The organism is Haloarcula sebkhae (assembly GCF_014647415.1).
GTDB classification, from domain to species: Archaea; Halobacteriota; Halobacteria; order Halobacteriales; family Haloarculaceae; genus Haloarcula; species Haloarcula sebkhae.
In genome coordinates this window covers 22183-79853 of sequence record NZ_BMPD01000007.1, presented here as the reverse complement: position 1 = coordinate 79853, position 57671 = coordinate 22183, and the positions used below count along the sequence as shown (strand labels likewise).

39 protein-coding genes and 15 pseudogenes (1 of these 54 running past the window's edge) are annotated in these 57671 nt (G+C 51.9%); 26 read left to right on the top strand and 28 right to left on the bottom strand.

The features are described 5' to 3' along the window. The 3 genes and pseudogenes from IEY38_RS17520 to IEY38_RS17510 form a co-directional block, all read left to right on the top strand. Positions 1 to 629, top strand: the 3' portion of a protein-coding gene (locus IEY38_RS17520) for an ArdC-like ssDNA-binding domain-containing protein (protein WP_188979838.1). 304 nt of this gene lie to the left of the window's left edge; 629 of the gene's 933 nt are visible here — the last part of the coding sequence; its start codon lies off the left edge, out of view; the stop codon is at positions 627 to 629. A gap of 1664 nt (positions 630 to 2293) precedes the next feature. Further along, positions 2294 to 3284, top strand: a pseudogene (locus tag IEY38_RS17515) (transposase). A 61-nt stretch (positions 3285 to 3345) separates the two neighbouring features. Next, positions 3346 to 4113, top strand: a complete 768-nt coding sequence (locus tag IEY38_RS17510) for a DUF7093 family protein (RefSeq protein WP_004592232.1) — start codon at positions 3346 to 3348, stop codon at positions 4111 to 4113. 68 nt (positions 4114 to 4181) lie between these two features. Here the strand turns inward: IEY38_RS17510 and IEY38_RS17505 are convergent, their stop codons facing one another. Continuing rightward, complete coding sequence (locus IEY38_RS17505; RefSeq protein WP_004592231.1) at positions 4182 to 4871, bottom strand: hypothetical protein; 690 nt, start codon at positions 4869 to 4871, stop codon at positions 4182 to 4184. 126 nt (positions 4872 to 4997) lie between these two features. On the opposite strand from IEY38_RS17505, the gene IEY38_RS17500 reads away from it, so the two are divergent. Beyond that, complete coding sequence (locus IEY38_RS17500) at positions 4998 to 5441, top strand: hypothetical protein (protein WP_229775370.1); 444 nt, start codon at positions 4998 to 5000, stop codon at positions 5439 to 5441. Positions 5442 to 5444: 3 nt separating this feature from the next. On the opposite strand, the gene IEY38_RS17495 is transcribed toward IEY38_RS17500, so the two are convergent. Together IEY38_RS17495 and IEY38_RS17490 are read right to left on the bottom strand one after the other, a co-directional pair. After that, positions 5445 to 6473 carry a disk-shape morphogenesis protein volactin gene (locus IEY38_RS17495; protein WP_188979836.1) on the bottom strand — a complete coding sequence of 343 codons (1029 nt, stop codon included), beginning with the start codon at positions 6471 to 6473 and terminating at the stop codon, positions 5445 to 5447. Positions 6474 to 6639: 166 nt separating this feature from the next. Then, positions 6640 to 7527, bottom strand: a complete 888-nt coding sequence (locus IEY38_RS17490; RefSeq protein ID WP_229775369.1) for a DUF7139 domain-containing protein — start codon at positions 7525 to 7527, stop codon at positions 6640 to 6642. Between the two features lie 344 nt (positions 7528 to 7871). On the opposite strand from IEY38_RS17490, the pseudogene IEY38_RS21860 reads away from it, so the two are divergent. The 4 genes and pseudogenes from IEY38_RS21860 (at position 7872) to IEY38_RS17465 (ending at position 12641) form a co-directional block, all read left to right on the top strand. Next, positions 7872 to 9030, top strand: a pseudogene (locus tag IEY38_RS21860) (transposase). 376 nt (positions 9031 to 9406) lie between these two features. Next, on the top strand, positions 9407 to 10837 hold the full coding sequence (locus tag IEY38_RS17475; RefSeq protein ID WP_188979835.1) for a CARDB domain-containing protein: 1431 nt from the start codon (positions 9407 to 9409) through the stop codon (positions 10835 to 10837). Further along, positions 10834 to 11499 carry an ABC transporter ATP-binding protein gene (locus IEY38_RS17470; RefSeq protein ID WP_004592226.1) on the top strand — a complete coding sequence of 222 codons (666 nt, stop codon included), beginning with the start codon at positions 10834 to 10836 and terminating at the stop codon, positions 11497 to 11499. Before IEY38_RS17475 ends, IEY38_RS17470 begins: the two co-directional genes overlap by 4 nt. Before the next feature lie 29 nt (positions 11500 to 11528). Continuing rightward, the gene (locus IEY38_RS17465) at positions 11529 to 12641 is read left to right on the top strand and encodes an ABC transporter permease (RefSeq protein ID WP_049909327.1); all 1113 of its coding nucleotides are present in this window, start codon (positions 11529 to 11531) and stop codon (positions 12639 to 12641) included. An 88-nt stretch (positions 12642 to 12729) separates the two neighbouring features. On the opposite strand, the pseudogene IEY38_RS17460 reads toward IEY38_RS17465, so the two are convergent. Together IEY38_RS17460 and tnpA are read right to left on the bottom strand one after the other, a co-directional pair. After that, positions 12730 to 13984 (bottom strand): annotated as a pseudogene (locus IEY38_RS17460) (IS200/IS605 family accessory protein TnpB-related protein). After that, positions 13981 to 14421: pseudogene (gene tnpA, locus IEY38_RS17455) on the bottom strand (IS200/IS605 family transposase). The pseudogenes IEY38_RS17460 and tnpA overlap by 4 nt, the downstream one beginning before the upstream one ends. A 572-nt stretch (positions 14422 to 14993) precedes the next feature. Here tnpA and IEY38_RS17450 point away from each other — a divergent pair. Continuing rightward, complete coding sequence (locus IEY38_RS17450; RefSeq protein WP_188979834.1) at positions 14994 to 15734, top strand: homing endonuclease associated repeat-containing protein; 741 nt, start codon at positions 14994 to 14996, stop codon at positions 15732 to 15734. Positions 15735 to 16188: 454 nt separating this feature from the next. On the opposite strand, the gene csg is transcribed toward IEY38_RS17450, so the two are convergent. From csg to IEY38_RS17435, 3 genes and pseudogenes are all read right to left on the bottom strand, one after another. Next, on the bottom strand, positions 16189 to 18774 hold the full coding sequence (gene csg / locus IEY38_RS17445) for an HVO_2072 family ArtA-dependent S-layer glycoprotein (RefSeq protein ID WP_188979833.1): 2586 nt from the start codon (positions 18772 to 18774) through the stop codon (positions 16189 to 16191). A 787-nt stretch (positions 18775 to 19561) separates the two neighbouring features. Further along, a pseudogene (locus tag IEY38_RS17440) lies at positions 19562 to 20101 on the bottom strand (IS4 family transposase); the annotation flags it as partial. A 376-nt stretch (positions 20102 to 20477) separates the two neighbouring features. Beyond that, a complete protein-coding gene (locus IEY38_RS17435; protein WP_188979830.1) occupies positions 20478 to 21749 on the bottom strand; it encodes a hypothetical protein in 1272 nt (423 codons plus the stop codon). A gap of 482 nt (positions 21750 to 22231) precedes the next feature. Between IEY38_RS17435 and IEY38_RS17430 the strand changes: the two genes are divergently transcribed. From IEY38_RS17430 to IEY38_RS17405, 6 genes are all read left to right on the top strand, one after another. Then, the gene (locus IEY38_RS17430; RefSeq protein WP_004592219.1) at positions 22232 to 22471 is read left to right on the top strand and encodes a hypothetical protein; all 240 of its coding nucleotides are present in this window, start codon (positions 22232 to 22234) and stop codon (positions 22469 to 22471) included. Continuing rightward, complete coding sequence (locus IEY38_RS17425) at positions 22468 to 22872, top strand: hypothetical protein (protein WP_188979828.1); 405 nt, start codon at positions 22468 to 22470, stop codon at positions 22870 to 22872. Before IEY38_RS17430 ends, IEY38_RS17425 begins: the two co-directional genes overlap by 4 nt. Before the next feature lie 131 nt (positions 22873 to 23003). Next, complete coding sequence (locus tag IEY38_RS17420) at positions 23004 to 23867, top strand: hypothetical protein (RefSeq protein ID WP_004592217.1); 864 nt, start codon at positions 23004 to 23006, stop codon at positions 23865 to 23867. Further along, positions 23864 to 24604, top strand: a complete 741-nt coding sequence (locus IEY38_RS17415) for a hypothetical protein (protein ID WP_188979826.1) — start codon at positions 23864 to 23866, stop codon at positions 24602 to 24604. Before IEY38_RS17420 ends, IEY38_RS17415 begins: the two co-directional genes overlap by 4 nt. Continuing rightward, positions 24601 to 25533: a hypothetical protein gene (locus IEY38_RS17410; protein WP_004592214.1), complete on the top strand. Its 933-nt coding sequence runs from the start codon at positions 24601 to 24603 to the stop codon at positions 25531 to 25533. The genes IEY38_RS17415 and IEY38_RS17410 overlap by 4 nt, the downstream gene beginning before the upstream one ends. A gap of 50 nt (positions 25534 to 25583) precedes the next feature. Then, entirely contained in the window at positions 25584 to 25799 is a 216-nt protein-coding gene (locus IEY38_RS17405; protein WP_188979939.1) for a hypothetical protein, read from the top strand. Here IEY38_RS17405 and IEY38_RS17400 read toward each other — a convergent pair. Genes IEY38_RS17400 through IEY38_RS17390 form a run of 3 tightly spaced genes read right to left on the bottom strand, consistent with a single transcriptional unit; the run spans position 25789 to position 30014 of the window. Beyond that, positions 25789 to 26205 (bottom strand): universal stress protein, encoded by a 417-nt coding sequence (locus tag IEY38_RS17400; protein ID WP_004592213.1) that lies wholly within the window; start codon positions 26203 to 26205, stop codon positions 25789 to 25791. The genes IEY38_RS17405 and IEY38_RS17400 overlap by 11 nt on opposite strands. Beyond that, complete coding sequence (locus tag IEY38_RS17395) at positions 26198 to 28474, bottom strand: efflux RND transporter permease subunit (protein ID WP_188979927.1); 2277 nt, start codon at positions 28472 to 28474, stop codon at positions 26198 to 26200. Before IEY38_RS17395 ends, IEY38_RS17400 begins: the two co-directional genes overlap by 8 nt. Before the next feature lie 13 nt (positions 28475 to 28487). Continuing rightward, the gene (locus tag IEY38_RS17390) at positions 28488 to 30014 is read right to left on the bottom strand and encodes a COG1361 S-layer family protein (RefSeq protein WP_229775366.1); all 1527 of its coding nucleotides are present in this window, start codon (positions 30012 to 30014) and stop codon (positions 28488 to 28490) included. A 340-nt stretch (positions 30015 to 30354) separates the two neighbouring features. Between IEY38_RS17390 and IEY38_RS17385 the strand changes: the two genes are divergently transcribed. Beyond that, positions 30355 to 31923: a DUF7827 domain-containing protein gene (locus IEY38_RS17385; protein WP_188979823.1), complete on the top strand. Its 1569-nt coding sequence runs from the start codon at positions 30355 to 30357 to the stop codon at positions 31921 to 31923. Between the two features lie 734 nt (positions 31924 to 32657). On the opposite strand, the pseudogene IEY38_RS17380 reads toward IEY38_RS17385, so the two are convergent. Then, positions 32658 to 33424 (bottom strand): annotated as a pseudogene (locus IEY38_RS17380) (hypothetical protein). A 561-nt stretch (positions 33425 to 33985) separates the two neighbouring features. Between IEY38_RS17380 and IEY38_RS17375 the strand changes: the two are divergent. Both IEY38_RS17375 and IEY38_RS21855 read left to right on the top strand, forming a co-directional pair. Next, the gene (locus tag IEY38_RS17375; protein ID WP_049909321.1) at positions 33986 to 34603 is read left to right on the top strand and encodes a TetR/AcrR family transcriptional regulator; all 618 of its coding nucleotides are present in this window, start codon (positions 33986 to 33988) and stop codon (positions 34601 to 34603) included. A 14-nt stretch (positions 34604 to 34617) separates the two neighbouring features. Further along, a pseudogene (locus IEY38_RS21855) lies at positions 34618 to 35955 on the top strand (hypothetical protein); the annotation flags it as partial. Positions 35956 to 36193: 238 nt separating this feature from the next. On the opposite strand, the pseudogene IEY38_RS17365 reads toward IEY38_RS21855, so the two are convergent. The 6 genes and pseudogenes from IEY38_RS17365 to IEY38_RS17340 form a co-directional block, all read right to left on the bottom strand. Continuing rightward, positions 36194 to 36886 (bottom strand): annotated as a pseudogene (locus IEY38_RS17365) (IS6 family transposase). Between the two features lie 761 nt (positions 36887 to 37647). Next, entirely contained in the window at positions 37648 to 38088 is a 441-nt protein-coding gene (locus tag IEY38_RS17360) for a hypothetical protein (protein ID WP_004592207.1), read from the bottom strand. A gap of 14 nt (positions 38089 to 38102) precedes the next feature. Beyond that, the gene (locus IEY38_RS17355) at positions 38103 to 39014 is read right to left on the bottom strand and encodes a ParA family protein (protein WP_049909313.1); all 912 of its coding nucleotides are present in this window, start codon (positions 39012 to 39014) and stop codon (positions 38103 to 38105) included. Between the two features lie 563 nt (positions 39015 to 39577). Further along, positions 39578 to 39781, bottom strand: a complete 204-nt coding sequence (locus tag IEY38_RS17350) for a hypothetical protein (protein ID WP_152420790.1) — start codon at positions 39779 to 39781, stop codon at positions 39578 to 39580. Positions 39782 to 39871: 90 nt separating this feature from the next. Further along, a pseudogene (locus IEY38_RS17345) lies at positions 39872 to 40414 on the bottom strand (IS6 family transposase); the annotation flags it as partial. A 337-nt stretch (positions 40415 to 40751) separates the two neighbouring features. Then, complete coding sequence (locus IEY38_RS17340; RefSeq protein ID WP_049909311.1) at positions 40752 to 41981, bottom strand: Cdc6/Cdc18 family protein; 1230 nt, start codon at positions 41979 to 41981, stop codon at positions 40752 to 40754. Between the two features lie 647 nt (positions 41982 to 42628). On the opposite strand from IEY38_RS17340, the gene IEY38_RS21780 reads away from it, so the two are divergent. Further along, entirely contained in the window at positions 42629 to 42793 is a 165-nt protein-coding gene (locus IEY38_RS21780) for a hypothetical protein (RefSeq protein ID WP_161607600.1), read from the top strand. Between the two features lie 698 nt (positions 42794 to 43491). Further along, positions 43492 to 44124, top strand: a pseudogene (locus tag IEY38_RS21365) (transposase); the annotation flags it as partial. A gap of 94 nt (positions 44125 to 44218) precedes the next feature. Here the strand turns inward: IEY38_RS21365 and IEY38_RS17335 are convergent. The 3 genes and pseudogenes from IEY38_RS17335 to IEY38_RS17330 all read right to left on the bottom strand — a co-directional run bounded on the left by IEY38_RS17335 (position 44219) and on the right by IEY38_RS17330 (position 46567). Next, positions 44219 to 45100: pseudogene (locus IEY38_RS17335) on the bottom strand (IS1595 family transposase). Positions 45101 to 45703: 603 nt separating this feature from the next. Next, positions 45704 to 45942, bottom strand: a pseudogene (locus IEY38_RS21360) (IS4 family transposase); the annotation flags it as partial. A gap of 61 nt (positions 45943 to 46003) precedes the next feature. Next, the gene (locus tag IEY38_RS17330; protein ID WP_004592201.1) at positions 46004 to 46567 is read right to left on the bottom strand and encodes a hypothetical protein; all 564 of its coding nucleotides are present in this window, start codon (positions 46565 to 46567) and stop codon (positions 46004 to 46006) included. A gap of 878 nt (positions 46568 to 47445) precedes the next feature. On the opposite strand from IEY38_RS17330, the gene IEY38_RS21950 reads away from it, so the two are divergent. Continuing rightward, positions 47446 to 47616 (top strand): DUF7837 family putative zinc-binding protein, encoded by a 171-nt coding sequence (locus IEY38_RS21950; protein ID WP_446685134.1) that lies wholly within the window; start codon positions 47446 to 47448, stop codon positions 47614 to 47616. 404 nt (positions 47617 to 48020) lie between these two features. Here the strand turns inward: IEY38_RS21950 and IEY38_RS17325 are convergent, their stop codons facing one another. After that, the gene (locus tag IEY38_RS17325) at positions 48021 to 48275 is read right to left on the bottom strand and encodes a PRC-barrel domain-containing protein (protein ID WP_004592200.1); all 255 of its coding nucleotides are present in this window, start codon (positions 48273 to 48275) and stop codon (positions 48021 to 48023) included. 237 nt (positions 48276 to 48512) lie between these two features. Here IEY38_RS17325 and IEY38_RS17320 point away from each other — a divergent pair, with 237 nt between their 5' ends. The 3 genes and pseudogenes from IEY38_RS17320 (at position 48513) to IEY38_RS17310 (ending at position 49690) form a co-directional block, all read left to right on the top strand. Continuing rightward, the gene (locus IEY38_RS17320) at positions 48513 to 48785 is read left to right on the top strand and encodes a PadR family transcriptional regulator (RefSeq protein WP_004592199.1); all 273 of its coding nucleotides are present in this window, start codon (positions 48513 to 48515) and stop codon (positions 48783 to 48785) included. Positions 48786 to 49045: 260 nt separating this feature from the next. After that, positions 49046 to 49269: pseudogene (locus tag IEY38_RS17315) on the top strand (IS6 family transposase); the annotation flags it as partial. A gap of 97 nt (positions 49270 to 49366) precedes the next feature. Continuing rightward, positions 49367 to 49690 carry a hypothetical protein gene (locus IEY38_RS17310; RefSeq protein ID WP_188979937.1) on the top strand — a complete coding sequence of 108 codons (324 nt, stop codon included), beginning with the start codon at positions 49367 to 49369 and terminating at the stop codon, positions 49688 to 49690. 1062 nt (positions 49691 to 50752) lie between these two features. On the opposite strand, the gene IEY38_RS21355 is transcribed toward IEY38_RS17310, so the two are convergent. From IEY38_RS21355 to IEY38_RS21350, 5 genes and pseudogenes are all read right to left on the bottom strand, one after another. Then, positions 50753 to 50848 (bottom strand): DUF2080 family transposase-associated protein, encoded by a 96-nt coding sequence (locus IEY38_RS21355; protein WP_229775365.1) that lies wholly within the window; start codon positions 50846 to 50848, stop codon positions 50753 to 50755. A gap of 510 nt (positions 50849 to 51358) precedes the next feature. Beyond that, positions 51359 to 52060 (bottom strand): collagenase, encoded by a 702-nt coding sequence (locus IEY38_RS17300; protein WP_229775364.1) that lies wholly within the window; start codon positions 52058 to 52060, stop codon positions 51359 to 51361. An 809-nt stretch (positions 52061 to 52869) separates the two neighbouring features. Further along, positions 52870 to 53550, bottom strand: coding sequence for an IS6 family transposase (locus IEY38_RS17295; RefSeq protein WP_004592196.1), 681 nt, complete (start codon positions 53548 to 53550; stop codon positions 52870 to 52872). Positions 53551 to 53606: 56 nt separating this feature from the next. After that, positions 53607 to 53875 (bottom strand): annotated as a pseudogene (locus IEY38_RS17290) (IS6 family transposase); the annotation flags it as partial. 435 nt (positions 53876 to 54310) lie between these two features. After that, positions 54311 to 54709, bottom strand: a pseudogene (locus tag IEY38_RS21350) (ISH3 family transposase); the annotation flags it as partial. Between the two features lie 583 nt (positions 54710 to 55292). On the opposite strand from IEY38_RS21350, the gene IEY38_RS17285 reads away from it, so the two are divergent. Next, positions 55293 to 55889, top strand: a complete 597-nt coding sequence (locus IEY38_RS17285; protein WP_004592195.1) for a TetR/AcrR family transcriptional regulator — start codon at positions 55293 to 55295, stop codon at positions 55887 to 55889. Between the two features lie 469 nt (positions 55890 to 56358). On the opposite strand, the gene IEY38_RS17280 is transcribed toward IEY38_RS17285, so the two are convergent. Then, on the bottom strand, positions 56359 to 56517 hold the full coding sequence (locus tag IEY38_RS17280; RefSeq protein ID WP_161607599.1) for a hypothetical protein: 159 nt from the start codon (positions 56515 to 56517) through the stop codon (positions 56359 to 56361). Positions 56518 to 56591: 74 nt separating this feature from the next. On the opposite strand from IEY38_RS17280, the gene IEY38_RS17275 reads away from it, so the two are divergent. Next, positions 56592 to 56891, top strand: coding sequence for a hypothetical protein (locus tag IEY38_RS17275; RefSeq protein ID WP_004592194.1), 300 nt, complete (start codon positions 56592 to 56594; stop codon positions 56889 to 56891). Positions 56892 to 57671 lie beyond the last annotated feature (780 nt).

Below are 57671 nucleotides of genomic sequence, written 5' to 3'. Positions count from 1 at the left end.
CGATTATCACCAAGCAGTGCCCGGAATGCGAGAATTCGCCGAGCTACCACGAGGACAGTGACTGTGAGTACGACGAGACGCCGCCCGAGGAGTGGTCCGAGGGGCTGGTCGGGTTCAAGCCCGCGCCGGTGTTCGATATCTCCCAGACCGAGGACGAGCCGCTTCCCGACCTGAACACGGAAGCGACCGGGGACACCGGGGACCTCGTCGACCAGTTGACTGCCGCCGCGGATGAACTCGGCGTGACGGTGCGAATCGTCCCAGCCGAAGAGTGGACCCACAGTAAGGCGAAGGGTATCTGCGAGCGACTGAGTCTCGTCGACGCCCAGCCGCTCGTCGAGGTGCGTGATCGGGAGAACGAGGCCGACCTTGCGCGGACGCTGATCCACGAGTACGCACACGCCCTGCTCCACTTCGACGTCGACGACGACACCGAGCGGACGAAACGCGAAGTCGAGGCCGAAGCCGTCGCGTACGTCGTCGGGCGCTACTGTGGGTTGGACACCAGCGGCTCGGCGTTCTACCTCGCTGCGTGGGAGTCGGACGATCACGGGGTCGTTCGCGAGCGCCTCGGCCGGATTAGTCGAACAGCAAAAGAACTCATCGATGTACTCGAAGACGGCGCCTGAATCCTCATAAGTTGGAAAGCCAACTGAGATCTTGACGGAGGTTATCCAAGAGAGCAGTTTCAAGAGCTATCTCAGTGACAGCAATACACATTAATCCTTTATTGATCACACTATACTAGCGGTTAACTTACCATTCTATTGCGTGGCTTTCATTATATACTCACGATTGAATTATTCATAGGGTGATCGTTCAGCGTGACCAATACGAAAGTTCCGGGACAATGTCCACAGTGTGGCTCGATCGATATCCTAGTAGTCAGAATAGCACCGATTGATCATGAGCACGGGGACGAGTGGCGTACCCATGCCGAGTGTATCTGTTGTGACGAGTATACGGAATGGTTCTAAAACCGTAGCAGTGAGCATAACTCCTCGATACCATGCCGGCCCCTGAGTGCGCAACCATGACTGGTCCTGTTATAGCCAGACAACCGCTAGTATGGACGCTGCTGTGCCGCTATCACCTGCTATTGGTTGTGGGTTCACGTTCAGATCTATCTTTTCGACATCAGCTGCTACGGAGCTAGATAGCAGAGACACAGACTGTTTTGAATGTTGGTTCGGTATGGGGGACCAAGACGTTTGGAGAACGAGCGCACCTCCGACAACCATCCGGCGGTTTGGAGTGTGTCTCAATACGGCGAGGGTATCGATCAGAGAGACAGTCGCTATCTCAGATTTTCGGATGTTACTTTTCACATAGTCCGGTCCAGAACTGAGATTATACGCGTCTGAAGCACAGAACGATCCACCGACGTACGGGCCAATATCCCGGCCACGCTCCAAACACGTGTATGCGAACCATTCAGCAAGCGTCTCAAAGGATGGGTGTATCGGCTAACAAAACCATCTCAGAATCGACATCAGCTGCCACAACAGCTACGGTGGATTCATAGTTGTCTCAGTAGCGGGCCGTACCCTCGCTGTCGAGACCTGGGAAGAGCAGTTGGCTTGGATGAACAACTTACATCTTATATCGTCATCACCGTTGAGGAGTCACCGATGAACCCGTAATGCCCGGAAGAGAAATGCCCCGACCGGAGGCCAATCACTGAGATCATACAAAGAAGGCAACTCGAAGCTCGCTGGCAGAGGTGAGACGACGTGGGCTCCTATGATGGCAGTCAACAATCATCGGCAGTGACTGAAGGATACTATCGGTTACTGACTAACCGAAGGACCGATCTCAGCGCGCCCGCGGATATCTTCCCTGATTAGCCCCACGATGTCGTTTGGAGTTTTGCCGATGCGTGGCTTAGAAAGCTCGATTTTCTATTTGAATCGGTCGGTTTCGTGTTCAGTCGGAACGGCTCCTGTTGTTCACACCCTTGACACGCGTATGGATCCTGAAAGTCACTGTGTATCTGTGGAAACTGAGTCAGTGCTCACACTATTGACACTCAAATACTGTTTCAATCACTTTCAGACGGATATCCGCGCCACTTGAACAGTCATCTGTGTTGCGACGGGATTCTCGTGATGTACGTAGTATAAAGTGCGTATCGGATCCGTGTTGTGGTGATTACATACCCAGACGCCGGTCTGCGATAATGAAACTACCAGGGGAGAGTAGGACTCGCTCACTAAATTAAAATAGTTGTTACTGGTTGTGAATGGGCCTGTCATAGAAAGCCTCCCAAGGGAGGCCGCAGGGTTTGGAAACTGTGTCCACCAGCTCCAACGCCCTGCAAAACGTAGCTTCAGTCAACGAGTTGTTGAATGCAGCGGCTACCGAGACAGTGCCGCTGTTTGAGCATCTCGACTTCGAGTTTCTGCTGGAGTACGACGTGTTCGCCCCCGCTTCGAGGGGGCGAACACGAGTTCACGGACCACCAGACCTCTTCTACGGCTTTCTGCACTGCTACTACGAGAACGTCTAGGCACTCGTCCAGTGACACGAGAACTCCGGCACAGCCTTGTCTGGTACTACTGCGGACTCGGCAAACCGCCATCTAGGGACACCGTTGACCAGTTTCTCACTGATCTCGAGCCTGTCGTTGACGATGTCTTCGAGAGGCTCATCGAGCAGGCCGCCGCCCGCGGCCTGCTCGACTCCACATACTCCATCGATTCGACCCACATCGAAGCAATCCAACACAACGACGCTGCATCGTGGAACTACAATCCAACAACCGAGGAGTACTACTACGGTTCGGTTGTACACTCGTCTCAACTGGCGCAAAGATCCCGATAGCAGCGGAGTTTACACAAGCCAAGCAAGCGGATCAGGAGACGGCGATGCGCGTCATGCGTGACGCGCTCGCCGTCGAGACACCCATCTGGATGCTTGGAGACAGCGCCTACGATATCCTCGACTGGCACGACCACCTGCTGGCCGCAGGGGTCGTGCCAATCGCTCCGTACAACCCGCGAAACACTGACGACCCACTGGACATCGAGTACAGAGTCGAAGACCGCATCGAGGAACACAGCGAGGACGTCCAGCTGAAACAATCCATCTTGGAGGAGACGTACAACCACCGGACAGGCGTCGAACGAACCAATGACGCGGTGAAGGACTGCGGCCTCGGGCACGTCCGCGCCCGAGGCCGCGTCCACGCACGAACAGAAGTGTTCGTTGCGCTCTGCCTCCGGCTCGTTGTTGCAATCACCAACTACGAGCGAGGAAACGATCCGGGCTGTGAGAAGCTATGAGATCGGTTCTATGACAGGCTCTGTGAATAGCTTCTTAGTCATACGAAATAAACAGTTATGCATGGGGATGCGCTGTGAACTATTTGGACACGATTTTGATAAGTCGAAGATAGAAGAGTCGTACAATGAACGCGAATGTGGCACTATTCTAACCGTTCGGGAATACAAGTCATGCCAGCGATGTGGACATATCTACAACATCTCCGAAAATCAAGGCCTGATATCTAACATAGAGGAATCAAAGGGACATGACGGGCAGTCAAACGAGGCTGAAGATAGAGCCGAAACGAAGCAACGAGTGAGACAAAGAAGGAATACAGAGGCTGAGACTGAAGCAACAGACTCAGGACAGAGGGTAGAAAAACCAGAAACGACCGATACGCCCGAACCAACGGTGGCCGCATCAAACACAGTCGCAGAACAGTCTTCGGACATAGAAGTGAGTAATAAGTCCTCAGCGGTGACTTTATCCAAGTCACTGGAGAAGGCTGACGACGCCGTGATACTGTCTGATTCAGAGACACAAGAACCAGATGACGACAACGCCACGTCGCTGAATAGCGACGATGCGATGATTATTGATGGTGATACAGATACTGCGCACTCATTGACTGAGACTTCTGAGGAACCTAGGACTGGAAACAGCCGAGGCGGGAGTTCGCACACAGCGGACGACTTAGAGAACACTACAAACAACCCAGATCCCACATATCAGTGTCCAAGATGCGAGTTCGAACTCCCTGCGAGTAAATCGTCGTTCTTTACTGGAGATGTCTGTCCACAGTGTCGGGTAGGCTATCTTGAAGACACATCTGACAGCGAATTGTAAGCATTCGACGAGACGAGATACCAAAGAGATCATCGGCGCGCGATAGTAGTTTCTCAATGAGTATCTGGTCAATAGTTTTGGAATAGCAGTTTTCGCACGTCATCTTTCGTTCGTGCACTCACTGTTGAACCGTCGGGGAGCGTGACTTCATATGGTTCGTCGTTTTCATTTGACTGGGTCCATTTCTCATTATGCTCAGTCAGCAAGCGGTTAGCGACCGAAAGGGTGTCTCCCGAAGTGTTGTCAGCTATCTCATTTGGCTCAGCTGCGTCATTGGCTTCGATAGTGTCGAGCGTTGAACCAGTCTGCGTCGACGCACCGCTTTGTTTGCCACCGTGTCCGCCACTGGGCGTATCCGTTGGTGTGTTTGGACCAGTAGCCGCCTTTTCGTCAGCTTTGTTCGCTCTTGTGTCAAGTTCGATCTCTGCGAGGCGAGTCGCGAGTTCACTCGTCCCAAGCGCCGAAAGCAGCCTCCCTCGCATCTCGTCAGCTTCAATGCCGCTTCCAGCGACCTCCGATAGATCGGATGCGACGTGTTGGAGTTCCGGATACTCTGCTGAAGCGATTCGTTCGTAGTCGGTACGGCTCAGGCTTTCTCTGTCTTCAAGTCGGGCTGGCGGCGTATATGTATCGAGGAGGTAGTCAACGACATCTTGAATACGAATATGACCATACATTTCGATGAATGCGCCTTCAAGATCCTCCTGAATTGATGTTAACTCCGCCTGTTGTGCGTCTGTAATCTCAATCTCTGGCATCGCTTCCAACATTGGTCGCCCATCTCATAATTCGTTCTCTATATAGAGAGAGTTGACAGAAATATTGTATAGCAAAAACACGCATAATCTGATATGCGGTGCCCACGCTGCGACTCTGACCTCAGCATGTATACGCTTGCGACCGCTGACCAGACAGCTATAGTCTGTGAATCGTGCGGCTTCGCAGACAGCTCTACGTCGCATCACAATGAAGTATCCCCCACAGAATCTTGGGAATTTGCCTTTGCCCGGTTCAATCAGTATCCTGATTTTAATCTCAATAAACCCGAAAATACTGGCCGGACACCCAGTATCCCGATTCCAGAACAGGGTGAGTCCACAGGCCGAGCAGAATTCTCACTCGAACAGGCTGGTGTTGCGGTGGGGATATCTCTGAGTTCTGATGCTAACAAGTTCCGCCAAGACACTGCTGACGAATTGAACCGTGCTATCGATGAAGGCGAAAGTAAACTAAGTGGAGGATTTACAGCCAAATTTGAGGAGGATGATGAGAATAATCAAGATACGGAAACTAACACCGACAAAACGGGGAAGGAACTGAGTGAATAACCGTTACTCGGCAGTAGAATCAGGTTCGTTAGCCTGCTCGGTTTGGCCCTCGCGCTCTTCTTCCGACCGCGCTGCGACGAGTGCTCCCTGTGCGACGCTATACAATGGATTTTCAGCTTGGCGCACATCGCTAATCGAGAACGGTATCTCAGAGTCATTGATCCGTTCAGCGAACAACTCTTCGAAGCCGTCAGGGCTCGATGTCCCGCCAGTTACAACCACCGGGACATCCAACCCCTCCTCGACATCTTCCTCATCAACTTCACTGATGATGTTCTCGATGACATAATCAAGGAGATTATCATAATAGATGCTCAATGCACCTTCAATACCACCGACGTCCGTCTCAAAGTTGAGTGTGAAATTCTCCTCTTTAACCGAGGTAACCTTATCGACGGGCGTGCCAGTCGCCTGTGCAGCTTGCTCGTCAATCCAGTCACCACCACGTGCGATAGAGAACTTCATTACGGGGACTGCATAGTAGGATAAACAAACGTTGGTCATCCCAGCGCCAAAGCTGATACCGAGACCAGTGAATTCACGATTTGCAAGCTCGGAGTAGATGACGGCCATCCCCTCATTGATCGGCTCCGGGCTGTATCCCATATCAGTAAGTAGTGATTCAATCGTCTTTTGATGATATAGCGTCGAGACATCGGCATCGATTGGGTCTGCGGGAACCGAGAAAAACAGGCGCTCATTCGGGAACTCCGGCTGTCCCACCACCTGTTCAGTAATGAGCTTAATCATCGGGATTGCTGATTGCTCGTCACTTGAGAGAATCCCAGCCTGCATTGGGCGCCGTGTCTCCTCGCTAAAGATGTTTGCGAAGTTCAGGGCGTCGTCACCGACGATGTAAACCAGATCATCCTTGCGGATGTGGAGAACATCGCTTCTCGATAGCATTTGCTCGGCCATGTCACTGTAGTCAATTTCGACGAAGGAGTTCCGCTGCTGCACGAAGACCGTCTCGTTACCATCCTGGCGTGCAGACAGAAGGTTCATCGTACCGACATCAAGACCTTGAGGCATACGGTTGTATTTTCTCCACCACGTTGAAAAAGCTATCCTGTAGTATTGCAACAGACTATATTTTAGTTATGAATTTAGAACGAAAGAGACACGCATACATTCTGACAGGATCGAGCTTATGCAACGAGAAGGCCACAGTAGACCTCATATGGATTGGGCAGGCTGTTTATTTAAAAAATGACTGGAGACGGCTAACAATACCCTTCTCCTCTTCCACGCCGGTTTCTACATCATCGTTCTCGGTCTGTTCATTTCGGAATTCGGTGAGAGCATTGACCTGTTCTTCGGTGCCGGTGCTTCGTTCTGTCTTTGATTGGCCACCCTGCAGTTGCCTGAGTCCATCCACCGCATCGTCAATATCATTGCTGTCAGCCCGTGTCGTGGTCGCCTCGGAGTTCTTGATGGCTGTCCGGTCAAGGTCAGAATCTGTGTCCGGCATATCCAGGTTCAGCCGCTTGGTCTTGGGTTGTTGTTCGACGCCACCCCACGATAAATCCGTTCTTTCTAGAGCTTGTTCTATGTCGGTGTCGACATCGCTTTTGCTAACCGATTCCGACTTATTCTCGGCCGACTCAACCGCTTCGGGTGACTCGGTTGACGTTGTCGCTCGCTCAAGGTAGTGTGCAACCAGCGCCGCCCCTATCGAAGCTACGAGCATAACGAGCCCAGTGGCGTAGACGCTGATTGTCCAGACGCTACCATTGGTTCCCTCACTGGTAGTCCACCCGTACGGAAAAATATTAACCAAAATAATAGTTGCGGCGAGACAAAACACTGCGCCAGCAGCACTGACAACTCGAGTCCTGAAGCCAACTGGGAGGAGCACAACGACGCTCAACAGCACGGAAGGCAATCCGATGAATCCGATGACAAGTGCAATCTCCCGAATCTCCCAGTACAGCGGACTCCCAGATTCTAGGACGTTACTGTACAAAAAAAGACAGAACCCGAGAATAGCAAGGGCGACCCCAGCGAAAAAGAGGCCAAACCCAACGTAGATGTCCCGCTCTTTAGCCGGTTCGCCGATATACTCGTGATAAGTCGATCTGAACATATCGCGATAGCCCGACACAGGGTCGGTAGACGCGGAGGACCTGTCCGATGTAGATGTAGAGCTCATTCAGTTTGTTATCTTATTCGGATGGTGTTAAAGATGAGCTTACTCTATCCCACTCAATCTTACTTACAAAAATCCGAGGCAAAAGCCTCACCCTTGACGACAGGGATGAAGCCGACCAGCAGTATGCAACCGCCACAATGGCATAGACGGGGCTGGGCAGTGTCTAACGCGTGCGGCTATGATAGTAATAGTAACGCTCTTACGAAGTAGATTGTTGATAGCGAGAGCTAGGGCTGAAAGTCGAAGAGGGCAAGAGCACCGCGCCAGCGGTGCCCGATATGTTCCCAATACACCGGTTCGTATCGGAATCGGCTGCAGCGGACCTGCTACAAGGTTTGCTGGCGTGACGGCGTTGAGTGCCCCCGCTGCCGTTTCTGACCGTCAGGTCAGAACGGCAGCTGTCGGGTGTATCAACGGTATTTGTGTGAGAATTGCGGTCGGACGTTTGTCGTCGAAAGCGCGACCGTTCAACAGGTCAGGCGAAAGGATAGGGAAGCACGGTGCTCGTTCTTCGCCCTCAAACAGAAAGGCGAGTACGCCAACCCGCCATCGTACTGAGGCAACGAGGAGGACGGACGCGAGCTCCGCACCTACATTCGGTGCAACCAGAACACGATTCAGTGAGGCAAACGTAGCCGTCTCGAAGTCCCTGTCGGGCAAGAACTGAAAGGCGAATACGGACTCGTCTACCACGAACAGCTCCGCCTCGAAGTCTGAGCCAACCCGAAGTGGGGGCGGCAATTAGGGTCGTCTAGAACTTGAGTACGACGAGGTGAGCGACCGTCTAGGGCTTTCCAACCGGTCACCATCCCTGATTCGACTGGATGGACCACTGGCTTCTCATGAAGCCGCCCTCGACGTTGGCGAGAACAATCTTGTTGCCTGTTCCACGACTACTGGAACCAGTACCTCTACGACGGTCGGAAGTTGTTCGAATGGTTCCGCGAGACGACTGATGAGGTTGCCCGTCTACAGTCGAAACCCGAGAGGGCCTACTCCTCGAATCAGATTCGATGGCTGTACCGACAGCAGACGAAACATCGTGACCACGCACGCGCTGGTGTGTGGCTGCGTCACACGGCTGTACGAGGAGGGCGTGGCGACGGCGTACGTAGGCGACTAACCGACGTGCTGGAAACGCACTGATCGGTCAAGGATGAACGAGAAGACGAACAACTTCGAGTGTGCAAAGAGTTCATCCACCGTCTCACGTGTGTTTGTGAGGAGTACGGCATCTCTTGGAAGCCGAGTCGGAAGCGTGGACGAGTTAGACGTGCCCCGAATGTGGCGACCTCAAGAATACGGTTCGCCACGGAGATGCGCAGACGTGTCCATGCGGATTCGAGGGGGACGACCGCGATTGGTCGGAAACCATACCCTCATGGGAGTCCCTCAGAAATGCGCACGAACCTGCAAGTTGCCTCCGTGGGTCAATAGCGGGACTCCAACGGAGGTACCCTCGTGCTTTAGCGCGGTGAAATGCCAATCGTCCTGTAGTTTTGCGCGCGAGTATCGAGATATACGGTCTACCTGAGTAAAAGAGGGGATATCAACGATACCACATCGATTATTGGGCTGGATTTGTCCTTCTTTTGTGGCCAATCGGTGTATATCATTGGGAATGAAATTTACCTTTGGCTTACCAGTGGCGATATGTGAAGAGTAATATACCGCAATACCGCTCTGGATTGGAGCATGATTGTCTGAGATTTCGAAATACAGCGATTCATCATGATTGGGGCAAATGAATCTCAGTCAGCTACTTCGAACCCTGCTTGCAATAACAGCGCTTTGTAGCAGTTTGGTTGTTCCGATGGCATCTACCGGTGCAGCCCAAACGGGCAGTGATGCTTACGTTACGGTGGGAAACATCTCGGTCTCTCCAGAGACGCCGGAGCCGGGAGAAAGAGTCACTATCAGAGCAGAGTTTCGAAATTCCGGGAGTAGCAGTGCTGCAATAACAATCACGGAAGCAAGTCTCAGGTCGGGGGGGTCATTACTGGATACCGCAGACGACCTTGGAAGCCTCGGGGTAGGCGACTCAACTGAGGTACCCTTCTCGACGACATTCGACAGTGAAGGGGAAAAGAAGCTCACTATTGTACTTCGCGGAACGTCTCCTAATGGCGGTATCTCCGTTATTAAAAAACCGGCCTACCTGGAGGTAGAGCGTTCTTCTGATGTTACATTGGCGGTTACAGAAGTCTATGAGACTGATGCGGCCGTTGGGGCGGAGACACCAATTAATGTCACGGTCGCAAATGGCAACAGCGAGGCCATTACTGGCGTCCAACTCAAACTTAGCGGCGCCAGTGTAAACGATCCGAACCGAATTACAGGCTCGATTAACGGAGGGACAGAGGAGCACTTCCAATACGAGATCACATTTGATAAGAGAGGGACACAAACGCTTTCTGGAGAAGTCATGTACAACACGGTTGACGGAGACGCACGAACGACAACAAAAGCAGTCAGTATTGACGTTGTCAGGCCAGAAGTCAGATCTGATGTCTCTGCAAAAACGCTATCCAATGGTGATACTGAAGTAACACTGACTAACTTTGGCAACACAAGATTCAGCGATGTCGAGATAGCGGCAATGGAAGATGATGACATCGTTGCACAGAACCTGATGGCAGATATTGCACCAGATTCGAACGAGTCCGTTGTCTTTGACATTCCGAGTTCAGTCGATGGCACTGTGACGTACACTGCGACTTACACCGCCGCCGGAACATCTCATACAACATCGCTGCAGGATCAATCAACGGTATCAGGAGAAATTCGACTGGTCAGTGTTGAGGCGTCTCAGTCCGGAACTGGTATCACCATCTCGGGTGATGCTGCGAATCTCGGCAGCACTACTGCAGACTCCGTCTTAGTTAGTGTTGCAGACACTGACAAGGTGAGTCCGACAGCACCCACAGGCGAGTACTACGTTGGTGAGGTTGAGAAGAGCGAATTTAGCACATTCGAACTGACGGCAGAAACAGGGTCAAGCACCGATTCAATCCCCATTGAGATCACATATGTAGTTGACGGTGACCGCGTGACAACGACACAGGAGATCGGAATCAAAGCGACAGGCAATAAAAACACTCCCAGAAACAACGATCAGGGCCAGTCCGCAAACGACCAAAATCCGCCGGAAAGTGGACTCCCACTAACGGCAATCGGCGTGACTCTGGCATTCATTGCTATCGGTATCATCGGGTTCGGAGTGTACCGCTGGCGTAACTCATGAGTGTTATCAAACTTAGCGATATCGTCAAAAGGTATCAGAGCGGAGAGGAAACCGTCGAGGCGTTAAAAGGAGTCGACTTTCATGCCGAGCGTGGTGAGATGGTACTCGTAACTGGCCCATCTGGGTCCGGAAAAAGTACGATGCTCAACATTATCGGACTCCTCGATACACCGACGGAGGGTACTGTTTGTCTCGATGGGTTGGATGTGACAAACTTCGATGTGGACGAGCTTACAGAGCAACGACGGTCGTCACTCGGTTTCGTCTTCCAAGACTTCCACTTGCTCCCAATGCTCACTGCCGTCGAAAATGTCGAGCTTCCGTCAATGTGGGATCGAAGTGTCGATCGCCGGGATCGAGCCATGGAACTACTCAAAATAGTCGGGCTTGGTAACCGTCTTACGCATACACCCGCTCAACTTTCCGGCGGTCAACAGCAGCGCGTTGCTATTGCCCGTGCACTAATTAATGAGCCTGATATACTCCTCGCAGATGAACCGACCGGAAACCTCGATCAAGAGACTGGTCGAACGATTCTTGAGGAAATGACTCGTCTTAAGCAACAGGAGAATATCGCTATCATTGCAGTGACACATGATGAGCAGATGGAGGCTTATGCGGATCGTATTGTTACCCTCGTTGACGGGGTGATTCAGTCGTGAGGTGGCTACGACGTTCCCCAAGCGCACTGATGGCATGGCGGAACCTTGGTCGGAACCGGATGCGAACCGGACTAGCTGCCTTGGGCATCATCATTGGTGTGGTCGCCATTGTCTCACTTGGCATGGCTGGTGTTGCTCTCCAGCAACAGGCGACATCGGACCTTGGAAGTCTCACCAACGAGGTGTCCGTCTCGGCCGGCGCAGATAGCGACGAAGATGGGGTGACTGAAGACCAAGTCGAAGAGATAGAGAGTATTATCACCGACGCGCAGGTTATTCCACAGAAAACCAACAGCACGGAAATCGAGACGCGAAGTGGTAACGCATACGTGAGCGTGACGGGTGTGACCAACGCAAGCGCCCTTTATGATGTCTCCAGTGGTACCGCTCCCGACCGCCTCGAAACCGGAGCGTTGATCAGTAACAGTACAGCACAGGAACTCGGACTAGAAGTCGGTGATCCAGTAGCATATGAGGGGCAACTCTACCGTATCCGAGGTCTTATTGAGGCCGATGACGGCTTCGGTGGGGGTGGCCGAGGTGAGCTTGTTATTCCAGTATCCGGACTCCGTGACCAGCAGTACTACGACTCCGTGACGATTATCACTGGAAGCGGCGACACGGCAGAAGCGACTGCAGACCGGCTTGAAGAGCGATTCAATGTTGATGGCCGAGACGAAGAAGAAGAATTGCAGATCAACACATTTGCCGGTGCTCAAGAGAGTATCAATTCTTTCTTGAATACACTTCAACTCGCGCTACTGGGGATTGGTTCCATCTCGTTGGTCGTCGCGAGTGTAGCCATTCTCAACGTCATGCTTATGAGTACCATTGAGCGCCGAGGTGAAATCGGAGTCCTTCGCGCCGTTGGTATCCGTCGCGGTGAAGTCCTCCGAATGATCCTCACCGAGGCAATGTTCCTCGGTGTCGTTGGCGGCATCGTGGGTGCTATTCTCTCACTCGCTGTCGGATTTGTCATGTTTAATCTGATCACCGGTGATGCCATAGCAGTCTTAGAATGGGAAAGCTCACAGTATCTCCTGTATGGGTTCGTGTTTGCGGTCGTAACAAGCGTTCTGAGTGGTATCTACCCCGCTTGGAAGGCATCGAATGACCGCCCAGTTGAGGCTCTCAGGGGATAACAGTTATTGCTCCACGTTGACCTCCTCCACGTGAACGCGGAGGAATCCCGCCACGGGATTTCAGGCCGGGCGAAGCGGCCTGTTGGTTTCAAGACGCATGCGTTCCAAGCGTCACCTGCTGGGTTTCAGCATCGGCTTGGCTGTCTTGTGGCCCGGTCAAAGAGGCCCCATCCATAGCCGAGCCATCATCACCGGCCTTCTGCCGGGCAGTCCGGTCGCTTTGGCGGTGACTCTCTCTACTACGGTAGCGGCCTGCAATGTTTATCGCCCCGTTCACGGCGGCTTGATACTTACCGACCCAACAGCCGTCGTTCGAGCATTTGAACGTCGCCTGTCGTGGCCGGTTGCCATGTTCACCGCAGGCATGGCACACCTTCAACGTGTTCTGGGATCACCGTCTCAACGGGAATCCACTTCTCGGCGGCTTTGTAGCGAATCTGTGCATGAAGCTTGGCAAGGCTCCATCGATGTAACCGTCAGTTCCTGTACTCGCCGTAATCCATGTTCTCGCGGATATACGTCAGGTCTCCCAGCACCAAACTAGATTCTCGGCAGACTCCGCGTACTCCACAACCTCGCGGGTCACGCGGTGGAACACATCGTCAATCCTGTCCCACAGTGTGTCACCGTAGGACTCTGCGATTCGCTCACTGTCACGCTTCTGAAGCCGCCTCTTAGCGGTGAAGTGGGTTTTGCGAAGCCGACGAACGGCCCTGCCGTCGTCGGCCCACAGTCGGGGGACGAACCGGAGGACCAGAGTTGTCGCGGTAACACACCGTGACGAGACTCGCTTCTCCAATGTCCACGCCGATAGGCGTCGGCTCGGCGGCAGACGCCGCAGTTTGGTCCTCCGCGTTGCGGATAACGGTGAGGTGAAGAGACCACGCCCCGTCGCGCTCGAACAACCGACTCTCACCCATTTCGGTGTCGTCTGCGTACAACGCTTCGAGCCAATCCCGCTGTTCGGGATTGGCGCGTGCCGGAATCCAGAGGTTGTAATCTTCGTGGTGCGGGATTTTGACGTACCATTCGATAGCGTTCTCTGGTTTGTGATCAAGTTGCAGACCCTCGTTGGTGAACCGCACAGGATGGTCGTCGTGAAGCTCGTCGGCGTCGTAGCTGTTCCCACAGAGTTATAGGACGTACTTCTTGAGGGCGTTTTTCGCGTAGCCGCTCAGGTCGTACTCAACAACTACGTCGTTAGCTGACTGTGTGTCACAGCCAGCGACGAACGCGGTTTGAAGCGCCTGCTGGTAGGCGTCTCGTGTTTCACGAAGTTTCTGACGCTTGTGGACGTTCGAGTTCACAAGCTTCAGTTCAAGCGTTTTCGTGAGTTCGGTCACGCTTTTGGCTCCTTATGTCGGTGAATGTAGTTTTCGATCGTTTCGGTGGAGACGTGCCCGGCAGTTCCGGCGTAGTAGCTGCGTGCCCACAGAATTTTCTCGCCGTCGCGGTCTGTGTGGTGATCGTTGTACTTCCGAGAAGAAATGCTCTTGAACCAGTTAGCGAACAATGACGGACTGTGTTTGGGTGGGCTACTGACGAACAGGTGAACGTGGTCGGACTGGACAGTCAGATTTTGAATGTCCCAGCCCTTCTCGTCAGCAATTTCGTGGAGAATGGATTCCACACGCTCGGCAACTCCGTCCGTCAGTAGCGAGTTGCGGTACTGAGCGGACCCTTAATCCGCGAGGTCAGCAGAATCTTCGATTCCGCCAGAGTTCGGAAACCACACTATGTGGTAGTTGAGGTTGTAGGTTGGGTGCCGTGTGATCTTCATCCGTGCAACACACGATGGTCATGTCCTAGCAAAGATCTTGTAGAAGCGGTGGGAAATCTAGCCCTGCAATAGAACGGTGGTTTGTCACACTATGCTGTCCGCTCGACCGCTGTTCGCACCTCGGTTCCGACAGAGTGTCAGAACATTCGTCACTCACGGGAGGGTAGGGGTATGTCCCCGTATCTCTATCGGCCAGCACAAGTGCGACGGGCCGGCCGCATACTGGCACCTCTCCGGCAAGGAGATTGACACCGGCGATCTTTCCCCAGATGTCGTCCCGCCTTCCGGCGACGAGAGGCGTCACCGATGCTTCCCGAGAACTGGCGAACAGTCGCCCGTCCCGACTGGCGGCCCTTCCAACGCACTGACCACGACCACGACATTGTACTCAGGGAGGGAACCGGTGGGTGGCTGACCGTCGTCAGGGGTCGGTCATACTTGATATCACCAAGCACACTACAGAGCCGAGTCCAGATTTGTATAGAGAAGAGCTTATCATAAAGTAATATATTTAATCTGAAGATTGAATAGAGAATGTTTTATATATCGGGCTCTGTGATGGTATGCTGACAATGCAGTATTCTGATGAAGAGCTTCTAGAGGAGATACGTAAGCTAACGAGTGAGCTCGGACACCCACCGTCGCTTGCAGAATTCCGTGAACAAGGTAGATATTCCGCTTCAACGTACTATTCTCGATTTGGATCTTGGAATAAGGCTGTTAAAGAAGCGGGATACAATCCAAATGAGCCAGACTCTAAAATCTCGGAAGAGGAGTTGGTGAAAGAATTGCAACGACTTAGTGATGAGCTTGATAAGAAGCCAACTGCTTCAGATATGAACGAACAGGGTAAATATTGGCGTTCCGCGTATAGAAACGAGTTTGGGTCATGGAATAATGCCTTGGAAGCAGTTGGCTTTGAGTCTGAGAATGTTGGGGCAACCATCACTGATAAAGAACTTATTCAAGAAATAAGTAGACTTGCAAAAAGGTTAGATAAAATACCGGGATTCAACGATATGGAAGATTTGGGAGAGTACGATCCAACCACCTATAGCCATCGGTTTGGGTCATGGAATGAGGCCCTGAATGTAGCCGGATTTGAGCCGGACACCCAGGGAAGCAAGATTAGTGAGAGAGCGTTACTCGATGAAATAACTAGACTTAGAGATGAGATCGGGGAGCCACCATCTGCACGCCAGATGGATGAGGTGGGGAAGTATGCATCAGCTACATATCAGCGGCGCTTTGAGTCATGGTCAAACGCTATAGAAATTGCTCTTGATGGACAGTCTTTCTGCACTGAGTCATAGGGAATCCCTCGTTAAGATATTGTTACAAAGGCGGTTGAGAGAATACTGCTTGAATGCCTTAGAAAGTTCACTTTCTATACAATTTAGCCGACAGTCCCTGCTGCTGCCACAGAGTGGATTGAACGAGGTCCAGTCAGTGTCCGAACAGTCAACTGAATCTTGCCGGGCTCTGAATTATTGCTTACGGCCTATCAGATAGGCCGTGGTTTGGTCTACGGCCACCGCTGATGATGTCTTCACAATGTTGGTATGAATCTCCCTATAGCTATTTCAATTGGTGTGTCTATGTGACAACCCGTTTATGGGACACTCTGCACGTAGATTGGCTGAAAACATGCAAAACACCAATCATCGAATTGCTTGACGACTAATCACTTGGCAGTGACTATCTGCAAGTTGTTCCAAGCTTCGAGGGCTACAAAAAATGGAGCGTCAAAAACTGGAGTGAATCCAGTTAGTTGTCGCGGCGGACGGCGAGGAGTGCAGCAGCAACGAGCGCGATGAGCGCGATAGCTGCCGTGAAGCCAGGACCAGTTGCTTCGGACGTAACTTCTTCAGTCATCGTGTCCGGCTCCGGCGTGTCCGTGTCCGGCTCCGGAGTATCCGTGTCCGGCTCCGGCGTATCCGTGTCCGGCTCCGGCGTATCCGTGTCCGGCTCCGGCGTGTCCGTGGCCGGCTGCTCTTCCTCTAGCGAGCCGGCTTCAACGATCTGGACACTCTGGCGATCAGTGTTGTCACCGTCGTCAGCTTCAACGGTGAAGTTACCAGGCTCGACATTCTCATCCGAAAGATCGAGACTGACAGACCACTGACCGTCACTTCCCCACTCGTCTGTGCTGTCGACAGTCACTGATTCATCCTCGTCGTCGAGGAGTTCAACCGTAATGGTGTTATCGTCCGGCTTACGGTTGGTAGTCCCCTCAACTTCAATCGTTCCATTGGCTTCAACTGGGCTGTTAACCGATTCGACAGTGGTTAGCCCATCTGCCAGACGGAACTGTTCATTTACGATGAGGTCGTCACTAGCAGTGTCATCGACACTGTTTTCCAGAATTCGCGAGCGGACCTGGTCACCAGTACTGCTGCCGCTCGCGTAGTTATCCTCGATTAGGCTTGCGAACCCGGAACTGCTACCAGAGACACCATCTCCGAACGTGTTGTCGCGGCCAGAGGAGATAATGTGTGCTGTGACAGTCCCTTCGCTGAGCGCTGAGATGCTGATGTCGTCTTCACTGAACGTGTCATCATCATCAACGGAGATATCCGTAGCAACAGCGTTGCCACGCGAGTCAACGAATGCTACGACAAGGTTGTCCTTGCCAGGCGCTTGGCCTTCGACATCGATCTGATTATCGTCACTCGATATCTGGCCGTTATAGGTGATGAACGTACCGTTAAGTTCCGTGTCGGTCACTCGAAGTGACTCAGCGGAACTGACACCGCTGTTGAACTCAGACGTTGTAAGCGAGTCATCGACAGTTCCGTTGGAGTTCGAGTCGGCATCCTCAACATCAACTACACCAATCCGGTAGGTACCCGGAAGGCCGAGGATGTCATTGCCACCGAGGTCACCGCCACTGAGGCTGATATCTTCCTCGCTGAAGGTATCGTCACCATCAACGCTGATGGTTTCTTCACTATCGATTTCAACGAGTTCGTAATCATTGTTGTCGCGAGCGTAGATTGCGACATCATCAATACCTTCGCTTGCGGTCCCGTTCACATCCACCTCGGACCCAGTTACGTACGTCCCAGACGGACTGTCAATGGTGAGGTCACCCTCAACAACGTCGAAGTCCTGTTCGTCATCCGTTTCGTAGTCGTCGTCGGTGACTAGGTTGGCAACGACATGGTTGTCGTTGTTGTCGGTGTAGTCACCGTTGCTAGCCTGGTACAGATCGATATCAATCGAGCTGTCGTCGAGGTACTGTGTTTCGACCGAGCCAACACCTGTACCGCCATCAACCTCGACGATGGCGTAAGCGTAGTCGACGCTCTCTAGGGAATCAGCATCGCTCGGATCGACCACCGCAGTACCATCGCCGTCATCACCGACTAGACCGCGATCAGAGGTGTCACCGACGTTCCGGAAGATCTTCGCATAATTGCTGGCAGAGGTGCTGTCACGGAACTCACTCTCTTCGATGACAACCGCGTGGAAGTTTCCTTCTGGGCTGTTTTCGATATCAAATCCAAGGTTTTCACCCTGAGTAACCTCGTCGCTGTCGAGGCTGAGCGAAGCCGTCTGGTCGGTCGTGATCTCAACTGTTGCGGTTTCCGAGGCATCACCGAAGTCGAGATCCTCGACACCTTCGACAGTAATCGTGTACTCGCCTTCGTCAACATTGGACGGGTTGATGGTAAACCCGGCATCGAAGGACTCATCACGGTCCCCATCAGCGGCGGGGTTCGGATGATCCTCAGTGTTGACATTAGTGTTGACCGTATCCGAGGCACCGTCGGCGAGGATTTCATCCGTGACTTCAAGACCGTCCTCGTCCTCAACGGTGAGCTCAAGATCTTCGGCCTCCTCGTAGTTGTAATCCACAAGGATTTCTGCAGTCTCATCATTGTTGGCCTGCAGAATGCTCCCAGTCACGTCGCCCTCGTCACTGTTCTGTACTTCGAGATCAGTGATACGCGGCGTCTGAAGGGTCACACCTTCAGTGCCCTCGACGCCTGGATTTGCTGTATATCGACCAGTTGGCTGATCCTGTGGGATCGGTGCCTCCAGTAGAATGCCTTCGTTGTCACCGGACACCTTCTGTAGTTCACCAACGCCAACGGTGTCACCGTTTCCATCAGCGAATTCGCCCTCAATATCGTCTTCACCTTGGAAGACGACTGCACCGGCGCCGACATTACCTGCGCTGTCAGCAGCTCCTTGATAGTCATCAGTCGGTCCCGTTGTATAGCTATCGCCAGCGCCTCGTTCTGAGGCGGCGGCAGCTCCTGAGAAGGCTATGGTGGCTGCAAATACTGAAGTCACCATAAGCACGGTAAGGAGTACCGCTTTGATTTTTTGTTGTGTATCTGTCATAGTTTGATTGTTGCAATCGCCACCAGCAGTTTTGATTTACGTATAGTTGTGCAGCACATCATCGGCGCGTGCAACACACTTTTCGCCTAATTTACTCACTACTGATAGCATGGTAGGGGTACACCCAGAACAAACGCCGGTGTTTATAAATACTTTGTGTTCCAATTGAATAGGAGTCTGCCATACGTCAGTTCCCGAGAAAATGATCCAAACTAGTGAATGAATCAGCCAGACTTGCTAAGAACGAGGTCTGTTTGGTAGTTGTTGATTAAGGGATATTTTCTTCTAGCAATTTATCAGTGGCTGCTCAATAGAAGGCAAATAAGCTGGCTCGTCGGTCGTGACTAAAAACCAGACGAATCACCTCGGCAGGCGAGTCTGGTACTCAGGATAGTTTTTGAAGACAAGAAACTGTGTCACCCAGTTTTCGCAAAACTCACACGGTCAGTTAGCCACTCGAAAAGATCACTCAAGGACTGCGGAACTCCTCCGCACACTAGACAACCAGCGGTGAGAGTTCCCATTGCAGCTGTTCCAGACCTGTTCTGTTGGATTGAGATCAGGCGATTCACCGACAGGAACACGAGATCGATTCCAAGTGAATGAGTACTCCGCGTGTGTTCGCACGTGTGCGAGAACAATAAATATTAAATAACAATCAGAATACGCTTGCCGGGATCTGCTCGCGTGTTCCTTCAAGACACCTGTAAATCCGTTCTGTCGTCTGATCTCTAGGGACATTGATGATACTCAAGCCATTGAGAACATAGAGCCCGACTGCTGGTTCATCGAACAGAACCAGCCGTCCGTGTAGCCACGAACCCGTCTTGAACAGCGTGCTATCGTGTGTTTTCTCGTCGGTCACGTCGATCCGTTCAATTGTCTGGTCAGTGGCGTTGTGGAGCAGGTGGAGCTTCGCTCCAGCCTGCTCCTCGTGACGGGATTGGAACTCATCAGAGAGAAACTCGTGTAACCGCAGCACCGTTCCATCAGCAATCATCACGTCTCTGAATCGGTCGATATCCGTGTCAACAGGATCAGGGACAGCGACCTCGTCGAGGCCGCGCTCGACGAGGTCGCGGAGATACTCTGCGAGAGTCGGCGTCAACCGATGGTAGAAGCCGCCAGGAGAAATCGTCTCGTCAGCTGTCGCGTTGTAACTGCGTCTGAACCCAGCGAGTGTTCGGCTCTCGCCTGCGGCGAAGCCGAACACGAGCGCCCACACGAGGACAGGGATCTGAACCTTTCTCTCTCACTCGACCACGCCGAGTTCCTCGGCGTGCTCTTCGAGGAACTCGGAGGGAAACAGTGTAGTGAGCCGACGCATGATTCTTGATGAGGAGGCGCTGTTGGACACAGCTCTTGCCTCCTCACTCCTCTCGAAAAGTAGCCTCGATAAGCCGCCGCTGTCACGCGGCTTGTCTCTTAGCTAAAGACGGATGGTTGCGGAAGTCGGTGGCCATCTCCAACAGGTCGACGTCATCGTCATCAAGTGGGATATTCGTGTAGAAGATGATCCAGTCGTCGGTCGGATCATCGGGTTTACCCTGCCGAAGTCGGGACCGCTTCTGGGACTTCACACTGAACAACCAGTGCTTCTCGTCGTCGATCCCGCCGAGGCCGTGGGGAACCGCTTCAGCCTCACTCTCCTTGGCAACTGCGAGCCGCTGGAGCCCCTCGATCTTCCGGCCCGTGTCTGGGGCCTAGATGATGAACTCCGTCCCGGTCGACCCGAGCGCACGCACCGAGTCAGTAGTGTAGAACCCACTGTCCAGGTAGGCCCGGTTGAACGATGTCACCTGCGCGGCGTACCGGAGCAGCCGGCGCACGAGGGTCCCCTTATCGGTGTCTGCCCGCGTCGGGACGGCCCGCATCGTCATCAGCGTGTTCGTGCCGACGAGAGCGAGCGTGGTGAACTGCCACGCATAGTAGAAGTTCCGTTGTGGCTTCGTCTTCTGGATGTCCCGGCTGGCGTCACCCTGTCCGTACCACCCCCAGTCCGTACTGTCGATGGCGACTTCGTTGGTGTCATCGAAGTACTCGTGCTCGAAGGCGATGTCGAACAGGGCGTCGTTGGCTTGCCGGAACATTCGCGTGACGGTGGCCGGGTCGAACTTCAGAAGCTGGTGCCGGACGTTACTCGGATCGACCGAGTTGCCCTCACCGACCCACGACTTCAGTTCCATGTTCTCGCACGCTTGGTTCATGTGGATGTCGTGGATGGCCGCGCTGACGAAGATTCGCAGGAGGAAGTCCCGCTTGAACTTGATGCTGTCGTCGCGGTCGAAGCTGAGGTGCCGGAAGACCTCGGCCCGGAGTTCACGGCTGAGCTTCTTGATGTACGGCGGCTTTCGTTCCTCGGTGTCCGGCGAGGGCAGCTCGGCGAACTGGTCGGCATAGCGCGAATCCTCGATGGCGGTGAGAACCTGGGCGACGACGCGGTCGAAGTACCGCATCTGTCGCTCGGTAAGTCGGTCGCCGAGTCGGTTCAGCGTGGGCTGGCTCACCGTCTCCGTGACGTTTAGCCGGTCCGGGAACTCGGGATCATCCAGGTTCTTCGCCACCCGCGTCTCCGGTTCATCGGTCAGTCGAAGATAGAGGTACACGCGGAAGAACTCCAGCGCGTCGAGTTTGCGCGAGAGGTCGTCGTGTTCCACCACGCCGATGAAGAGGTCTCGCAGCGGGAGGCGGCCAATCGCGCGGGCGAGATCGCCGTCGGCCAAGTGGATGGCGGCGTAGAGCGCCTGCGGGAGGTTCACCGCCTCGTAGAGTGGGTCGTCGCCGGGGACCAGCGGGGCAGCACCCCAGTCGCCTTCCTCGAGGTAGTACGACTCGGGGAACTGGCCTGCTTCGGAGACTCGAACCACTTCGTCGTTCTCGTCCAAGTCGCCGGGAAACCAGTCGGTATCGACGAACGCGCCGCGGGCGAAGTGGTAGAGTTCCGTTTGATTCTTGTCAGATTCGTCGTCGCTCATTCGTCACAAACAGCCTCTCGGAGTTCTCGATAGATCATCTCTCCAATTCGATTGCTCCAGTTGATGTTGTTAGTTGTCGTCTTCGCAAACGACTGCACGCAACTCTTCAAGTACGTCCGGTCGGTGTTCCTTCAAAACTTCAATATCGTGAGGGAGTTCCTCAGTAATCCGTTGTCGGACTCGGTATACTGCTTGGTCTTTCTGTTGTTGCGAGGGGTTGCTCTCTCCCGATATGTGTTCACGGTCTGTTTCAGTCATGATGGCGCGATAGCGTCCCATCTCGTTTGGCCTATTCGGTACCATCCTGTTCAACCTATGCGTATGTGCCTACTTAATCCTATGCGTTAATGCATTGCTATGCACCTATGCAAAGTTTGAAGTAGGCATAAGTGCATAGATGTGGCTGAGAAGCACGGTTTGTGAGGTCACAGAACGTGGCCGCCTGTTGCCGCAGGCGACCGCGCTTCGTGAGGACACGAAGCATGAAGGAATCCAACCGCGACGCACGAAAACGTACCGACCCGCACCCGGCCTACATCAAACTGGGTGACGACACCGACGGGGCATCCCACGTCTACCGGACGAACGACGAGACGATCCACGCCGTTCAGGACTGCGAACGCGTCCAGAAGTTCGTTCTGAACGGCCGCTCGGTCGATGACTATGTGAAGTTTGCCGCGCTCGTTGACCGGCTCGCCGACGCAACCGGGGTGCCGGCATGATGCAGCGCCGCGAGTTTCTGCAAGCGGCCGCTGCGATCGCCGGTGCGACAGCTGGAGACGTGCCCGAGGTTGAAATCACCGCCCAGCAGAACCGCCTGCTGGAGCTGGCAAATCGTGACGACGAAGACCGGTGGGAGTACGAGGCAACTCGCAACCTCGCTCACGTCCAGTCAGGATTGGTGAACGCCGAACTCGATGCACTGTGTGATAATCCGAATGGTATCGTCCAAACCCACGTAGTCGGTCATGGGGGCATACCGCTCGGCTTCGAGGTCAGTACCGGCGACGACGAGTCCGTCGGGACGCTCGTGCATCTCTCTGCGGAACAGGCTGAGGCGCTGGCCGTCGACCTGCTCGAACAGGCACACGCCGCAAAGGAGAATAACGATGCAAACCAGTGACACCCGCGTGACGGCCCGTATCGTCCGCACGGCAGACGGGGAAACCACACGGTGTATCGCGTCGGCGGCGTTTCGTACCCCTCAACTGAGGGACTCGAAGCAACTCTCGAAGCACGCTAACCCCCAAAACCATGATTGAAGACATCGAGCGGGACGTGTTCGTACGGATTCAGACCGATCTGTTGGTGGTCGGCGACAGCATCATGACCGACCGGCATCACGCCTCGAACGGTAACTACGAGGATGATGACCCGCAGAACCAGATTGGTGGCATCATCCCCGCGTTCCCGCTCTCGGGCTGGCTTCGCCACGGGATGGAAGAAACCGTTCAGGAGTACGGTGGGACGGCCTGCCACCCCGGTGAGGCCAACGCGAACTTCATGAAGGAAGGCGTCTACGAGCGCGATCTCGACGACAGCTACCACGAGAAGGGCGTGTGTACGGCTGAGCCGAAGGAAGACGATGGCTGTGTGGTCTTCGATCTCTTCGGTGGCTTCGGTGGCGTCCCCGGGAAGGTGATGCGGCGGCCGATCAAGTTCAACCCCGTCCGTTCCAGCGTGGACTACACGCGCGGACAGGCCGAGGGTCACTACCGCCGGCTCAACCGGAACGTCGCCTCCCGGAACCGGGAGGACAACCGTGAACCGCTTCGGAACGCGGAGATCGACGCCGTCGCTAACCTCGATGGCTGCTGGCATCTCTCGTTTCGGGAGCTGAAGCCGGAGTTCATCGGGCTGCTGGCCGAGGGCATCGACTTCCTCAATGCTCACAAGACGGACTTCATGCATCAGCTCGGAGGCGCGCGGAACTTCGGCGCGGGGATCGTCGATTGTCACCTCATCAACCCGCTCTACGAGGAGCGCGAGCTGAAGCGCGTCTTCGACCGTGGGAAGGGCAACACGAACGCGATGGACGAGAAGGATGACCAGTGGGAAGAGGAGTACCGCCCGGTGTTCGTGGAGGCGCTGGAAGAGCGTATTGAGGAGGGACCATGAGCGACGACACGATGGTCGCCGCGTACCGCCACGATGCTCACAAGATGAACGGCCAGCCCCACGACTACGCCCCAAAGACGTTCGCCGGGATTCCTGTGAACCAGACGGTCCCCCACGGCGCGGACGGCGATGCGTCGGCACTCAGCCGACCCAACGGCCAGCCTGAACAGACCGTCGAGAACCACGAGACGCTCTACCGGCTGTCGCTCATCGAGGGCGAGAGTCGGTACGACCCACAGGAGTTCACGCGCAACGGCGTAGAGTGCGCCGTGAGAGAACTCCTGACCGAAGACGACCCAGAGACGATACATCGGGCGTGGCTGGACAGCAACGTCGTCTCGGCGTTCACGGAGAGCGTCTACTACCCCTACACGAGCCTGAAGTACCACACGCTCCTCGTGGCGGCCCTACTCGACAACTATCGCGACGGCCACGAGTTCGCCGACCTCCGGCTGGTCGTCGACGACCCCGACGAGATTGTGCCCCACCGGACGGTCTACGCGGGCGAGGAGTTCGCCCTGCGGATCGACATCGACGCTCGAGGGCAGCCATCGGCCCGACTCGGGAGTCGCCCGTGGCGGTCGTGGGCATCAGCGTGGAACCGCCTGGAGGCACACCCACTGGAGACGGCACACGACAAGTACGACATGGTGCTCGATGGGAATCTCCGGCGGATCGGTTCGTGGTCGGCCGCGCTCCAGTACATCGAGGACTTCCGGGAGGTGTTCGACGAGTGACGCGCATTCAGCAGGTTCACTGGGAGCTGGAGATGGACTACATCGGCCATCCGTACTACGTCTCGGGGAACGCCATCCTCCACGCACTCGGCCAGCACGTCCCGTACGACGTCCACCAACACCTCCACGCCAGCCACGGGATGTTCACGCCGGGGCAGTTCGGGACATTCCCCGAAGAGCACTCCCAGAGCGGTATCCGGCCATACCTCGGAAGCGGGCTCCCGGACGTCGAGAGCTACGATGACCTGTTCCTGATGCGGAACCCGGCTCATCGCTGGCTTCTCGACAGCCGTCCGCGAGACGCGCTGAACACGCACGACATCCGCCCGCAGAGCGGGCATTCGGCGCTATCCCACGAAACGATCATGGGCAAGCCGGAAGACGCTCGCAAGCAGCAGCAGACGACGAAGTGGTACGTTCACGCCTACCTACACGCCGATGACCCCGATGCGCTCCCGCTGGGCGAGGACGTACTGGAGGGCCTCCAGTTCGGGGGCAAACGGAACTACGGCTACGGCGTCACGCGGCTGAAGGACACGCAGGTTGTCGACCTCGATGACCTGGACTACTCACGTCTCGAGAACGGCGAGGCCTTCCTCGTGGAGGTGACGACGCCGTTCGTGCTGAAGTCGGAGTACCCCAAGGCCGCCGACCAGGACGTCCCGTGGTGGTGGAAGGAGAGCCGTCGGGATCTCCGTGAGCGAGAGGAGAAGATCCTCGAGCAACGGGAGGTCTACAAGCTCCAGACCGTCGACCACGGGCAGGTCGTGAAGTACGAGGGTGACCATCCCATCGAGACCGCGAAGAGCGGTGTCCTTCGGGTCAGCAGTCACTCGAAGTACGGCTTCGGAGAGCTTCGGGTGAAGCCGGTCGAGCCTCGATCAGATCAGTGTAAGAACTCAGAGAAGAACGGCGAAACGGCGGAGTGAGAAATCCGAACGATGACGGGCGAATCGGCGACTAAACATCACGTGGTTTCGTGAATAAAGAAATCGTATTCACAACAACTGATAACGTCGCAAAGAACATCAGCCTGCGCTATCTGCGTCGTAACCAAACTGGGGGCGAAGGCGCCTTAGGTGTGCGCTTGAACAGCAAGATGCTGGATAGTGAGTGGATTACCTACCAAGATCTCGGCCAAAACAGGATTCTACGCCGAATCCACCGCTTTAGCGGTGGGTACCTCAACGAGTGATTGTCACCGGGGCTGGTGCTTTCCGCATAACCTGCTCTGCAACGCTACCAACAAGCAGCCGCTGGATACCGTCTCGGCCGTGGCTTCCCATTACCACTTGGTCGACATTTTCGTCCTTGACTGTTGCAATGATTGTTTCGACCGGATCACCAACCACAGCGCTAGTTCGAACTCTCTCAGGGCTCACGAATTCGGCCTGAGCGTCCGCTAAGAGTGATTCAGCCTCTGCTTTGGCTTGTTTTTCCCAATTTCCACTGTCCCCGCCGCTATAACCGACGAACCCATCAGCGGGATCAATAACAGTTAAAAGTGTAACAGTTGCATCAGGGAACACAGCCTGCGTGTATTTGATGGCTTCCTGTGCTGGTGCTGATCCGTCAACTGGAACAAGGATTGTTTCAATCATCGGCTTCCGTTATTCCCATTCTTGTTGAAAGAAGTTTATTTTCACGGGCAGTCTCAATTGCGTCTGACAAGCGACCAAGGATAATAAGTGTCGGTGGAAGAGTCGCAAGAGCAGCAACAAGAGTAAGAAAAATAACGCCGACAGTCAGTGATCCGAAGTCAGCCAAGATCGGAAACGGCGACAGGGTAAGTGCGGAGAACCCGAACACGGTTGTGAGTCCAGAGACAGTAATCGCCTTCCCAACACGTGACCCAGCAGTTTCAACCGCATCAAGCCTGGATACTCCATCCTGTTCAACCTCCTCGAAGTAGCGTTCCATTACAATGATTGTATATTCTGCACCGATTCCAACGCTCAGCGCACCGAGAGATGCACCCAGTGGTGACACCGGAATCGCTAATGCCAGCATATAGATGTTTTGCCAGCCGATGACAAACGCCATCGGAACGAGAGGGGCAACGGCACGGAGTAAGTTCCGGTAGTAGAGTAGCAAAGCTCCGAAGACGAATAAGAACCCCAGTCCGGTTGTAGAGTTCCGGTTTTCGATCTGATCAACGATTGACGGTGTCGATTCCGGAGACTGCCCAGTGAGGTGCACATCAACTCCAGATGGCGGCTGGCTTAGTGTAATCGCTGTCTCCACGGTATCGAACAGACCCAACTCTTCATCTGTGTTCATTCCTTGTTCGGCAGTTACCTGAATCTGTGCATAGCCATCACTGTAATACTGCGCTTTCTGATCTTCTGGAATCTCTGTTAACGTTTGCTCGACTCCACGTTCTGTCTGTGGCAGCGTGCCACCGTTATACTGTTTAATGAGTGTTGCTGGCGTCGAAACACCGGTTATTTGTGGTTTATCGCTGGCGATAGTACGGTACCGTTCCATCCAGCGTAACACTTCTGGGTTACGCAGTTGTTCACCGCTGACGAGAATGCTGTATTGCACGTTATCACCACCACCAGCAACAGACCGGAATTCTTGGAGATCAAGGTAGGCTGGTAGGTCCTGTGGAATAAACTCTTCACTGTCAGCGAGGGTCCCAAGATCAGAACTGACAGCGAATCCACCAGCCATCACGACTGTGGCGATAGAAAGTACAATCAGTGGGTTTGCTGCGAGCAGCCGTGTGGTCCGACCAAGCAACTTTCCGAGGCGGCCGATCTCACTTTCTTCCTGCTGTGGAATTGAGTTTGGTCCACCAGCAGTCGGTGTCTCGTCCGGGGACGAGTCCCGAAACCGTGCCCAAAGCGTGAGTCCCGGTAGGAGAACAAGTAGTGATGCGATGAATGTTAATATGACACCAAAGATGGACGTTTGTGCAAACCAGACGAACGCTGGCGATCCCACTGTCGAGACCCATGTCGCACCAAATCCGAGTGCTGCTGACAACATAGCAATCAATACAGGTGGTCCCACGCCTCCCAACGCTAATGGAAGCGCCTCACGTGGACGGTGATCTTCGAGTTCTTCTTCATACCGTTCGTGAAACTGGATTGAATAATCAATCCCCAGTCCGATCAGGATCGGAAAGACAGAACTTGTAAGCGTAGAATTTGGTATGCCTGCATAGCCAATAGCTCCAAATGTCCAAATAACGCCAACAAACACGGCAACGATTGGTAATAGGCGAAGCCTAACGCCCCGAAATAGGAAGAAAAGCGCAACGATCATCAGACCGACAGCCAAACCGAGTAACTGCTGTGTACTCTGTTGGATGAGAGCGGAGAGTTGTGAGGAGAACGCTGCTGAACCGGTAACCGTGACGGCGATACCGCTAGGGAAAGCTACCCATTCCTTGGCGTCAACCGCGTCTGTGTACACTGGGCGGGACTGCTGTTGGGTCAGCCCAGGTTCAAGTACGACAGTGACTACTTCTGAGTGGGAGTTTCCAATCACTCGTTCAATTTTCTTTTCTGATCCGGGAATCTGTCCATATTCCGCCCGAACTTGATCAGCAGGACTGACTACCTGTTCAACATCATCAACTTCAGACATCCTCCGGTCATAGCGATCGATCGCTCGCATTGTTGCGGGTTCCGTGACTTCACCACGTACTAGCATGGCAATTGTCCCACGGTCAAAATTGTCGTCATATGTGTTCAGCGTGGGATTTTGGCCGACAAACGCACGATCACCAGTTACGCTCTGGATCTGTGCAGCGCCTGAAATAGCAATTCCAATAAGTACTATTGCAGTGATAAGCGCAACTAACGGCCGCTTCTGAATGTGTTGACCAATACGAGCGAATACTGTCCGTATACCCATCATCTTATTAACTATTTTAATTCTGCCGCCGATACACGATGATGGCACCGCCGATGAGCGCTAACGCCCCAATTGCAATTCCAGGAATCAGTGGCAGGCCACTAGACTCTTCCGTACTAACTGGAACACCGATCGTAAGTGACCCAGTAAATCGGGTATCCCCGTCGGGTTCATCATATCGAAGCTCAACTGCAGAGGTGTACTCTTTCGTAAGAGCAGTATCTGAAGCACTGACCCGGAACGTCGCGGTTACAGTCTCTCCGGGTTCCACAGTGCCAAGATATGCGCCATCATCAGAGGATGACAATGGATCGTTAGTGAACAACTTGATATTTGCGTTGGTTACTGTTTCGTTACCGGTATATTCGATTGTTGTTGTCAGTTCTCCATCGCCACCCGGTGAGACTGTAGCATTTGTCCTGAGAACACGGAACCGGTCGCGCTCCTCTCCGATAACAACACGTTGACGGAGTGGCGTCGTCGGCTGGAGCACATCACCAGCATCGTTTTCATATTCAAGCATCAATGGCACTGAGATTGAACCTGGCTCAGCCTCTTCCGGGATATTAACTGTAAATGATACCTCCGTAGAGTCACCGACATCAAGATCACCAACTGCCGCTTCACCGCTAGTCACGCTAAGGGGCAGCCGGTCTTGTGCACCGATTCGGACAACCATATCCTGTACAGGTGCAGGTCCTTCATTGGTGAGTGTAGCTCTGAGTTTCGCTTCTGGCTCATCTACTCTGAAATCGGTCAGTCGAACATTATTGACTTCGAACGAGCGGTCTCGTTGCACGGTAAAGTTAGTCCGTGCAGTGTCAGCCGTTTCGGTGATCCCATTGCGATTCTCGAACTCAACTGTTACTGGTATCGGGTATGTTCCTGGATCAGTATTCTCTTCTGCGCCCATCTGTACACTCACAACCTCTTCTTCTCTGGGTTCGAGTGAACCAATTGAACGGGCTGTGCTCTGTGACGGGCCTGTTGCCTGTCCGAAAAATGTCCCTTCAGTATTCGTCTTAAATGTTGCTTCAGTATCCGTTGCTGTACTGGTTCCAGTATTCTGAATTGCATATTGTACTTCGCCGTTATCACCGGCAACAATGCTGTCTCCTCGGATTCTTGTGACAGTAAACTGAGGTTCGTCTTCAACCACAATGGTAACATCCCGGACAACTTCTTGCGACCGCGTTGTCCGTTCGGTATCATCAAGTGGACCGAACGAAACTGATCCGGTGTGCGTGTACTCGACTACGGCTGGAATTTCATATGTCCCCGGATCAACATCCCCAACTTCAACTCGGAAATCAAGTGGCACCTGCTGGCCGTCGGCAATAGATCCAATGGACTGTGTGCCTGACTTTACTTCAATCGGCGCATCGAGATCATCATCCTGTAACTCGACCCTAACATTCTTTGCACGCTGTACTTCTTCCTCGAACGTTGCCTGTTTTCCTTTTCTGAGATGACCATCATTAACCAGAACGATTTGGACGGATTGGGTCGAGGTAGCTCCAACTACCGGCTCTGGTGTCGACACACTGATATTTGGCTCTCCGATCACAGTCGAATCGGCAGCAACTGGTGTTGCAGCACCAAGTAGTAGGCAAGCGCAAACTAGGACACTAACCCCTCGTGATGATAGAAGGTGCGACATTCTCACGATTTACCATCTGCGCCTTCCATGGTTTAGACCTTCGGAAATTACTTTACACGTTATAAAAGTTTATTACTGGTTCAAACGAAGCTCATAGACGCAATTCAGACAGCTTACGCAATACGTCGCTCAAGCATCTTTGCAAACAACCGGCAGGGAATTCACGCCCACATCAAAAATCTCAGCCCACAAAACATATACCCATCTCAAGCAGAATGAACGTATGAGCTGGATAGCCCGGACATCAGCGCTGTTGTTCATTTTCCTGATTGTTACTTCGGTAGCAAGTAGCGCTACTACTGGACAAATCCAGTCGAGGAGTCAGGGAACGGTGGCCGAAGCTGAGATACATGAAGAGGTAGGCGACATCGTAAAGATTCCAATTCGTGTCCCGCCGTACGACACAACAACACTCAACATTTCTGGTGAGCAGTACTCAGCAGAGGTTACCGCAACTGATCAAGATGGTGACGGACAGATCCAACTTCGAGTCAACACGTTCGAAACGCAGACTTCAGGCAATCCGTCTGGGTATAGTGTTGCATCATCAGATCACTTACGCGAAGTTTCTCAGCGGGGTCATAATGGGCTTACCAAGGGAGAATATGCCATATCCGTTGATGGAAATACATCCAAGTCGACTTTATCACTTAAGCAAGGCACGTTCCAGCCAGGCCAGTTACATACATTACCGAATGATAGGAAGATAAATAAATCTAATATTATGAACGACCGATCACCTGTTCCAAGCCAGATTGCTCATGATGACATATTGATTGCAGAGTTTGAAGCAGAGGGAATCATGGGTGTTGGCCGGTTTGATAATCCACCAGGAAACAACGGGATCGTTGCAGCAGATAGTGCCGTGGGAGCGCAGACGACACATACGGTTCAGGTACAAGGAACGGATGCCAATACATCGTTTCGGAAGGTGCGCATTAATTATGATAATGCAGCAGGAGAGACACCAGCAGGTCTTGTCAAGCTAAATATAACCCATGCCGGTATAGATTCAGATCAAGATGGGCAGATAGATCGGTCATTCAAACCATCGATTATAAACGTAAAGACAAACTCAGAGGGGATAATAGAAATTACAAGCAGTGGGCAACAAACGGTCTCAAAGTCAGAAACAATAATCCTCCAATATGAGGACGTTACAAATCCATCCAGACCTGGCACCTACCCTGCAACTGTTATGCTTGGGTCAGATAAAATCGACACAACAGTAGAATATGGACCGGCCGCCACTGGTAATCTTGGAAACGGGTTGAATGTTAATGCTAACACCACCAGTTTAGATGGATTCGTCGCGCCGCTACCATTCAAGTACTTCACTTCACCAGCTAACGACCGATTATATGTCGCAATGGATACTGGCGGCCTAGACAATATGACTGGTGAGTCGATCTCTCTGACACTTTCTCAATTTGAGAGCGGAGAGAGTATCTCGACGAAAAGATCAGTAACAAATGCCAGTCTCGTCGAACCGACTGCCAATGTAATGATAGCAAATGATCGGTGGCAAGCGGATTCAGAGCCACTGCAAATTACGGGTACTACAACTTTGGCGCCTAATAGCAATATTTGGATTCGCGTTCGCTCAGCCGGTGATGTTCCGTCGCCTTGGATTTATCATTACACCACGTCTGTTCGGCCAAACAGAACTTTTGAGATAGATATTACAGAAAATAGGATTGGGACCAATGAAACCGTCTACGTTAGACCCGTGACAAGAAGTGGTCCAATCGGTTCCGAGGAACCGGTCAGAGTAATAAATGCAACTGATTGATCACCTCCCCCTCATGAATGGTATGGAATCCTAAGCGTTGGGATTTAGCGTTTACGCGTCATTCAACGAAGTCTCGTGGGATCTCCGAGTCCGGTTGAATGAATAACGCAAGGTTGGGCCAAGCAACTGGTACCGCTATCCCAATGGGGGGAGTCATGGGTAGTGCTTTTGTCTGATATCATCGACTCTGTTTATTTCTCCGTGTGTAACGGCGCCATAATGTCGCATTTCCACAGGCCACGTTCAACACGAATATCACCATCCTCGTGCCCACACACGCTACACAACTGACGTGCCGCGTTCATCGGGCGTCTCCCCTTAATTCCACGCAGCAAGATTTGGAATCTATGAGATTCATCACCCACTTGGACGCCAACTATCTAAGCGTTTGTTGCCGTGTCTGCTCCAATCACTCTCATCGACACCGCTTGAATCGCCCACGGTTAGCGTTCACACGTTGCGGGCAACACACCGTTCAACAATGTCTTTCGACAGAGCGTACAAGAAGTGGTCATCGTCGTGAGATATTCTCCCACACCCACTTTGCTTCGAACGGTTTGCACAACGTGGCTGAAGTGAGATCATCCTCTAAGACGGAGCAGGAGCAATTCTTACGTCGGAGATTTGCTGTCCCACAAACTGATCGAAGAGGAATCAAGTAGTTCCTCGAAATCGAATACGTCGAGGATTCCCAGTATCTCGTTCAAATTATCATCTGATTTCGGAAAGATTTTTTATTTTCCCCGACCCTGACTGGCAAAAACAGCGGCGGCAACGCAGTTAATGAGTCCAAGAATTGGTTCCCCAGCAAGATGCAGCGATCGCAGGAAACCATATGTGTGAGCGGCCTATTTCGGGCCCTGCTTGGACGGCCGTGAAACTTCTTGATCCACGGTTCCAACAGAAACCAGAAAGACACTCCGCCCGGGTGGTATGAAGGCCTTCTCCTGACACGTATTTTTATTGTGCACGATCATCCGGTGGTCACACTCAGTTGCTGATACGGCGGATGCTCATCAGCCCAGACTTCTCATAGCCACTGGGAGAGGTCTTCAGTCCCCCTCAATCTCAGGGTGGAGTTCCCTCCTCAAATTTCGTTCCTTCCTCAGCAGAAACCACGCGAAGCACATCGCGGTACGCTGTGACAAGCGCCATCTCATTGCCCTGTTCATCACACCAGCGTTCGCTCACCATCGGGCGACCCGCCACGGGACAGTCCGTCCCGCGACGGCTCGCGTTCCTTGTAACCCGAACACATCTACTGAGTTTCATTGACCTACGTCGGCCCGTCGAGAGTCTGATCCATGCGGTTCCAGACGATGGGGAAGCCGCAACCTCGGCACCAGATGTGGTTGAGGTCGTCCTGGGTTCGGATGGTTGTTGCTCCACAGTCAGGACAAGATAGCTGTTCTCAAATTGTCTTGAGACGCCACTCGATTATAGCGTCGAGCAGCTTAATCCGAAATTCCAAAACCCCAAGTGATGCAAGATTCTGAAGCATCCCGCCGAAAGCAGATTTTTTTGATCACAATCGTAGCAAGAGGCGAGATGGTTTCGTACTACAGACTCTTTTCGTTAGCCTGATCAAGAATGTTTTCTCTTTGGCTAAAAATGCAATTTTCGTTAACTTGCTGTATCCGTTGTCACTAGCGACGACAGAAGGCACATCCGATTTTTCTACAGATTCGCGGCAGAGTATCAGAGTGGGCGTCAAAAGAGCCCAGATGGCCGGATGCCATCCAAGGTGCAGACAGAGAGAAGAGTGCGCCGAATACAAAACCACTAACTATGGCTTCACAGTCAAGAAAGTCGTGCAATAATATATCAATCAACGGTGCAACCACTACTACAGCTTTACTAGTGAAGCAACCCATGATGGTGACAGGTTCCGTTGTTTCAGATGCGACCGTAAATACCACGCCACAAAGAACATCGCCTGGGAGCCATTTTATACTCCTGCTCTCTAATGATCAGAGTGAAAGTTCCCCGACAAGCCTACCATTTACTGTGCAGATAGTGATGAGCGAAGTGCCTTTATTGGTGGCTAGAGTACTCGCATCACGTGAGTGATTCAGTTCCATTCACCGGTGACCCGGCAGACACCCACGAAGCTATTATGCACGGTACTTTTTTTGCGCTTAAAGAATACGGGTATGCAGAGCTGTCTATTCAACGGATTAGCAATGAGCTTAACTTGAGCAAGTCGACATTATATCACCACTTCAGTGGTAAAGAGGACCTCCTTCTCTCGTTTTTCGACTTCTTATTAGATCACTTAGAACAGTTCTATGAATCTGGTTCAATCAATGAACCGCAAAAAGCGATTTCGGACATTATTGATGCTCTACTCAACGAGAATATAACACCGAAGAAGAGATCAGCGGAGGGAGAAGTGCTGGCAATGTACGTTGAGTTGAGGTCCCAAGCGATTCGTGACGCAAAATACAGAGAACGAATCGCAAAGGCGGATCAACGCTTTATCGGACAGGTAGCCACGATTATCAATACGGGAATTGACCAAGGGGTATTTCAGGCAGTTGAACCAGAGGAAACAGCTGAGTTCCTGTTGGCGGTATTGCACGGAATACTTATCCAGGGCACAACCCGAGAGAGTGTACCATACCAACAGTTACATCAGAATCTTACAGAGTATCTTCAAGCAGAACTCTTCGTCGAATGACACACTCCCGTCATGATGTCGCCCACAGCGACCACACTATCCCTCTTGCCCAGCAGGTAGAGTGGCTATTGGCCGATATGGTTGAAGATGACACCCATTTCAACATATGGACTTTTCGAGGCATTCAACGATGATCTAAAGATCAGTGTCAGTCCGACCGCCAGCGACAACATCACAGTGTCTCCTTCAGAACTCTTGAGTGCTACACAGGTCGCAGTCAAAGCACACGACCGGACGGCTGATCTGCTCAACGAGCGAGATATCCTGGCTCTCCACGAAATGGGACGGACGCCAGTGTCGATGACTTCTCGCTGAGTCGGTGGCCGGACAGGGACCATCAGCAGCCCGCGATCCGGTCGACATACTCGAGCTACGGCCGCGTCGGCCACTCGCCTGTACGGTACAACGGGCCTAGTCGGGCAATCGTCGACGAGTCAAACACGCTCTTCTACGGGGAGAAGAACCTCGACGGCGTCCTCAACCTCGTGTCGTGCTCGAAAAGCCTGCTAGGAGATTGCATGGGCGTCGACCGGGAACGTTCTTATAGTGGATCCAGATTGGCGATGCCCACGACCGCAGCGTCCTCGTCGCATGGAACCCCTGGCGTCACGAGTTTTTTCGAACGGATGTGGACGCACCACAACGCCAACCACGGCGGCTTCATCTTCGCACCCGAGGTCGGCCTCCACGAGAACGTCCACGAACTTGATCTCACCTCGTTGTACCCGACATTATTTATACGCGGAGCATCTCGCCAGACGTTATCTTAGACTGCCACAGCGACCGCGACGACATCACCGGTCTCGGATACCCGATCTGTGACGACTGGAGCTACCTCGTCGACGTCCTCCAGCAGATCATCGACGCTCACGGCGAGATTACGGGGCGCACCGAGATTCAACTCGAATACGAGGCCCATTACGACTGGGTGGTGTTGGTGCCGCAACGCGAAGGCGGCGCCGGCGAAGACGACTTCAAGATTAGAGGCATCGAAGCGCGGCAGCGCTCGACCCCGCTGTTCACCGGGACTGTCTCGAACGCTTCGGTGCGGGTCGCCAGACGTAGTACTCAGCAGTCACTAAGACGCCATCAAGCGCCTCTACACTGGAACGGTGCCGGTGATCATGGGTTCGTGTCTCCAGCCACTCGAAGGACATACACAGAGCAGCTAGAACGTGGCGGCACTAAAACGGGCTCGCGAGCAGGACCTCGCCGTCCACCCGGAACAAGACATCGAGTACGTGGGCGTCGGCGACGAGAAGAGTTCGCGAGAGCAGGTCGCGTTGGGTCAGGAAAAGATCGAGTCGTACGGTGCGTCGTACTACAAGACACAGTTGGTCCGAGCTGTCGAGAGCATCTGTCACTCTTGGTTGAGACCGGGACGATATCCGACGAGAGCTCAACGGAACACGTGTAGTCGGTCTCATAGACTGGACCTAACGAACCCCCTTCCCCCTTTTTCGAGTTGTAAACTCGTGGCGTTGGGGGAAGTGTGAACAGCAAGAAGACTACAGAAACAACCGATTGGAACGGAGATATCGATAAAGAGACAGTATGCCTGATTTTCCAGCATGCAACTAGGGATAGTGTTTAGTTAGTGGCATTGTGCCAGCGAGCGAACCTCTGCAACCAATTTCAGCTGTCTTGGATTCGACGTGACTGAAGCAGTTCGAAAACGACGAGGTTCGACGCTTCGATTCTCGAAAAATCCGTTCGACAGCGTTCCGATTTCCGTGGCGACACATCTGAAATCGGAGTACAGCTCGTTGGAGTACAGTTTGGAGATGTTGAGCACCAGCAACGAGAAAAACGGCAGTTTCAATATTGTGTTTTTGCCGAAGTTCGCGCAGGAAAATTTCTGTGAGGGTGGTCGTAGTCGTCGCAAACAGCCGGCCGTGAAGCAGTTTGTTCTATTGCGGATCGGCGGCATTCACAAGAGCACAGCTATTGTACAGCCCATCAGAATGGCTCTGCCATTCTGAGGACGGCGTACAGCCAGAATTGCTGATCGTTGATGCGAATCACTGTTTCGTCGAGCGCAATCTGATTCGGAGATTTCCCTGAGTCGGGCTGTAGATCGGCTTTCTGTACCCAATCATGGACGGCTTTGCGACTACGCTGGACACCCAGCGAATCGAGTAATTCGACGGTATTCGACAACGATAGTCCCACAACATGCGATTGAATACCCCACGCCATCGCCACCTCGGGTGTCCGCTCACGCTCCACAAAATCCAAATCAATCCAGACTCTGTGTCCGCTGAGGCGGCTGATTTCTGCCATAGACCAGCAAGAAATCTGTCCGCCTCACTTTTCACGGTTAACTAAACACGACCCCCATAGCTGAGACACGAACAGCTACGTACAACGGGCACGCTCGTTGTTTGAAGAAGCCTGACCCGGGGGCTGCCGTCTTTTTTAGATGTCTCTCCGTACCCGGTACTAATCGACTCAGTGCCCGACTGCCCCATCCTTCCACCATGTTCGACAGACGGGCGCTTCTTAAGAGCACTGTGGACTGCCACCCGTGCGGGTCTCTTATCACACCCGAGGTTGGCCCAAACCGGACGATTTCGACGTTGCTGTCCGGTACAGTCTTTGCAGCGGCGGAAGTCGAGTCCGTCAGAGATCGTCCAGAAACGGTCACGATGCTCAATGGGGGGGGTCTGCTTCCTAGCAACCCGCCACAGGATTTATTTCGGTAGGGATGTGCCACAGTCGGTGACGTAACGCCATCTGAAGCCGGCATTCGGGTAAGGCATTATTACGATTCAGACCGTCCCAAGATAGCGCTCCAATGGATTGAAGCTGTAGACCATCGCGAGTCCCACTCTCATGAACTCCATTTCGCAGTACGACAGATAGTACGACCCATCTCTTCGTGGGCCAGCAAGACCCCTTTCTCAGGGTCAGCTCTTACCGTCAACGACCAAGTACTCGATTTCTCATTCCGAATTGATAGCTAAGTCTGATTATGAATTCGTTATAGAGTCGCTAGGCCTGTGTGCTCTAAATCCCTATCGTTGAATCCAAGAATCAGTGATTCATTGATCGATATCCTTCTGTGCTAATTCCCGAATCTTTTCTTTCGTCTCTTCGCGATGCTCGCCGAACGCTACTTCGAAAACCCCCCGGTAAAAATGCTTGTTCTTCTCGAGCGTGATGTCCTCCCGCTTCAACTGTTTTTTTAGCCGCGTGAATGTGATCTCGATATCCTCGCTCTGTTCTGGTTCAACGTACAGCGTGGCAGAGTCCCAGTCCTCCCGAATGTTCAAAGGGTCCTCACTCGCTTCCCCTGCCTCCTCAGTGGTGGTTTTAGTATTCGTCGAGCCAGCACCCCTTTGCTGACCTGACTGCTCTTCTGTGGCGGCTGCAGGTTCGCGGTCTTGCCTCTCTGTTTCCGATGTCGCTTCCGTCGTTTCGTTGTCTTCCGCGACTTCTTGATTTTCTGCTTCTTCTGACGGGTCGTCAAATCTTTCGTCCATTCCTCGGGGCATACTTATACCTCCACCTGCGTTTTGTCGAACGCCTGTTCAATTGTCTCAGCAACATCTATGAACAGGTTGAGCTCGACTTGCTGATCGTTCGCGTCCTCCCATTCGAAGATATCGCAGCCGTTGTCCCATGCGCGCTGTATTGCCACCCGCATTGGAAGCTTGAAGATCGGCGCTAGTGACGCATATGACTCGTCAAAGGCTTCCAGGAATTTCTGTGACTGCCCATCGTCTCTATACATATTTGCCAGCAGTCCCACGATCGCAATCTCGATTTGTTGATTATCCTCGATGGATTCCAGTTGGTCCCAGAGATCGTCTAGGGCGTCTCGTGATGTGGCCTGAGTTTGTGCGGCCAGGAACACGTTCTGCGCCGCAATAAACGCTGTATCCGTCAGAACCGAGAGATCTGGTGGGCAGTCAATCAAGATAAAATCGTAGTCATGACCGCCGTCAACCAGCCCCTCGAGGGCAGTTTTCAGCGAGAGACGAGCACTTGCATCGTCCATCCAATCCCGGGCGAGCCCCATGTCTTTGTGGCTCGGCACGAGATCGAAGTTCAGATGTTCGTAATCGTCGCTATGGATTACGATTTCTGAGAGTATCGTGTCGTGCGTGCGTGGATTATCGACGAGGACATCGAGAAGATTCGGATCATCAGTCGCGAGCGTATTTGGAAGGTCGTTCTTCGGGCTTGAGGGGTCGTTATCGTCGCCCGGGCCCAGTCCTAGGCCTTTCGTCATATCAGCTTGTGGATCCATATCGATCGCGAGGACATTGTGATCTCGTGAGGCCAGTGCCGCAGCACTGTTTATTGTCGCCGTTGTCTTCCCAGTCCCGCCTTTCTGATTGCCGAAGGCGACCGTGGGAATTCCGGTTGATGGTGTGACGCCCCAGCCACGAGGTGACTCGGTCATAGTATGATCATTGATTCAATGACTCATAAATCTACGTCAGACATCTAATCCCGTTCTGGAAATACTAGAGTTCCATATTCAGCAGCATAAGCTTCTAACAGGCACTTGTGGTGTTGCATTTGATGAAAGATCAAAGAATCAGCGATTCATTGACTCAATACATTCTGGAATTCCCGCTTTGCTGGTTCCTCAAGGAATGAGGCTTGCTACTGGTAGTTACTGAATCACTGACTCTGTACTTTTTACGGTAGGTGATTCGTTGACTCTTTATTTCTTGGATTCACTGATTCAGTGATTCTGTGCTTCAAATATTCGTTAACACGACCAGCCTCTATAATTCACTGAATCCCGGAGTCAACTTCTCAATAACTCTAAAGTTTATTGATCCACTAATTCTGTGAGTTGCAGACTCTGTGACTCACTGATCCATACCACCTCGAAATCGAGCCGGTAGATCCTGGCGAAACGAACATAGTTGAGGTCGAGAGCGACTTTGGGGTGAAGTGGTCGTGTTCGACTTTCTGGACACCAGCGTCCTCCTTGCCAGTGCCGCTGATAAATCACTAGGGATAGAGACAGTCAGCAAGATCTTCATCGGGACGGAGAAAGACCACAATCTCTACAGTGATATCGAACCGCGTCGGGAACACGTCCGCCGCCGCCGAAATCTGCCCCTCAATTTCGTCGATGTCCATCACTGGTCTTGATCGCTCAGTTTCGAACTCCATCCACCCGTACGGTAACAGCAAGAAAATCGCGTTATCCACATCTACACCATATGAGTTTCTTTGCTGGACAGTTTCCAGCCTTACCGATAATATTGAAGCTATTTTTGAAATACACAATGTCGGAAGTGTTTACTTAGTGAGATTGTGCCAGCGAGCGAAGCTCTGCAACCATTTTCGGCGGTTTCCGGGTCGATGTGACTGAAGCAGTGTGAAAACGACGAGGTTCGACGCTTCAGTTCTCGAAAAATCCGTTCGATAGCGTTCCAATTTCCGTGACGACACATCCGAAATCGGAGTCCAGTTCGTTGCAGTGCAGTTTGGAGGGGTTGAGCGCTATCGGCGAGAAAGGCAGAAGTTCGATATTGGGTTTATGCCGAAGTTCGCGCAGAAAATTTCTGTGAGGGTGGTCGTAGTCGTCGCAAACAACCGGGTGGGAAGCAGTTCGTTCGATTGCGGACCGGCGGCGGCATACAGCCAGAATTGCGGATCATTGATGCGAATCACTGTTTCGTCGAACGCAATCTGATTTGGCGATTTCCCGGATTCGGGCTGTAGATTGGTTTTCTGCACCCAATCATGGACGGCTTTGCGATTGCGTTAGACACCCATCGCTTCAAGCAATTCGACGGTATTCGACAACAAGAGCTCCGTAACGTGCAATTGAATACCCACGCTATCGGCATACGGGGACAAAACTCAGTCGGTATCGGCGCATAAAATTCCGGCTTGTGATTGAAGATAGAGGCTTCCGCCGTCTCCCGAATCAATCTATGGAGCGGAGGGGATGAGAGTGTAACTGTGAGTGGAGGGGAAGAGGGTATTTCCGGTATAACAGCGTTCAGGATTAGAGAGGAGATCAAGTCCAAGATTTTCAACGGGAGCAATAGAATCCGATCAAGCGTCAGTTTATAACCATTCGACTGATATTTGAAGAGTGTCGACTATCTGGATCTAGTAGTCCTCCCACTGTTTCATCCCAGTCAACCCCCGGGTGTTTCCGCGTAAAGTGTTAGTCGAGATACTCCTGAATCGACCGATTCGCCGTGACAACGTCAATGGCGTCACCAATTCGAGAGTCCTCGGAGAGGATATCCAGCGTCATTCCGAGGTCGGAGGCCAGTTCAAACACATAGTGAGGACCACCACGATTACCAGTCTGTTTTTTTGTTGCGGTGATGACACCCATCAGATCGAGCTCAAGTAGGTGGTCGCGAACGCTCCGTTGGGTCCGAATGTTTGCATCTATTTCCGTAGCGATATCCTTATATCGGGCGTACAATTCGGTTGTCTTCGCTGGCGTCTTTCCCTCTACTTCTAGTGCGACGACAGCGGTCAGTGTGAGTTGGTCCTGTACCGTCATCTCACGAATTCCCTTTTCAATGTTCTTCCTATCGATGCGGTCTTGAGCAGTCCGTACATGGTGCTCAGTGACCATATCACTCCCAGTGTTTGCCGCCAGTTCACCGGCTTTATACAGATAGCGGAGGGCCTGTCTTGCTGACCCCTTGTCTTGGGCTGCGTGTGCGGCACAGAGTGGGATTACCTCATCCTCTAAGACGCTCTCTTTGAATGCCTGATCGGCACGCCGCTCCAAGATAGACCTCAATTGATTCGCGTCATAGGGGGCGAAGTGAATCTCCTCGTCGAACAGGGTATCTTTGACTTTTGGGGACAGATTGTCGCGGAATTTAAAATTATTTGAGATACCGATGATGCTCAGATGCATATCGTCGGGGATATTACCGTTTGACTTGGCACGAGGAATCGAGTACAAGATTTCGTCCGATGTCCCAATATTGTCAATCTCATCCAGCACAATGATAACTGTTCCACCGATTTCGGTAACAGCATCAAAGAACTCGTCGGTGATCTTACTTATTGGGTGTCCGTTTAGATTGTCGCCAGTGAGTCGTTCAACGAGATTGATCAGTACATGATAAGAGGACGAGTCACCAGCGCAATTGTATTGTACCGTGGTAATATTTAGCCCCGCGTCATTGGCAGCTGCGACAAGATCGTCAAGTTTGAATTCGACACCAGCTGTCTTCCCTTGTCCGGTTTTCCCGAAGAGAAACATATTATGTGGACCGACACCCGTGTTGCGAATTGCAGGTGCGAGCGCATTGTGGATCTGGCCTAATTCTTCATCACGTTCAGGCAGTTCCTCTGGGTCCCAATCATCAGTGAGTGGACGCTCATCCTCAAATATCGGAGACCCGCGTTCAAATGTCCGTGACATACGGTGTTTCTTTAAGCCCGAACACATAAGACTAGGTGTTCGGTTGTATCGAATGGTTCGTTTACTACGCCCGTTACGGGTATTTCTGCAAACCCCCCGGGTGTTTCCGCGTTCCTCAATTAAAGGGTGCGAATCAAGAATTGTATACGAGAAGTGAAAACCACCTACCCCCGCCCCCGGGTGTTTCCGCATAATCTGCTAGATGGTCTGTGCGGTGTTAAGGTGTCATGAACTTCAGAAGGGGGATACCAGACGATACACCGAAAACGTTCTCTACCACAGAATTCAATATCATGGTGAACTGGTGAAAATTCCTCTCTGAGTTTGTTTATATACTTTTCTTTCTAGCTAGTTATTACCTAGAACAGTATAGAAGGTGACTGGTCGAACCACAACTTATTGAGGCTCTACAGCCGCTTTCCCTTCTTTGGAGTCTTTACCTCTTGCAGCCTCTTCCTACATTTATATGCAATCCTTCGATATATCTATCTGGCCTGCCTTGCTTATACAGAGTTTACCCGGAAACACCCGGGGGTGGGGGTCCCAAATCTTGAGATTATCCTCCTTACACCCATTATCAACATCTGTTCCCGGCGAAGCCTTCGGTATGGGACGCCAGGGGTTAGTGGGACGCCTATCGTACCAGAGTGTGCAAGTGCGTACTCAACCCGATACTGGTGACTGTCCTGCATCTGCTGGAGTTCGGCGATAACGTCCTGATGGCCGGCTTCCCTGGCGTCGGTGAGACACTGCTGGAAGTTCCCGCCACAAGGATTGATTGGGTGCCAATCGATAGATTGGAACTGCGTTAAGACGAGATGGAACGGAGATGGTTCTTGAAACAGTTCGATTAGTCTCTGCTGAGGACTCATATCGCCCCAATTGGTAGTCTGCTACGAGACCGTTGGAGCGTGTCATACAATAGTTCTCAACAGGAATGCTTCGCTCATTTTTCTCCGAATAGAATCTGAAATCCCGTATCTCTCTGAATCAGGCGTGAAACGAAGTAGCCAAAATTACCGCGTAGAGGGTATGAGACGTATTCTATGACACGCTGTGCTTCTGAAGTCTAAATAGTGTTCATGGCTATCGCTGAAGCGCCCATGAAGCTAGGCCGACCAATTCTCTGAGTGTCAAACCAGCAGCGAATACGTAGGTAGCTTGAACCGGAATATCAAATGTTGTCATGATTGCCACGAAGAGTGACATAACGAGTGCCATGCCAGTCCATGCAGCTGCGAACATTCGTCCCGACGGTGTTGCATAGGAACCCAACCCAGACATAGCTAATATATTAGCTGAGGCCATAATAAATCATCTGTCACTGCTGATGATACTTACCCGACAGCATGGCAGTTTCTTAATGTGACTTGGATCCAGTACGACCCCTGCTAACTCACTAGTCACTGTAACTAATAGCAAACAGTTCTATTAGATTAGAGAATATTAGCAGCTTTTATATTCTATATTGTAGACTCCAGGAATAAGTGCTGCCTCTCGGAGCTGCCCGATTTCGATTGTGCTGGATGCCCATCCTGTGCGAAGAGGAGAATCACGAAAAGAGATAGTAGAGGATCTGCTGGATTCAGCCCAAGATACCGTTCACGTCGATAACGTACTGATGGATCGTAGGTACGACAGTCGGCACACTGTGGAGATGCTCAGCCAGCGTGGACTGTCGTATCACGTCCCAAAACGAATGGAGACAAGCGAGAAACCAAGCAAAGCGATTCTTCCAGCGAGGTCAGGATCGGTACGAGACTGACAGGAAATTTCATCTCGGGAAGAAGAATGGCAGGAGACGATACTTATTTATCAGCAAAAAGAGGATCCTGAGCATGACGACCACCAACAGTACTCAGCGTTCATATCTAACCGCAGTAATAGCTTCCTCACTGAATACGGGTATCAGTGAAAGAGCAAGGTCCGATACAGATCGATCAAGCGATCCATGGCTGCCACCCTGTCGAAAGATTCCGGGCTACGCCTCTTCTATTTCGTATTTGCGTGTCTGCTGTACTCGATTTGGCGACCCGTCGATTTACTCGTGCGGGTCGAGCTGACTGGTGAGTACGAACACTCACCGATGGTGACAGCAGATAACACGCTCACGTTGTTGAAGAAGGAGACTGGGATCGGGTAAAGAGAACTCAATCTGGGGGAGCGCAGTGTCGAGTTGCTACACTACCCAGTCTTCTGAATTCGGCAACGCTCTTGCGAAGTACGTTGTTGGTGAGTCAGAGAACTGCCTGAACAATCTCTTTGAGCGCTTTTCGACCCGGTTTTCGGAGAATACGTCGTCGAAGTTGGAACGGTCTGAGATACGCAGCCAGTTTGTCTTTTGAGACGCCTCGATGCGGCGAGAGCCACGCGCCAGCGACGCGTGGCTCTCGCACGAGTTCACGTGAGCGTCTCCATCGACATACTCACCGTCGCCATGAATTACTGATTCTCGGTGGTAATCTTCATCCTTGTCAAGTGGATCGTACACTCGAAATCCGTCGGTGTAGACAGTTAGCGACTCCTCCTCACGGCTGCCGAGAAGGAGTCGCACCGTCGATTTGTCGTCGGATTTCGCTGGAACGACGTATCGCTGATCGGTGCCGCGATCTACGAGCGTGAACACTGGCGGTTTGTCCCCTTCGTACGTTCCCCGCCCACGTTTTCGAAAGGGCACGCGAGCGTGGCTCCCGGTCGCGCTCGCGGCCTTTCTTCCCTGCAGCGACGTAGAACTCGTCAATTTCGACCGGCCCAACTAGATCGAGGGTAGGCGCGTCGAGCGTTCTGGCGAACTGCTCGACGCGCCGCCGAAGCGACCGGTAGGAAACGTCGATTTCAGCGTCTAGCTGGCGGATACTCGTGTTGAATCGGAGGGACGAGTAGAACACAAACAAGAGCCTGTCAAGGCCGTTCTTCGCGTGCGCGAAGATCGTGCCGGTCTTGGGGTTGAACGTGCGGTCGCAATCCTTACATAGATACCGTTGATACTCTCGATAGCTGCCGTGTTTGATCACTGACTCAGACTGGCAGCGCGGGCAGTAGAGGCCATTGCGCCAGCGAACCTGCTCCAGCAGGTTCGCGGCGCTCGCCTCTGAGCTAAGCAATTCAAATGGGAACATTGCGTTCGGGTGACGCTACCGCGTCACCCTTGCCCGCTACGCTTTCACAGCGTCAGGTCTACCCAACCAACAACCTGCTTCCCAAGAGCATTCGGCAATATCATTAGTATTGGAAGGGGAACGAGTGGCTGAGTGCTAATCTGCAGCGGTTTCCGCTCGACGGTTCGTCCAAATACACGCATCAGGGGCCCCGCTACACCCCCTGTAGTATCAACTTCCGAAATCTGTCAGTAGTTGGGGCATATCATCTCAATGTATTTAGATCGTTGTCAGGAGGTCGCGGACGATCGGTCGTCATGGCCTTGGTAGGCATCCACCATACTTGATGATGGTAAGAACGTATAGCATCACTCACATTGAGCAGCACGACACCAGAGACGAAACTGCCCGATTGGGAGCATCCGGTGTAGCAAGGCTTCAAACAGTTCGAGATGCTCGGAGATAGCCGTGTTCACTGTCTCTGGAATTTATCAAAAGCCAATTGTTATTAAATCGCTACTTTTGGTTCATCGACAATCATTTGCTGAAGTCGTTCTGTGGTTTCGCAGTGATATTACTTAGGACTTCTCGAAATCGCTCAAAAGGTTTGTTCAAGTCAGGTCACCCAGTATCAAAATTCTCGATAGCGTCACCGAGAACCGCCCGAAGGAATGCAGCAAAGCCTGATTCGTACCAGTCATGGAACGCTGTGTAGGAGAGCCGATCGCAGTTACCCATCTCAATTGGAGTTCAAAATACTTGCAGGGAGAGATCTGAACACGCAGCGAAGCCAAATGAAAATGTGTAAAAGAGCGTAATGATGTCGACTTCCGCTCACGCTCAACAAGAGTGCATCGCAGACGTACCAACGCAGGCCCGTGAGGGCCGGCCATCCATCTGATCGAGCAGGCATCACCAGCAGTATCAGCAAGAATCCATTTCCCCAGATGTCATCGGGACATCGCCAACATGCGCGAAGACGGCTGGGACATCACCCGTTTCAGCTGACTTGAGACGCTTCACAAGCGACGCCGCAGTAAGAAGGTCATCAATGATTTTGGGCGGGGCCTTGTTTTGTTTAACCCGGACCCCACAAGCCCATAGTGGCTTTGCAAGGTAGTAATACGCGCCGGTTGGCATGAGGATAACGCCACGCTCACCGCTCAGTTCAGTACTCCAGGCACCGATAATCGCCTTTGCAGCATCTCTTGTCTGGTTCGTCTCTTCTTGCCACGATCGGTCACCAAGTGTGGCTTCTCGCCATGGCTCGTTGAGTACGTCCTCAAGAAACTCTGGCGTTTCGGGCACACCGTATGGTGTTTCAATATCGTACTCAAAGAGGCGCTTGTAGGCCGACAATTCACTTGCCTCTACAACGACTGGGTAGACAACTTCATTCTCAGATTCAGAGAGTTTGATCGTCGGTTCAGACGAATCTTCCGGCTCAGCTGAAGTGGTATCGTCCAACAACGAATCAATGAGGCTCATAATAGCTAGCTATATGGAAGGATAATCATCCTTGTGTCGGTTGAATCCAGTTCGGTTGATCGGTTTACAGGAGTTTCGAGAGTCGGTAATGATAGTCCGCCCCGTAACGATTTTCTGTCCAACCTCAATGGCAAGGGGTGGAATGCGGAGCGTGTGCCTAAGTCAAGTTCCATGTTCCATCAAATCTTGAGGTTATAATGTTCTGATCAATCTGTTGGTTATTAGAATGTCAGTTGTGGTATGATAAAACGGAGACAGACAACGAAAAGACCATAAAAGGCGATTACTGTTTTTTCTACAGTAAGGACATATGATGCGTCTAGGTGGGTCGGGAACTCGTTGATATCTGTCTCAATCGATGCGTGGTCACCGATAGTGTCGATCCCGGCCAATGATCTATTCACTCGGCGCACTGGACTAACGCTCGGACTCCAGTCGGCATCTCTGAGTCACGTTCTTTAACGATACGTGCTTGCGACCACAGATGATTAACTCACACCAGACACAATCATCACAACAGCCACATAGACTCACCAGTAACCAACTATTCTGCACCTGATCACACAGGTGCAGGTGTGATACATACCACTCCAGAGCACTATCAACTAACGCCTCGAATAATGAGTTTATACGTCTTGGAGACGGTGTTATAGATATGATTCAACGGATATGGAAAACAGTCACGCAATATCTTGAGTCGGGTGCAGAGAACCACACCGCAGTTGATGCGTGCATAGACTGTGGGAAGCCATCTCTTCCCGGGACTGGTCGTTGTACCGATTGTTTGGACAACTGACTGGCGATTAGACTGAGCGATCACTGTTCGTAACTTGATAAACACTTATTTTCAATGCAGGCTGAATTATCTATGAAAGAATATGAACGCAGACTTCTCCCCTCTCTTTTCTGTGCCTAATGATACACAACATTTCGGCCACTGCCCAAACTGCGAAGAACGCATCACGTCACCGTGGCTGCTGGTTGAATATGACAAGACGATGACACAGAAAGCATCTGGACGGAGTGTTCAACGTGTGTACCTGTCTTAGCTGAGCGTTCTCTTTTTCACTAACTCTCCGTGAGTTGTTCTGGTGTTCGTTGAGCAGCACAGTGAGCCACGTTACCCTATTGTTTTCTCTGATCGCCATACACTCTTCGGCATGACTTTCGGACCGACGTGGAGCTACCAAATGTGGGAATGCTCTAGTCTACTGTAACGCTTATTACCCCGCTGTCTGGCAATGCTTTCGGCGTTGAGAATGTACCGGAACGTGAGATGTTGATCCAGTACCGAGACGACAGGCGACGATGCCACTCAGAAAGAGCAATTCGAGGCGCTGTACGAGCGTGTAAGCAACTCTCATGACGAATTCATAGCTGTTTGCCGCCAACACCGAACCGTACGGAACTAGATTGTAAGAGTAAAACGGGTTATGATTGGGCGGTGCTGGCGTTAACCGAGATACTCGTCAGGCGATCGAATGATGAGGTGGTCACGGATTGCTTCAATCAGTTCCGCAGGGAGCCTCACATAGCCATCGCCGTCTTGATTTTTCCCGAAGAGTTCCTGTGCGTCCGTCTCGATAACAATCTGTTTGAGATTGCCACCAATCGTATTGAACGTGACGTTATGCAGGGTTCCGAGTTCTTCGCCGTCGGTACTCACTACTTGTGTGTTAGAGAGTGTGCTTGCGAGGACCGTCTGCATACATGCAGACCTGTTATAGCCAATGTACAAATAGATTTCACTTCATAGTCTTCACGCCGTTAGAACCAAAGCCCACCATCCAACTACTAAACAACAGCTATCAGACAATTTCTGCGAATTCTCCTCCGCTTTTTTCATCAACTCAGTTAGTGATGACATATCCAAAGACCCTGTTTCAACGAAACCGCACATCTGTTTCAAAACGCAAATATAGCGGATACAAATTACCGATAGAGCATGCACGATCTAACAGGGTTTCAGCGTGATATACTGTACACGATTGCTGGCCAGCACGAACCACATGGTACTGCGGTTAAAGAAGAGTTAGAAAACTATTACGAGGGGGATATCCACCACGGTCGACTCTACCCGAATATCGACACACTTGTCAAGAAGGGCCTCGTCGAGAAGGGGCAGCATGACCAGCGAACAAACTGCTATACGCTCACGCGCCGTGGACGTCGGGAGATTGACGCCCGCCGTGACTGGGAAACCCAATACACCGACTAAATCGCTCAGCCCTCTTCCGCCTCTGCCATTGTCGAGTGGGTGTTGTGAACCGACCCAACGTCGCCAATCTGTCGGGAACTCTGGTTGCGGTCGTATCTATTCGGGGTCTGTCGCTCGGTGAGCCAACGCTTCCCGTCTCTATGTCACTCTGATTGGTCGTAAGTCTGTCTTGCAGCTGTCATAGTGTTGTCTGTAGTACCGTTGTCATTTTGTGCTTGATTGTAGCTTTGGCTGTTAAGTCGGTCCATCGACAAGCACTCCTCTCCTGTCACGGTTTGAGCGGTCAGCTTGACTATCGAATTAGGAACCACATCGAAAATGGTTCCAGACTGTGGCGATGTGAATCGGCCGCATTCACTTCTTCTTGGAGGGCAGTCAATCCAGCTCAAAACAATAGCTACGACGATTCAGACACCACTATAACCACGAACGACCGAACCAAGCACTCGATGGACAAACGCCAACTGAGGCCATCCAGAATTAGATAATGTCTTGTGGAAGCACTCTTGGAGAATCGGATTCAGGGGATTGACAGCGATCTCGCTCCAGATGGAGGACAGGCGGAAGACGTTCGCGACCGAATGCTCGTATCGGATGGCCTCAGCTCGGCAAACGACCTCGAGCCACGAACGAAACGCGTTTTCGAAGAAACAATGACTTTCATTTTACTCGCCAAGGGTGGTAGATTCGAAGTGGAAGCCGCCTCTGGAAATCGTTACGAGGCCGAGATCATCGCGAAATTCTGTACCTGTCCCGACTGGCAGCAGCGCACTCCAGACGGTGGTGTAAACATATGCATCGCGTCGATCACGATCAAGGAGACCAACGACAATCGCTACTACTGGCAGTGGTGGGAAGGTCATAAAATGACCTTCAAGTACAACTCAGTCAACCCAGACGAGTAAGCCTCGAGGAGGTAGACCAATATCGATGGGACCACACACCCCGAATTTCCGTCGTTTCTCACCGTCTCCGTATCATAGATTGTACCGACGACAAAGAGATCGTAGGACACCCCTCCATTTTCGGTTTGTAAATCGGAGGGGGATAAGAGATACCACAGCAGATCTATGGGTACATCGAATCTATTGACTCACTCACTCCCCGTTTTCGAGTTGTAAGACGTTGGGTATGGTAATACACCTAGTTCGATGTTTCACCCACCCTATTTTCGCGTTGTTAGGGGAAGTGAACCTTGAAGCAAAATCCACATAATCTGGATTTTGCGAATGATGGTCTAGATGATACGGTCTTTCTCACACACCCCATTTTCGAGTAGTAACCGCCAGAATGGTTAAGAAAGACCGGCGCTGGTAGGACCAATTCACGAATGAAAGTGATACCGTATTTCGAACATGATGGCTCGCGAAGTTGCTTTGGTGATCCTGAATGTTCCTCTCTCCCCTTTTTCGGGTTGTAAGTCACTTGGGACAGTCCACTTCAGACGCCAGATCGTGAGCGTTTGGTGAACTGAAGTTACTATGGAGCGTATAAGATGTAATAAAACACGGAATTAAAACCAAAGACAAGTGTCTACATTCAGAGATCTCAATCATCTAGCTAAGTCAGACATTATATTTTTACTCTCCACAGTACTATTACAATAAGATCATATAAAAATAAAAAATTTGTATTTCTAGCTGCATCGTATTTAACAGTAGTTGTTAATACGGCTAGTTTATTCAGTTCCAATCTTGTAATAAACTTTTCAAACGTATTCTTACGAGGTAAGATCTGAGTAAAGAAATCGTGCTACTATCTACTGCTAATAATACACTGTACCGTGTTTTGCACGAGGTCGGCATCCTCCTCAACAATATCCCCAAACTCGTTCCAGTCCCGGCCGTCATAGCTGAGCCGTAGTACCTCATTGGACACCTGACGACACTCCAAGCGGGCTTGGTGAAGCAAGCTTTCGTTGCCCATCCAGTGGAACACGAGTGTCTTCGTGAGAGCCTGCGTTTGTGTCATACGTCGCCTTGTTCGATAGGCTCGGAGATGCGGACGACTTTCACGTCGACCCCACGCCACCGTTTCACGACGCCGACGTGGGCACTGTTCAAACACTTTGATCTCGCCGTCAAAAGCGTCCTCACCATTAATTTCAAACCAATTCATTATGTTCGTATATCTGTTTAATTATGCCGGTGGAGTCGGTTCGATATGGGTGAGAAGGGGTCGAGTCCTCCAGTTTATAAGGTAAATGCCGGATTCGAACAGCTATGCTCCAAGCCTTTCGAGTCTATTTAGCCAACTCCAGACTGTGTTTGGTGGACATCGTGGCATTTGACGATCGAATTCTGATTGGTATTTCCTTGCATTTGATAATAGGTGGGGAATTCAACGATAATTGACTATTTTCGAGAGGAAATTTCTGAAATCTGGAAGTGGATACGCCAATAGAAAACAACGCTGCCTGTGGCCTGGAGGCTGTCGTAACTACCTGTATGAGAATCCAGTATGAAGTGTGACCTACGCACCACTACGTTCAATAATTATTAATTAGCGCCGGATCTTTTTTAAAGGGTTGAGCAAGTGGACGGAGAATACTAAGAATATTGGAAACGGATAGCCTAGTTTGTGACTACACGGCCTGAGCGTCCAGTTTGGTTATTGTAAGGCACCATATTAAACTCTGCATCGCTTGGATATCTCACTTCCCAAACTATAGTACCCTGAACATGATCTCCATGCAGTTCTGTTTTATTTGGGAAGCCATTCCGGACGTCAGTGGTGACCTCATGTGGGCTATGTTCCTCATCTGTCAGTCCAGTAAATGACCACTGTTCTTGCCCGACACTAACCCTATGACCAGGATCTGTTGCCATCTGAATAGTAGCAACTACAAACTTATTACCGTCTGATGGCGTTTCTACATCTCCATCACTCTCTTCGATAGATTCCGTGATCCGATACTTAACCACTCGAAATCGGACTTCTGAACTATTATGCACTGTCTCACCCCAGTTCCCAATTTCGACAACCACTGGGCCGTCTGCTGGTGTTGGAGTGGGCTCTGGAGTAGGTGCTGGTGTTGGAGTGGGCTCTGGAGTAGGTGCTGGTGTTGGAGTGGGCTCTGGAGTAGGTACTGGTGTTGGAGTGGGCTCTGGAGTAGGTACTGGTGTTGGAGTGGGCTCTGGAGTAGGTACTGGTGTTGGAGTGGGCTCTGAAGCCGAATCCAGTGCTTGTAATGCTGAAATTTCAGTGTTAGTCGCAGTACCAGTAGCACCTACTGCAGCAACTATAACAACACAGATGATGATTTGTTGCCTCATCAAGTTTGGAGAGATTCCCAGCGGATATTGTTATATAATACCTATCGGAGAATCGCTCAAGCAATGGCACTATCTAACTGAAAGGTAGCGCATGTTCTCTGACCGAAATGGGCTAAAGTGCAGCGCCACCCCAGTACATATTCTGTCTTTTCGAACTGCCGCTCACTGTCTTGCGATACTGTTCCTAACGTCCCCAATTAATACAAACCTCAGAGAACACACCTCTCCAGACATACAATTTCCGATACGAAAAATGATACCCAACAGAGTGCTTCCACATATCTACTCTTCACATCTTTATCCCACAGCTGTCGCCGCCTTCTACACGATGCACACAGGTTCGTATATTAAAACGGGAGAATGTCATCAACTCAGTACCGGATAACAGTAGTTAGTAGCATGGTTTCTTTATTCGGAGATCACCTCGTAAGAATACGTCTGAAGGATTTATTACAGGGCTGAAGGTGAATAAACTGGCCGCATTAACAACTACTGATAAAGCATTACTTACTGACTCGGTTTGAATGTCCAGCTCTGTCCTGATAAGACATCAGTCGTGATTAAGATACGCTCGAAGAAGACCGAGCTGGCGGCGGCGACGTGCATCCCCTCTTTTCGAAGGCATTCTTAATCAATGGTTACCGGCAGAATCGGTTATCAAGGATGGTTCGTGGAGACAGTCTGGTGTAAAGCAAGGACTGTCAATGCAGCTCGTAAAATCATATTAACGATTCTTGTGTGGTCATGATCAGAAACGACGACGTCTCCACGGGGCGCCACAACTGTCTGTTAGACACATCCGGCACTGTCTAGTTAGTCACAACCTCAGCTGGCGTTCGATTGTTTAGTGACTGATGCGGTCGCTGGCGGTTATAATAATGTGCGAACTGCAAGCACCAGCGGCGAACGCTCGACCGACTGCCCACCCACGAATTATGGAAGCGGTCGATCCGTATTTTGAGTGTCTGAAACCACTTTTCAATTAGGTTTCGGTCTGTGTAATCACGCCGACCGCTGAGCCCTAATCGAGCAAGGGCAGTCTGATAGCCGAAGCCATCGACGAGAAACACGGCCTCAGAGAGGTCGTGTTTCTCGGAGAGTCCATGCAAAAACGCAGCAGCTGGATCGGTCCCGTGAGATCCGAATAGATCGACACCCAGTATCAACTTGGTGTCGAGGTCTATTGCGGCATATAACCAAGACCACTCGTCATTGATTTTGACAGCGGTCTCGTCTACCGCGACCCGCTTCGGCTGCGCCTCAGGCGGGTCGGGAACGCTGTCAGCTACTCGATGAACCCACTGAAAAATTGCCTGATGAGAGCGTTGTACGCCGAATAAGTGCAGAACTGCTTGTGTTTCTCTAAGTGAACAGCCAGTCGCGTGGAGCCGGACGGCCAACGCCCTGACGGGCGTGGCCGTCCGCTCTCGCTCCCAACATTCAAGATTTGCCGTGTCCAACGTCTCTCTGAGCAGTTCTGGCGACAGCATGAACAACCCAAAGCATGAACTGCTCACTTCTCAAACTGGCTTAACTAGACAGTGCCGTGACACGCAACTTGTAACGATTTGGAGCCATTAACGAGAAACACAGCGTCGTCAACGTCGTGTTTCTCGTTGAGTTCGGTGAGAAAGGAATGAGCGAGAATCTTCGTCGTGGTCGGTCTAAGCTTTGTATGAAGCAATTTATTCGTCTGTGGATCGACAGCAGCGTACAGCCAGTACTGTTCATTATTGAGTTGAGCACGGTCTCATCAACCGCAACGTGATCCGGTGACCGACCACCTTCGGACTGTAAATCAGCCTTGTGAATCCAATAAGAGATGTTCCGCAGCCGTGAGGGGTCGACATCACAGAGAGTTCCGTCGTCGATGCCGCGTTCAACGATGCCTCAAATGGTGGCTGCCAGTCGCTCGTCGAGCTGTGTGAATTATTCGCGAAATACCTCGTTTGTCATGGCTCGTGACCGGGGATGGCTAGTGCCGCTTGGAGTCGCCGCTGTTCCGTGTCGGACTGAAGTTGCAGAAGCTTTTCTGTGGACACTCAAGATATTCTGATAGTTTGTCGCCGATCTCTGTATCGATCGCTTCCTCGAATCTATCGACAGTGAACTCCAGAAACGCAGCCGGAAGATCGTATGTTATGTCCTAGTGACACTCAATAAGTGGCCTTCACAATATTTTCTTCGGCGCTACTCGTGAATCTTCGGGTGAATCAGTAGTTAGCGTTCGTTTGAGTGGCTCTCGCTGAATTTGGTTCCCGAATGGTAGTAGGAGTCTGTCTTGTCTTTGTTACAGTAACGGCCTCAGGCGAAGATCCGCGCAGACCTCCACCTGCCCAAAGTGCAGTCCGACGGCATCCGTCTGAAGAAGTGTGTTAGCGACTCATTCGAGCTGTTCCAACTCGAACTTTGTTCGGAGCTAGTAACGGATCGTGTTCGTCGGCAGCGAGTCTTCACTTGATTTACATAGTGTGAAGATTGAGGTTCCGTCGGCAGTCGTACCGACGAGGACCTCGTGAATGTCCTCTGCGTTGTATCTGCGTTGTTGGCAAGGTCAGGAGCAACTTCCTCGTCGACTGGTTTGACGAGGAAATTAAGGAGTTCGTCCTGATGGATTTCACTGTCTGCTTGCTTCTGTTTGTTAGGCACACTCGCAGCAAGCAGACATCCTAACTCCCGGCTTTGTGGGGTGCTGAGTCTCGGTAAGTAACCAGTTCTACCCCTTGCTGACACTAATCTCGAAGCTATTCATGGCCGTCGTAGTCCCCGAGCGACTATGCTTCGGTGTTGATGGAAACCAGTGTGTTCCGGTCCTAGATATCACCAGTTAGTCCACGGGGCATAGTCATGTCAATACTAGAATAACATGGTTGGGTATGAACGGTGCAATGAACAGGACACAACAAGAAGTTTAGCCATTGCTATGATTTAATCAGCTCTCGCTCCACATATTACCTCTCTATTCAAACGGTCAGGTTGAATGATCAAATGTTGTTTCAACCCACTTCAGCCGCACTTGCTGCTCTGAGAGTGGAATCAGCAGAGTCAAGTTGACTGCTTATTTAGTCAATATTACTGGCGAACCCACACCAGTATGACAAATGAGAGAGAAGGGAGACTCTCCTCCGGTTACGCCCCTTCATGCCCATCCACCACGAACCCCCTCAGAAGCGACACTATCGCAGTATTACAACCAGAATGCAAATATGCACGTACGCCATTATAACCACCAATGATCGATGAGACGTCATTTTTCGGAGATATTTCCGGCACCCGTGAGGAGATCCTTGAAGCCACATACTATGCGCTGTGTGAACATGGCTATGCGGGACTAACCATCAAGAAAATCGGGGCCCATTTTGACAAAAGTCAGTCGTTGATCTATCACCACTACGATAACAAGGATAGCCTGCTCCTAGACCTGCTCGGGTATATGCTCGAACAGATTGAGCAGCAAGTCCTGTTCTCAAAGGAACCCCCTGGAGACTACATCGATATCGTCGTCAACGAGATATTCGACGAGACAGAGAGCCAAGGCTGTGCTTTCACACAGGCCGTTATCGAACTCCGCGCACAGACGGCACACAATGAGGAGTATTACGAGCTGTTTCGCCGGAGCGACAACTTCATTCGCAAACAACTGACCCAGATTATTCGCGCCGGCGTGAATAAGGGTGTGTTCGATGTTGACGAGCCGAAAGAGTCGGCAGCGCTGTTTCAGACTGTCCTTATCGGCATTCAGACCGAATATTTGACCGCTGACACACAAACTATCGCGGAGTCAAAAGCTGAGTTCCGTCGCTACGTCGAGACGTGTCTACGTGCCTGAGACTGCCTGCTGTAATAACTGATCTGATGCGCCACCACTGGATTGTGGACCTCTATACGGACCTACAGTCTGCATTTCAGTAGTGAAAACAAGTGTGTGTACCAGTTACACAGACTATTTACAGCATGACTCTGTTGTTAAATGCCCTGCCATGCTGACTGTTTAATTGGTTAGTGTACGGCTTAGAAGGTTGAAATTGAAGAAGTAGATTGGCATGCAAATTAATCTCCTCGACTTCGTTGAGAAGTGTTGTGAGCTAACCAAACACGACGCTTTATGTAGGGATGTGAAGATTTATAAACAAACTCTTGAACATTCCCGAGCGACTCATTGAGAGTGCGACCTCGTTCGTCGGGAACGTGAGTTCCAGTGAGCCATCGATGGGATCGGAAGTCTTGGGTGAGCTATCCGTCCCGGTTCTGCAGTGGTGCCAAAAGAACCAATGGGTAGCAGTGTCGAATGGTTCGGACTATAGGGCTACCTCGCAGTGCTGGTGTTCACGCTGTTGACGCTGTTCGTCGTCGTTCGCAGACTCCGAGAAGAAGGCCAGCGACTCGTAGGTGGCTGACGTAGCACCAGAGATCCCTCCGGTTCTGTCGGACTTCAGGAGTTCTCCGATCAGATTCATTCTTGGGCTCTCTGACCCCGCTGTTGAACGGCGTTGAAGAAGTTGTTTCCCAAGCGCTCTGGGCGTACACTCTCATGTTTCTCGGCGAGCCACGATCGTCGACAGAGGGAACGCTCGGCCTCGCAGATGTGACGGAGATAATCGCGAACATGCTCATTGACGGCGTGTCAGCCATCAGTCAGCCGATTCTTGACGGTGTTATCGACTTGAGTGTCCAACTGGTGGTTGAGTTTTTCAACTGGATGCGACCGGCGGGACTGCCGGGGGTGGCGATTGTGTACACTCTCGTGGTGGTCGTGTACGCGACCAGCCTACGGACCGCCGTCAGGATTGTATTAGACTTCATCCCCGGAGGAGGTGCTTCTATCATCTAATGTCGATCAAAGAGTTCCTCATTCATCCAGCAAGCGCGGTGACGGCAACAGCGACGACACTGTTCGTCGCGTCCCAGTTCGCCGCGCGGTGCTGTTTCATTGGTGCTGGGGAAACCTCGGACAGTTGTTCTACGGGATAGCGTTGCTGGTTAGCTCCGAACCGGTCCTGCAAATCACGCGGTCGGCGGGCTTGAAAGCCGCCGCTGGGCTAGCGGCGCTGCTGTTGATCAAACTAATTCTGAAAAAACGTAGACAGGCTGATAACCGAGTAGACGACTAAGATCATGATACAAAACGAATACATCAAGCAAACGTATTGAGCAAGAACGGCGGACAGCGTGGGGGTAGACCAATGTCCAAGGTGACGACAGTGATGCTCACCGACTGGGGTGTCATCACCATAGCCTGGCAAAGAAAGTCTACCCAATCAAGTGGCTTAAACGCCACCCAGAGCGGCTCACGACGCGCTGGTGGAGCGGGTTTCTTGATGGCGTGTTGCCAGCGAGTTCCTCTGGAAGGCGGCGGCCTCATTCATTGGGTGACGTCAGCATGTGCGAGTTCTACGGATGAGGACAATGAGGCCGTGCCAGTCATTGTGCTTCTTGTTGATGAGTGTTCAATAAATTGATATTAGGGGCAGGCGGATATGAATATATGAGTAAGATAGAGATAGTTTTGCTAAACGGACCGAAATAGGCCTGTTTAGTAGGCATGGGCCAGAACTGTGGGCTGATACGGGTCACTAGCAGTCTCGTTGAGTAGCGTTCTGTGACTACCGAA

Coding starts and splice junctions, on each gene's coding strand:
- IEY38_RS17505 (WP_004592231.1), bottom strand. CDS start 4,871: ATGCCAGAGATTGAGATTACAGACGCACAACAGGCGGAGTTAACATCA.
- IEY38_RS17415 (WP_188979826.1), top strand. CDS start 23,864: ATGAGCGACGACACGATGGTCGCCGCGTACCGCCACGATGCTCACAAG.
- IEY38_RS17510 (WP_004592232.1), top strand. CDS start 3,346: ATGGGGATGCGCTGTGAACTATTTGGACACGATTTTGATAAGTCGAAG.
- IEY38_RS17280 (WP_161607599.1), bottom strand. CDS start 56,517: ATGAATCTGATCGGAGAACTCCTGAAGTCCGACAGAACCGGAGGGATC.
- IEY38_RS17285 (WP_004592195.1), top strand. CDS start 55,293: ATGATCGATGAGACGTCATTTTTCGGAGATATTTCCGGCACCCGTGAG.
- IEY38_RS17355 (WP_049909313.1), bottom strand. CDS start 39,014: ATGACCGAGTCACCTCGTGGCTGGGGCGTCACACCATCAACCGGAATT.
- IEY38_RS17385 (WP_188979823.1), top strand. CDS start 30,355: ATGAGCTGGATAGCCCGGACATCAGCGCTGTTGTTCATTTTCCTGATT.
- IEY38_RS17420 (WP_004592217.1), top strand. CDS start 23,004: ATGATTGAAGACATCGAGCGGGACGTGTTCGTACGGATTCAGACCGAT.
- IEY38_RS17465 (WP_049909327.1), top strand. CDS start 11,529: ATGGCATGGCGGAACCTTGGTCGGAACCGGATGCGAACCGGACTAGCT.
- IEY38_RS17325 (WP_004592200.1), bottom strand. CDS start 48,275: ATGCAGACGGTCCTCGCAAGCACACTCTCTAACACACAAGTAGTGAGT.
- IEY38_RS17340 (WP_049909311.1), bottom strand. CDS start 41,981: ATGTCACGGACATTTGAACGCGGGTCTCCGATATTTGAGGATGAGCGT.
- IEY38_RS17310 (WP_188979937.1), top strand. CDS start 49,367: ATGCTCGTATCGGATGGCCTCAGCTCGGCAAACGACCTCGAGCCACGA.
- IEY38_RS17490 (WP_229775369.1), bottom strand. CDS start 7,527: ATGTTCAGATCGACTTATCACGAGTATATCGGCGAACCGGCTAAAGAG.
- IEY38_RS17430 (WP_004592219.1), top strand. CDS start 22,232: ATGAAGGAATCCAACCGCGACGCACGAAAACGTACCGACCCGCACCCG.
- IEY38_RS17450 (WP_188979834.1), top strand. CDS start 14,994: ATGCAGTATTCTGATGAAGAGCTTCTAGAGGAGATACGTAAGCTAACG.
- csg (WP_188979833.1), bottom strand. CDS start 18,774: ATGACAGATACACAACAAAAAATCAAAGCGGTACTCCTTACCGTGCTT.
- IEY38_RS21950 (WP_446685134.1), top strand. CDS start 47,446: ATGAACGCAGACTTCTCCCCTCTCTTTTCTGTGCCTAATGATACACAA.
- IEY38_RS17475 (WP_188979835.1), top strand. CDS start 9,407: ATGGCATCTACCGGTGCAGCCCAAACGGGCAGTGATGCTTACGTTACG.
- IEY38_RS17400 (WP_004592213.1), bottom strand. CDS start 26,205: ATGATTGAAACAATCCTTGTTCCAGTTGACGGATCAGCACCAGCACAG.
- IEY38_RS17435 (WP_188979830.1), bottom strand. CDS start 21,749: ATGAGCGACGACGAATCTGACAAGAATCAAACGGAACTCTACCACTTC.
- IEY38_RS17500 (WP_229775370.1), top strand. CDS start 4,998: ATGTATACGCTTGCGACCGCTGACCAGACAGCTATAGTCTGTGAATCG.
- IEY38_RS17320 (WP_004592199.1), top strand. CDS start 48,513: ATGCACGATCTAACAGGGTTTCAGCGTGATATACTGTACACGATTGCT.
- IEY38_RS17275 (WP_004592194.1), top strand. CDS start 56,592: ATGTTTCTCGGCGAGCCACGATCGTCGACAGAGGGAACGCTCGGCCTC.
- IEY38_RS17295 (WP_004592196.1), bottom strand. CDS start 53,550: ATGCTGTCGCCAGAACTGCTCAGAGAGACGTTGGACACGGCAAATCTT.
- IEY38_RS17330 (WP_004592201.1), bottom strand. CDS start 46,567: ATGAGCCTCATTGATTCGTTGTTGGACGATACCACTTCAGCTGAGCCG.
- IEY38_RS17470 (WP_004592226.1), top strand. CDS start 10,834: ATGAGTGTTATCAAACTTAGCGATATCGTCAAAAGGTATCAGAGCGGA.
- IEY38_RS17300 (WP_229775364.1), bottom strand. CDS start 52,060: ATGAGGCAACAAATCATCATCTGTGTTGTTATAGTTGCTGCAGTAGGT.
- IEY38_RS17360 (WP_004592207.1), bottom strand. CDS start 38,088: ATGGACGAAAGATTTGACGACCCGTCAGAAGAAGCAGAAAATCAAGAA.
- IEY38_RS17425 (WP_188979828.1), top strand. CDS start 22,468: ATGATGCAGCGCCGCGAGTTTCTGCAAGCGGCCGCTGCGATCGCCGGT.
- IEY38_RS17495 (WP_188979836.1), bottom strand. CDS start 6,473: ATGCCTCAAGGTCTTGATGTCGGTACGATGAACCTTCTGTCTGCACGC.
- IEY38_RS17395 (WP_188979927.1), bottom strand. CDS start 28,474: ATGATGGGTATACGGACAGTATTCGCTCGTATTGGTCAACACATTCAG.